The following is a 57,671-nucleotide window of genomic DNA, read 5'->3' as shown; positions in this document are numbered from 1 at the left end:
ACACGATTGCGAAATGTGATAAAACGTGATGTCCCCGATGAAAGGGCGGCTATATCAGGCATTTCACGACATATTGGCAAACACATCATGTACGGACAGGGTCAAAAAATAATGATCCCACAGATCACACAATCTCCCGGGCTGGTCCAGCCGGTACTTAATTTTCTGGAAGCATTAAAGAAAAACGGATTTACGGGCGATACGGCGACCAATTACGCCGATCGTCTGACGATGGCAACGGATAACAGTATCTACCAGCTTTTGCCGGATGCGGTGGTGTTCCCCCGTTCAACTGCCGATGTGGCGATCCTGTCGCGACTGGCGGGTGAGGCGCGTTTTTCAGGGTTGACCTTTACCCCGCGCGGCGGCGGGACAGGAACGAACGGACAGGCGCTGAATCGCGGTATCGTGGTCGATATGTCGCGCTATATGAACCGTATTCTGGAAATCAACCCTGAGCAGGGCTGGGTACGCGTTGAAGCTGGCGTCATTAAAGATCAACTCAACCAGTACCTGAAGCCTTATGGCTATTTCTTTGCGCCTGAACTGTCGACCAGCAACCGGGCGACGTTAGGCGGCATGATCAATACCGATGCATCGGGGCAAGGCTCGCTGGTGTACGGAAAAACCTCAGACCATGTGCTGGGGCTGCGTGCGGTACTGCTGGGCGGCGAAATGCTGGATACGCAGGCGATGCCAGTCGAGCTGGCAGAGCAGTTAGCAGAAGAAGACTCTCCCGTTGGCCGCATTTACCACACGGTGCTGCACCGCTGCCGTGAACAGCGCGCGTTGATTATCGACAAATTCCCTAAGCTGAACCGCTTTTTGACTGGCTACGATCTGCGCCATGTGTTCAGCGACGATCTGCACACCTTCGATCTGACGCGCATTCTGACCGGAGCCGAAGGTACGCTGGCTTTTATCACCGAAGCGAAGCTCGATATTACGCCGTTGCCGAAGAGTCGCCGTCTGGTGAATATTAAGTACGACTCCTTCAATTCAGCGTTGCGCAATGCGCCGTTCATGGTGGAAGCAAAGGCGCTATCCGTCGAAACGGTGGATTCCAAGGTATTAAACCTGGCCCGTGAAGATATCGTCTGGCATTCCGTCAGTGAACTGATCACCGATGTCCCTAATCAGGAAATGCTTGGCTTGAATATCGTTGAGTTTGCGGGTGATGACGAAGCGCTGATCAACGGGCAGGTGGAATCGCTATGTCAGCGGTTGGACACACTGCTAGCGACCGGAGAAGGCGGGGTGATTGGCTATCAAACCTGTAACGACCTGGCCGGCATCGAACGTATTTACGCCATGCGCAAGAAAGCCGTCGGGCTACTGGGCAACAGTAAAGGGCAGGCCAAACCCATCCCGTTTGCGGAAGATACCTGCGTGCCGCCACAACATTTGGCGGATTACATTGAAGAGTTCCGCGCGCTGCTGGATAGCCACAATCTGACGTACGGTATGTTTGGCCATGTCGATGCCGGGGTGCTGCATGTTCGCCCGGCGCTGGATATGTGCGACCCGCAGCAGGAAATGCTGATGAAACAGCTTTCCGACCAGATTGTCGCGCTGACGGCTAAATATGGCGGTCTGCTGTGGGGCGAGCACGGTAAAGGCTTCCGCGCCGAATACAGCCCTGAATTTTTTGGACCTGAACTGTATACCGAGCTGCGTCGTATCAAAGCGGCGTTCGACCCTGATAACCGGCTTAATCCTGGGAAAATTTGCGCGCCGCTGGATGTTGATGCGCCGATGATGAAGGTCGATGCGGTTAAGCGCGGCACATTTGACCGCACGATCCCGCTGACGGTGCGTACCGCGTTTCGTGGCGCAATGGAATGTAACGGTAACGGACTGTGTTTTAACTTCGATGCGCGTAGCCCAATGTGTCCGTCGATGAAAATCAGCGGCAACCGTATTCATTCACCGAAAGGCCGTGCGACGCTGGTGCGTGAATGGTTACGCCTGTTGGCCGAGCAGGGCGTCGATCCGGTAGCGCTGGAGAAGGCATTGCCACAGCAGAAGCTGAGCCTGCGCGCCTTTATTCAGAAAACCCGCAATACCTGGCAGGCTAAGCAAGGGGATTACGACTTCTCGCATGAAGTTAAAGACGCGATGTCGGGTTGTCTGGCGTGTAAAGCCTGCTCAACGCAGTGCCCTATCAAGATTGACGTGCCGGGATTCCGCTCTCGTTTCCTGCAACTTTATCACACGCGTTACCTGCGTCCGGTTCGTGACTATCTGGTGGCCGGTGTCGAAAGTTATGCGCCGTTGATGGCGCGCAGCCCGAAGACGTTTAACTTCTTCCTGAAAATGCCGCTGCTGAATAACCTGAGCCGCAGCCAGATTGGTATGGTCGATTTACCCTTGCTGTCATCGCCGTCGCTGCGCCAGCAGTTTGCTGGGCATAGCGGGGTTAACACCACGCTGGAACAGTTGGAACAGCTACCGGAGCAGGCGCGTCAGCAGTATGTGTTAATCGTACAAGACCCGTTCACCAGCTATTACGATGCGCAGGTGGTGGCAGATTTTGTTCACCTGATCGAAAAACTGAAGCTGAAACCGGTGCTGCTGCCGTTCTCCCCGAACGGGAAGGCACAGCATATTAAAGGTTTCTTGCAACGTTTTGCCAAAACGGCGTCGAAGACGGCAGATTTCCTGAATCGTGTTGCCAAATTGGGAATGCCGATGGTAGGTGTCGATCCGGCGCTGGTGCTGTGCTACCGCGACGAATATCGAGAAATTCTGGGTGAGAAGCGTGGGGATTTTCAGGTACAACTGGTGCATGAATGGCTAGTAACGGCATTGGCAGACAGCACGCCTCAGCCCGCTACCGGCGAATCCTGGTATCTGCTCGGTCACTGTACGGAAACCACGGCGCTGCCGATCAGCACGAAACAGTGGTCCGACATTTTCTCGCGCTTTGGCGCTAAACTGGAGAATATCAGCGTCGGGTGTTGCGGCATGGCGGGGACCTACGGTCATGAAACCAAAAACCTCGCCAACTCGCAGGGGATTTATGCGCTATCCTGGCAACAGGTGTTGCAGAAATTACCGCAGAAACGCTGTCTGACCACCGGCTATTCGTGTCGTAGTCAGGTAAAACGTATGGAAGGCCGCGCATTGCGCCATCCGTTACAGGCCCTACTGGAGATCCTCTGATGCTGTGGAAACGACAGGTTACACTGGAGCAGCTTAATCAACAGAGTCAAGCGTGCATGGTCGGCCATGTCGGTATTCGTTATACCTGTCTTGCGGAGGACTCTCTGGAAGCGGTGATGCCCGTGGATTCACGCACACGCCAGCCATTTGGTTTACTGCACGGTGGGGCATCTGTTGTACTGGCGGAATCACTGGGTTCCGTCGCGGGCTATCTGTGTTCTGAGGGCGATCAGCAGGTGGTGGGGCTGGAAATCAATGCCAATCACCTGCGTGCCGTGCGTGAGGGGGAAGTGCGGGGCGTATGCCGCGCGCTTCACGTTGGTCGCCGGAGCCAGGTGTGGCAGATTGAGATCTTTGATAATCAACATCGCCTGTGCTGTATTTCGCGTCTGACGACATCGGTGATTACGCCGTAAATATGGAATGCTGAACCAGACTGCTGGCTGGTCTGGTTCGGCTATTTTGTAGGGGCAATCGATAGTTTTTCAGGGCAAAAAAGGCACGCGCTTAACGAAGTCCGTCTGAAAGGCGGTCGCTTTATCCCATGAGCCTTGCATGCTTAGCTGATGGCAAATCGACTTTAGCGTGTTACGGGCAAAGTAGTAACTTTGCACGCGAAAGAGGTGACAACGCCCTTCATTATTGATCTCTTTAATCAACCGATTATGCAATTTGACCAGCGCGTGCAGATAGCTATCGTCATCGCCATTTCTTAGACAGAGTTCAACCATATCCATGCAGGCGTTATGAAAGCGGCGCAAATGATCAATATTACTTCCCGGACGGTTCAGGCGGGCTTCCGCCATATAAAAATCAACAGTGGCATCGCGAATCTGAAATTTATATTCGTCAATCTGGTGGTGCAGCCAGGCATTCACGGAAAGCATGGTTATCGATCCTGAATATTAAATGATAATCATTATCATATTAATAAAAAAGGCCATGATCAATGGGCAAAACGTGCTTTAACGTCAAAAGTACGATCGGAAATCACATAAATCTTCATATACCTTCCCTGTTTTATAAATAGGTATCACCGATAAATGTTATAATAATGATAACGAGATGATGATTTTTATCTGACCAAAAGGGCGAGATGAGATGATATTAATTCATTTATTATCAATTGATTAGTGGATTTTTCGCTGTGTTATCTGGGGCGTTTAAGTCGTGTAAAATGGCACTCTTGGCAGGCTAAAAAACCAAATGTTACGAATAGCCCTGCAAAACAAGAGGTTGAAGCTAGTTTCATTATCACTAACATTAGGGGAAACCAGCCTAAAACTGGTACCACACGCAATGAGGTATTCCATATGCAAGCGGAAAATGTAGGGACGTTTTCACTGGATGAAAATGTCTGGCAAGGACTGACGCTGACAGATAGCGCCGTGAAGCAGATTAAGAATCTGATGAAACAGGATGAGGCCGTGCAAGGACTGCGGCTTGGCGTTAAACAATCAGGCTGTGCTGGGTTTGGTTATGTGCTGGATCTGGTACAGGAGTTCGAAACCGACGATTTAGTATTCGAACGTGATGGCGCAAAACTGTATGTCCCACTGAAAGCGATGCCTTTCATTGACGGCACAGAACTTGATTTCGTCCGTGAAGGGCTGAATCAGATATTCAAGTTTAATAATCCCAGAGCGCAGCATGCTTGTGGATGTGGCGAAAGCTTTGGCATTTAAGTGATGAAAAATTATGGCACGTAGCACGGTAGATGTACCTGATGATGTCCAGATCTGGATGGGTGATGGACGCTATAAAGAAGGTTTCTTCACGCAACTGGAGACCGATGAGCTAGCGCACGGCATCAATGAAGATGTCGTCCGGGCGATCTCGGCGAAGCGTAATGAACCTGAGTGGATGCTGGAATTCCGTCTTAACGCTTACAAAGCGTGGCTGGAGATGGAAGAGCCTCATTGGCTGAAAGCCCATTATGAGAAACTCGACTATCAGGACTATAGCTATTATTCCGCGCCTTCCTGCGGTAACTGCGATGACAGCTGTGGCTCTGAGCCCGGTGCCAAGCAGCAATCCGGGATTACGGACGTGAATAATTACCTGACCAGCGAAGTGGAAAATGCCTTCAATCAGTTGGGCGTTCCCGTCCGTGAAGGTCAGAAAGTCGCGGTCGATGCCATTTTCGACTCGGTATCCGTTGCGACCACGTATCGACATGAGTTGGCTGAAAAAGGCATTATTTTCTGCTCATTCAGCGAGGCGATTCAGGAACATCCCGACCTGGTGCGGCAGTATCTCGGTACGGTTGTACCGGCGAACGATAACTTCTTTGCAGCATTGAACTCAGCGGTCGCTTCTGACGGCACGTTTGTGTACATCCCGAAAGGTGTGCGCTGCCCGATGGAGCTGTCTACGTATTTCCGTATCAATGCGGCAAAAACCGGTCAGTTCGAGCGTACGATCCTGATCGCCGATGATGACAGCTACGTCAGCTACATCGAAGGTTGCTCCGCGCCCGTTCGTGACACCTATCAGCTGCACGCTGCGGTAGTGGAAGTGATCATCAACAAGAATGCCGAAGTGAAATACTCCACGGTACAGAACTGGTTCTCCGGTAAAGATGACGCCGAAGGCGGCATTCTGAACTTTGTGACCAAGCGTGCGCTGTGTGCGGGTGAGCATTCGAAAATGTCATGGACGCAGTCGGAAACCGGTTCGGCGATCACGTGGAAATACCCAAGCGTCATTCTGCGCGGCGATTACTCCGTCGGTGAATTCTTCTCTGTTGCCTTGACCAACGGTCGTCAGCAGGCCGATACCGGCACCAAGATGATTCACATCGGTAAAAACACCCGTTCGACCATCATCTCCAAAGGGATTTCTGCCGGGCGCAGTGAGAACACCTATCGTGGTTTGGTGAAGATCATGCCGAGTGCGGCGAATGCCCGTAACTTTACCCAGTGTGACTCGATGCTGATCGGCAGCGAATGCGGTGCGCACACTTTCCCGTATGTGGAAGTACGCAACAATACTGCACAGTTGGAGCATGAAGCGACCACGTCGAAAATCGGCGATGACCAACTGTTCTACTGTCTGCAACGCGGTATCAGCGAAGATGACGCTATCTCAATGATCGTGAACGGTTTCTGTAAGGACGTTTTCTCTGAGTTGCCGCTGGAATTCGCGGTGGAAGCACAAAAGTTACTGGCGATTAGCCTGGAACACAGCGTGGGTTAATTCGGCGGTTACCGGGATTTTCACAGACTAATAATGAGAATCATCGGTCCCGGAATTCATTGAGCGCCCGTCACATTGGGCGTTGGAAGGAATAAGCATGTTAAGCATCGAAAATTTAAAAGTTAGCGTTGAAGGCAAAGAGATCATCAAAGGGCTTAATCTCACCATTAAGCCGGGTGAAGTCCACGCGATTATGGGCCCGAATGGCTCAGGCAAAAGTACGCTCTCCGCAACGCTGGCTGGACGTGAAGAATATGAAGTGACCGACGGTTCGGTGAGCTTCAAAGGGAAAGATCTGCTGGAATTATCGCCAGAAGATCGCGCGGGTGAAGGCGTCTTTATGGCGTTTCAATATCCGGTAGAGATCCCTGGCGTCAGCAACCAGTTCTTCCTGCAAACCTCCGTGAACGCGGTGCGCAAATACCGTGAACAGGAACCGCTGGATCGTTTTGACTTCGCCGACTTTATCGAAGAGAAAATCAAGCTGCTGAATATGCCGGAAGATTTGTTGACCCGCTCGGTCAATGTGGGTTTCTCCGGCGGTGAGAAAAAGCGTAACGACATTCTGCAAATGGCGGCGCTGGAGCCGGATCTGTGCATTCTGGATGAAACTGACTCCGGGCTGGACATTGACGCACTGAAAATCGTCTCTAACGGCGTGAACTCCCTGCGCGACGGCAAACGTTCGTTCATCATCGTCACGCACTACCAGCGTATTCTTGATTACATCAAACCGGACCACGTACACGTTCTGTATCAAGGGCGCATTGTGAAATCCGGTGATTTCTCGCTGGTGAAACAGTTGGAGGAGCAAGGCTATGGCTGGCTTACCGACGAGCAATAATGTGACGAGCGATAACGTGGCGGGTAAAACCAGCATCGCCCAGAAACAAGAGCAGGCGCTGCAACAATGGCATGGCCTGTTTGAGCGTGATGCGTCGCGTCGTTCTGAAGAGGCGAACCAGCACTGGCAGGACGTAGTGCGCCTTGGCTTACCGCACCGTAAGCATGAGCACTGGAAATACACGCCTCTGGATGGCTTGCTGAGCAACGAATTTGTCGCACCGCAGGCACCGTCCCTCGATCGTGCAGCGGTAGATGCCTTGGCATTAGCCTTGGATAGCTGGCGTTTGGTGTTTGTCGATGGCGTATTCAATGCGGAACTCAGCGACAGCGCGTGGGGACCGTATCAGGTTGACGTACAGGCATCGCATGCGCGTGGCGCGTTGCCTACGGCGATTCAGTCCGAAGTATTCCTGCATCTGACCGAAAGCCTGGCTAGTACCAGTACATTGATTCGTTTGGCTGCCGGACAGCAGGCAGAAAAACCGCTTTACTTGCTGCACATCAGCAGCAGTCAGGCGGCAGCGTTGAACACGGTTCACCATCGCCATCATTTGAACGTTGAACGTGGTGCCAGCGCGGAAATTATCGAACATTACGTCAGCCTTGACGATCATGCGCACTTTACCGGTGCTCGCCTGACGGTGAATGCGGCGGAAAATAGTCAGGTTAGCCACTATAAGCTGGCGTTTGAAGCGGCGGCGGGCTACCACTTCGCGCACAACGATCTGGTTCTGGCACGCGATGCTCGGGTTCGCAGCCATAGCTTCCTGCTGGGAGCGGGTCTGACGCGTCACCACACCAGCGCCCAGTTGAACGGCGAAGGGACAAATCTGTCCATGAACAGCCTGATTCTGCCTGTCGGCAGCGAAGTGTGTGATACGCGAACGTATCTGGAACACAATCAGGGCTACGGCGAAAGTCGCCAACTGCATAAAGTCATCGTCAACGATCGCGCCAGAGCGGTGTTTAACGGCATGATTAAGGTTGCGCCGCATGCGCTGAAAACCGACGGACAGATGACCAACAACAATCTGCTACTGGGCCGACTGGCTGAGGTAGATACCAAGCCGCAGTTGGAAATCTACGCAGATGACGTGAAATGTAGCCACGGTGCTACCATCGGCCGTATGGACGAAGAACAGCTGTTCTATCTGCGTTCCCGTGGTATTACGCAGCAGGATGCGCAACAGATGATCATTTTCGCCTTTGCGGCGGAAGTTACAGAAGCGATTGAAAACGAGTCTCTGCGAGATGTGGTTCTGGAACGTATCGCGCAGCGTTTGCCCAACGCGCTGGCGAATGCCGGCAAGGCGGTATGATGAACTATCCTATTGAACGGATTCGTGCCGATTTCCCCGTGCTGGCAAGCGAGGTTAACGGCCAGCCGTTAGCCTATCTTGATAGCGCCGCGAGTGCGCAAAAACCGCAGTCGGTTATCGAACGCGAAGCCGAATTTTATCGCCATGAATACGCCGCTGTGCATCGCGGTATTCATACGCTGAGCGCGCAGGCGACCAGCGCGATGGAAGCGGTGCGCGAGCAGGTGGCATCCTTTATCAATGCTGCGTCAGTGGAAGAAATAGTCTTTGTACGTGGGACGACAGAAGCCATCAATCTGGTGGCTAACAGCTACGGCCGTACCTTCATCCAGCCGGGCGACAACCTGATCATCACCGAGATGGAACACCACGCGAACATCGTTCCCTGGCAGATGCTGGCGGAAGCGCGTGGCGTAGAGATCCGCGTATTGCCGCTGGCTGAAGATGGCTCACTGGATGTCGCACAGCTTCCCGCGCTGTTGGATGAACGCACTCGTCTGCTGGCGGTGACGCAGATATCCAACGTGCTGGGTACGCTAAACCCGGTGAAAGCGATGATTGCACAGGCAAAAGCGGCGGGCGCGGTTACGTTGGTCGATGGCGCGCAGTCGATTATGCATCAGCCTGTCGATGTGCAGGATCTGGACTGTGATTTCTTTGTCTTTTCAGGTCATAAGATCTACGGCCCTTCGGGTATTGGCGTGCTGTACGGCAAACGCGATCTGCTTCAGGCCATGCCGCCGTGGGAAGGTGGTGGGGCGATGATTCGTCAGGTTAGCCTGCGTACAGGCACTACCTATGCGGATTCACCGTGGCGCTTTGAGGCTGGTTCGCCCAACACGGGCGGTATCATGGGCTTAGGTGCCGCACTGGATTATGTAACGGCACTGGGACGTGAAGAGATTCAGCGTTATGAATCCTCACTGATGCAGTACGCGTTGGAAGCGTTAACGCAGGTGCCCGATCTGACGCTGTACGGCCCTGCGGAGCGTCACGGTGTGATTGCATTTAATCTTGGGCAGCACCATGCCTATGATGTAGGAAGTTTCCTCGATCGATACGGTATTGCGATTCGCACCGGCCACCATTGCGCGATGCCGCTGATGGAACACTATGGTGTTCCCAGTATGTGCCGCGCTTCGTTGGCCGTTTATACTACGCGCGAAGAAATTGACCGGCTGGTTGCCGGATTGCAACGTATCCATCGATTGCTGGGCAGTTAAGCGCCAGGCGCGAACCTGTCCGGGGAGGAAACCATGGCGAGTCTGCCAGAACCGCAGAAACTGGCGCGTAATTTTGCGCGCTGTAATGACTGGGAAGAAAAATATCTGTATGTCATCGAGTTAGGAGAGCGCCTTGATCCGCTGCCCGATGAGTGGCGTAGTCCCGATAACCTGATCTCGGGGTGCCAGAGCCAGGTATGGATTGTGACACAGCCTGATGAGCAGGGCGTAATCGCTCTGCACGGCGACAGTGATGCCGCTATTGTGAAAGGCCTGATCGCAGTCGTTTTCAGCCTGTACCAGGGGCTAACAGCGCAGGAAATTGTTGAGCTGGATGTGCGGCCGTTCTTTGAATCGCTGGCGTTGAATCAACACCTGACACCATCCCGCTCACAGGGGCTTGAGGCGATGCTACGGGCGATTCGTGCGCATGCTACCGCACTGCTTTAATTTGCTTCGTTGTTCTTTCTGCTTTCGCTGAGTATAGAAAAAGCGCTGCGACGAAAAAAACGTTCAGCGCTTTTTTGTTTTTTTCATTTACTGATTTTTACCAACGATACGTTATTGTTTCCCCGTTCATTTATTAACTCGCTGATATTTCAGAATTCGTCCCGTATATTTATTTCTCGTTAAATTTTATGCTGACTCTGCTTTGTAAAGAATTGAATATCAATGCTTTGATTTTTAAATCAAATATTCTTTTGTTACAACAATGCTAATATATACCCACGTCCGGTGGAAAGAGGCAGCAATGGCTGTATTGAACACCAGATCAAGAGGTATAGCCGGATACTGCATTCTGGGTACACAACCAGATGTTATTGATTGTAGGGAATCTATTATGAAACGCGTGTTAACTTTACTTGGTATGGCCTTCGCGACATACCTGGCCAGCACCGCCGCCAGAGCGACGGAATATCCGCTACCGCCACCAAATAGCCGCCTTATCGGTGAAAATATCGCTTATACGGTCCCTAATGACGGCCGCCCGCTGGAAGCTATCGCCGCGGACTTTAAGATTGGCCTATTAGGCATGCTGGAAGCGAACCCAGGAGCCGATCCTTACCTGCCGACAGCGGGTTCCACCCTCACGATCCCGACGCAAATGCTGCTGCCGGATACGCCGCGCGAAGGCATTGTGGTCAATCTGGCAGAACTACGGCTCTACTACTACCCGAAAGGGAAGAATACCGTCATTGTTTACCCGATTGGCATCGGCCAACTGGGGCGAAATACGCCATTGATGACGACCAGCGTGAGCGAGAAACGTGAGAACCCGACCTGGACGCCAACGGCGAACATCCGTAAGCATTATCTCGAAGAACAGGGCATTAAGCTGCCTGCTGTCGTTCCGGCAGGCCCGGATAACCCGATGGGATTACATGCACTGCGTCTGTCAGCGCATGGCGGTGTTTATCTGTTACACGGCACAAACGCGGACTTCGGCATTGGCATGCGGGTAAGTTCTGGCTGTATCCGCCTGCGTCCAGATGACATCAAGGCGCTGTTCGATACTGTGCCAGTCGGTACGCGTGTGCAGATTGTTAATGATGCGATTAAAACCTCCGTTGAACCGGACGGCAAACGCTACGTTGAAGTGCATCAGCCTTTATCAAAGACCGATAAGGACGATCCACAAACGATGAAAATTCCGCTGACGGCAAAGACGCAGAAGTTTGTTAAGGATGCAGAGACGGACAGTAAAGCCGTTGCTGACGCGATTGTGCGTCGTTCCGGCATGCCGATTGTGGTTAGCGTAGGGCAAGATATCAATACCTATCAACCACCGGTAGAATCTGCTCCAGAAGCGTCTGATACGCATCAGGTTGCGCCAATCACGGCTATCAGCACTACCTCACGTTAATCATGAAATAAACCGGTCAGGTGCGTCTCAGGCGCATCTGTGCTGGTTCAAGGATCGGATGGAAGGATAGCGACGGCTGGTAACGTGGGAAAGAAATGAACGGCGAAGGTTGATAGAACGAAAACGATTGATAAAACGAAGGCAAAAAAATGGCGCACAATGTGCGCCATTTTCACTACTTAACCAGCTCGATTACTTTTTGTAAGTACGAACTTGGTTGTCCAGACGCTGGTTAGCACGAGCTGCGTCATCTTTAGCAGCTTGTACGTCAGAGCGGATTGCGTTCACGTCGTTGCTCAGTTGGTCAACTTTAGCGTTCAGAGTCTGAACGTCAGAAGACAGCTGATCAATTTTAGCGTTGCTTGAACAACCAGCAAGCAGAGTAGAACCCAGAATTACCGCGCCCAGTACCAGTTTAGTACGATTCATTATTAATACCCTCTAGATTGAGTTAATCTCCATGTAGCGTTACAAGTATTACACAAACTATTTTCTAATGAGAATAAATTTTTGATGAGAACATGCTTAATTTTGATCGTTCGCTCAAAGAAACAGCGAGTTTTACCTGTTCATTAAAAAAGTAAGGAAAACAGCGCTATTTTTGTCAGATAACTCCGAAGCTTAAGGCTATTAAAACGGCGTGTTACGTAAAGGCATTAATTAGGTTATCGTGCTGTAGAAAGTCGTTTCAGAATATAAAAAAAGCGCCATTAAGGCGCTTTTTACCGATTGGATTGTTAGGATCAGATACGATGTACGGAAACGGTATTGGTTGTGCCGCTAGAAACCAGCGCACCAGATACCATCACTACGACATCGCCAGCTTGCGCATAACCGCTATTCAGCGCGGCTTCTTTACCAATGCGGTAGAAATCATCCGTAGAGGCAATTTCTTTCACCAGCAGCGTATCAATGCCTTTGCTCAGCAGCAGTTGGCGTGCGGTGACGTCGTTCGTCGTCAACGCCAGAATACGGGCATTCGGGAAGTATTTACGGATAGATTTGGCCGATTTACCGCCGCTGGTTGCAACCACAATCAGCGGTGCATCCAGTTTTTCTGCGGTTTCTACCGCACCGCGGCAGACAGCTTCAGTGATACGCAGGATTCCAGGCGTTTTGATGGTATCCAGACGGCTTTTCATCACGGAATCGGTACGCTGACAGATCGTTGCCATGATGGTAACGGATTCCAGCGGGTATTTACCTTTCGCACTTTCGCCAGACAGCATAACGGCATCGGTGCCGTCGATGATGGCGTTAGCGACGTCGCCAGCTTCAGCGCGGGTAGGGCGCGGGTTCTTGATCATTGAATCCAGCATTTGCGTTGCGGTGATAACCACTTTGCGTGCCAGGTTACATTTTTCGATCATCATTTTCTGTGCGAAGATCACTTCTTCAACAGGGATCTCAACACCCAGGTCACCACGGGCCACCATGATGCCGTCAGAGGCTTCCAGAATGTCGTCGAAGTTGTTCAGACCTTCCTGGTTTTCGATCTTGGAGATGATCTGGATGTGCTCGCCACCGTGCGCTTTCAGGTGAGCGCGAATTTCTTCAACGTCGGAACGTTTACGAATAAAGGAAGCGGCAACGAAATCGACGCCTTGTTCGCAACCGAAAATCAGGTCGCGTTTGTCTTTTTCAGCCAAAGCAGGTAACTGGATGGAAACGCCTGGTAAGTTAACGCCTTTATTCTCGCCCAGATCGCCATTGTTCAGTACTTTACAGACGACATCGTTGCCGCTGATCGCTGTAACCTGCATACCGATCAGGCCATCATCAACCAGAACGGTGTTACCGACGCTGAGGTCTTCGGTGAAACCTGCGTAGGTGACGGCGACGCGATCCTGATTACCCACGATGCTCTGATCGGTGGTGAATGTGAAGGTTTGACCTGCGGTCAGCGTGACATCCGCACCGTTTTCCAGCTTCATGGTACGAATTTCTGGGCCCTTGGTGTCAAGCAGGATAGCGGCTTTCTGACCCGTTTTTTCCATGACGGCACGCAGGTTCTTGATGCGTTGGCCATGTTCTGCGTAATCCCCGTGAGAGAAGTTCAGGCGCATAACATTCATGCCGGCAGACAGCAGGTTGCCAAGCACTTCTTCTGACTCTGTTTTCGGCCCGATGGTACAAACAATTTTTGTCTTTTTCATACGATAGTTTCTACAAGTTGTGATGGATAAAAAAACGAGTGAACCAGTGGCCGTGTGAGGCAAGCCGCTGGAAAGAATGCATGAGGGAACGGTGTAAAAGAGGTAAGTATAGATGGTCGTAGCGAATGGGTGATGAAGTGCGCAACCGCTCGTCGCATGGGATTCGCGGGGGCTAGCGTTGGCGATGCCGTTGATAATAATGTTATTGATAGTGGCACGTTGTTTAGCTGAAACCATTCAATTGAAACGACGTTTCGTATTATAGTTATTAAGCGACGAGAAACAAGGTGGTAAAAGGTCAGAAATTGAATATTTCAGTGCGTTTACGCAAAAAACTGAGCGATTTGGCGTTTTTACCTAACTTTGTTGCGCAACTGCCTAAGAAATCCGTTGTATAAATACGCTATTGCGGTGAGTGATGGCAAGTCGTTGATTCTTGTAAAAGCCGACAATGAATAAAGAAAGTGCGTGTAAGCAACATGCTTTTCTATCGATCCGTATCACGTTTTTGTGTCATGCTCCTTGAGAAGATGAAGGCAAATGGTAGTTTACCAGCCATTGCGGATTGTTACTGCGTAAGCAGGCAAAACCAGATGCTCGTTCTTGCTACGGGTGTCTGGTTTTTTTGTTTCCAGGGTTTGAAAAATGAAGATTGCCAAAATACTCAACAATAATGTCGTCACCGTAATCGACGAAAACAATAATGAGTCGGTTGTGATGGGACGCGGGCTGGGCTTCAAAAAGCACTCTGGCGATCTGCTGGATGAAACGCTGATTGAACGTGTGTTTGTGATGAAGTCAGGAGAACTGACCTCACGCCTACAGGAGCTGCTGTCAGAGATTCCGATGGATGTCATCACAACGGCAGACAAGATCATTCTGCTGGCAAAAGCGCGTCTGCCCGGAAAACTGCAAAACAGCGTCTATATCTCGTTAACGGATCACTGCCATTTTGCGATAGAGCGCCACAAGCAAGGCGTGAATATCCGCAATGTGCTGTTATGGGAAATAAAGCGCCTGTATCCAAAGGAATTTGATATTGGGCTGGAAGCGCTGGATATTATTGAGCAGCGTTTGTCCGTACGGTTACCGGAAGATGAGGCTGGCTTTATTGCTCTGCATTTGGTGAACGCGCAACTTGACAGCGAAATGCCAGAAGTCTTGCAAATTACCAAAATCATGCAGGAAATACTGAATATTGTAAAATATCAGCTTAACCTGGATTATAACGAACAGGCGTTAAGCTATCATCGCTTTGTTACGCATTTAAAGTTTTTCGCGCAACGATTAATAGGGAAAAGCACAGTATTTAGTGATGATGAATCACTGCATGATGTCGTGAAAGAAAGATATCAATTGTCTTATCGCTGTGCAGAGAAAATACAGGCGCATATTGTGCAAAAATACGTTTACACGTTAACGAAAGAAGAGTTAATGTTCTTAACGATTCATATTGAACGCGTGCGTACGGAAGGTCAGGAGAAAATAGAACCAGGCGATGGAGAATAATTTCTGCTAATTTGCTTTTCGTCACAAAATAGCAGTGTAGCAAGATAAATACCTTGCTTACGACGAAAGTGAAAGAATAGAGTATGTGGAAAGCAAATTATCAGATGAAGTAAAATTTTATTGTCAGTGCATAAGTTGTGCTGGCATAGACCCTAAATAATTCAAGTCGCGTAGCCAACTTGAAGTATGACGGGCATACAAGCAGGATTGTTACTGTCAGGCTAGTCTAGGCGGGCAGGCAAAACCTAAATCGTTTTCTCAATGTTTATTGGGAAAAGCGATTTAGGTTTTTTTTTGTCTCAAACAGAGCTGGCAATCTTAAATTATTGATACTTAAGTCTGTTTAGCATTAAGGATAGACGATGGAATACAAAGCATTAGCAAGTGAGATACTCGATGGTGTCGGTGGACGTAGCAACGTCATTAGCGTGATGCACTGTGCAACCAGGCTGCGTTTTAAACTAAAAGACAGCAAAAAGGCGGATGCAGCTGCGCTGAAGAATAATTCAGGCGTGATCATGGTGGTTGAAAGTGGCGGACAATTTCAGGTCGTCGTAGGCAATCATGTCAGTGATGTCTATCGCAGTTTATTGGATGTTTCTGGCTTGACCGATCAAAGTGATTCCGAAAATCATGGGGAAGATGATGGGAAAAAAGGAAATGTTTTCTCTCGCTTCATTGATATTATTTCTGGAATATTTACGCCATTAATTGGCGTGATGGCGGCCTCTGGTATTTTAAAAGGTTTTCTGGCGCTCAGTCTGGCCTGTGGCTGGATGATTGACACCAGCGGAACATATAAAGTGTTATTCGCTGCGAGCGACGCACTCTTCTTTTTCTTCCCTATTGTTTTAGGTTATACCGCAGGGAAAAAATTTGGCGGAAATCCATTCGTTACCATGGTGATTGGTGCAACGCTAGTTCATCCATCCATGATTGCTGAATTTGGTGCAATGCAGAGCGCCGGCTATCAGCAGCTTTATTTCCTCGGCATTCCGATTACCTTCATTAATTATGCCTCTTCGGTCATTCCGATTATTTTCTCGGCCTGGCTTGCTTCACGTCTGGAAAAGCCACTGAATGCCATCTTGCATATTAATATCCGTAATTTCTTCACGCCGCTGTTCTGCCTCTGTATCACCGTTCCCGTCACGTTCCTGCTGATTGGCCCGGCTGCAACCTGGCTTGGGCACATGCTGGCTAGCGGTTATCAACTGATTTATGGATTGAACTCCATGATTGCGGGCGCGTTGATGGGGGCGCTGTGGCAAGTGTTTGTTATTTTTGGCCTTCACTGGGGGTTAACGCCGCTGATGATTAACAATCTCAGCGTGTTGGGACATGACACCATGATGCCTCTTCTGGTTCCAGCGGTATTGGGGCAGGCGGGTGCGGTGCTGGGCGTATTGCTGCGTACCCGCGACATGAAGCTGAAAGGGATTTCTGGTTCGGCTTTCTCGGCAGCCATCTTTGGTATTACGGAGCCAGCGGTGTATGGCGTTACGCTGCCGCTGAAACGTCCTTTCATCTTTGGCTGTGTTGGTGGCGCAATGGGAGCCGCAATTCTGGGATATTTCCATACCACCATTTACTCTTTCGGTTTCCCGAGCATCTTCACCTTTACTCAGGTTATTCCGCCGACAGGTGTCGATAATACGGTGTGGGCCGCCATTATTGGTACGGCAATCGCCTTTACCTTCGCTGCCGCGGCTACCTGGGCCTTTGGGATTCCGGCGCAAGAAAATACTGTAGCAGTAAATGCGCAGGCAGCGGCACCGCAAGCCACGCATAACCAAAATGATGCAACGCGTAAACAAGCGATAAATAGCCCGATTGAGGGCATCGTACTGCCGCTGGAACAGGTTGGCGACGAAACGTTCGCGAGTGGATTAATGGGAAAAGGAATTGCGATCAAGCCGCAGGCCGGGCGTGTGGTTTCCCCGGTGAATGGGACGGTTGCTTCGCTGTTTAAGACCAATCATGCCATTGGCCTCGAATCGGAAGACGGTGCCGAGGTGCTCATCCATGTCGGTATCGATACGGTGAAATTGGATGGTCAGCATTTCATCGCACACATTAAGACCGGTGATGTTGTGAAGCAGGGCGATCTTCTGGTGGAGTTTGATTATCAGGCGATCGAAAAAGCCGGTTATGACACGACAACGCCCGTCATTATCACCAATAGCGAAGATTACGTTGATGTTCTGCCTACCGCCGGAAACACCGTGCAGGAACAGGGCGCACTGTTGACGTTAATCCGCTGAAATTGACATTTACGACCCAATTGGGAGGAGAAAAAATGAGCCATCAGTTTCCGAAAGAATTCTTGTGGGGCGGCGCGATTGCAGCCAATCAGGTTGAAGGTGCGTATTTAACGGACGGCAAAGGGCTATCAACGTCTGATTTACAGCCACAGGGTATTTTTGGCGAGATCGTTACGCGTACGCCGGGCGACAGCGGAATTAAAGACACGGCGATCGATTTTTATCACCGCTATCCCGAAGATATCGCGCTCTTTGCTGAAATGGGCTTCAAATGTCTGAGAACCTCAATTGCCTGGACGCGCATTTTTCCGCAGGGCGATGAAACTCAGCCGAATGAAGCAGGACTGGCATTTTACGATCGCCTGTTTGATGAAATGGCAAAATACGGCATTCAGCCACTGGTGACGCTGTCCCACTATGAAATGCCGTTCGGTCTGGTGAAGAATTACGGCGGTTGGGGCAGTAGTGACACGATTACGTTCTTCGAGCGCTATGCTCGTACGGTATTCCAGCGCTATAAAGACAAAGTGAAATACTGGCTGACGTTCAACGAAATTAACTGCGCATTACATGCACCATTTACAGGGATTGGCTTACCTACCGAGAGTAGTAAGCAGGATATTTATCAGGCGATTCACCACCAACTTGTTGCCAGTGCTAAAGCGGTGAAGGCGTGCCATGACATCATCCCTGATGCCAAAATTGGCAATATGATGTTGGGTTCCATGTTCTATCCATTAACCTGCAAGCCTGCGGATGTACTGGAAACGATGCAGCAGAATCGCGACTGGTTGTTCTTTGGTGATGTACAAACCCGAGGATATTACCCGGCGTACATGAAGCGTTTCTTCGCACAGCACGGCATTACGCTATCGGTAACCGAAGACGATCGGCAGTCTCTGAAGGAAACCATCGATTTCATCTCGTTCAGCTACTACATGACGGGCTGCGTAACCACCGATGAAGAAGTGAACCAGAAAGCCCGTGGCAATATTCTGAATATGGTGCCAAACCCGCATCTGGAAAGCTCGGAGTGGGGTTGGCAGATCGACCCTGAAGGGCTGCGCTATATCCTGAACTATCTGTATGACCGCTATCAAAAACCGCTGTTCATTGTGGAAAATGGGTTGGGAGCGAAAGATAAACTCGAAAGTGATGGCAGCATTAACGATGACTATCGCATCAAATACCTGAACGATCACCTGTCTCAAGTGGGCGAAGCGCTGGAGGATGGCGTGGAGGTGATGGGTTACACCTGCTGGGGGCCTATCGATCTGGTCAGTGCGTCGAAAGCTGAAATGTCAAAACGCTACGGTTTCATTTATGTCGATCGTGATGATGAAGGAAATGGCACATTAGAACGTCGGCGTAAGAAAAGTTTCTATTGGTATAAAGATGTTATTTCCTCTAATGGAGAAACGTTGAAATAAATCGGCGTATCAATATACCCTAAATAATTCGAGTTTCAGGAAGGCGGCAAGCGAAGGAATCCCGATGAGCTTACTCAGGTAAGTGACTCGGGTGAGTGAACGCAGCCAACGCACATGCAATTTGAAGTATGACGGGTATAAACCCTTTACGCATTCATTCTCAGAGAGATTATCTCTGGAATGAATGCGGTATCATTTTTTACTCTTTATGGGAAAGAAGATGAGGAGTCAATAATGAGAGGTCGGAATAACCATTAAATTCTAATAGACGATTATTTTGGTTTTACAAATAGCTGTTCATAAATAGACGAGCCTCGGCTGGCGTCGAAAGGGCTTCGTTTTAAATTTAATAATGTACCCTACTCGGATAATAATCATGCGTAAAAAATTCCCTGTAAAGATGATGGTATTACTGATGTCGTCGGTGTTTTTGTCTAATGGTGCTATGGCCGCAAAATTGACCGTAGAAGAAAGGCTAGAGCTATTGGAGAAGGAGCTGGCAGCAAATAAAGCTGAATTGCAGTCAACCAAAAAAGAGTTTCGTGAATATAAGACAAATGCAGAAAATAAAGCACGTCTGGCAGCAAACTCTGTGGCAAAGGATAAACCCCTGGTTGTTGCCTCTTCTGGTACGTCATCGGTTAATCAGGTTGTTCTTGCATCAGCCGCTCAACCAGCTGCAAATACGGCTGATGATGCTACGAATGCACCACAAAAACCATTAACGTTAGCGGAAGTAAGCAAGTTCGTTAAGGATGATATTGGCTTTAGCTATACGGGGTATTTCCGTTCTGGATGGGCAACGGCCGATCATGGCGCACCAAAATCGTATGCGATTGGTTCATTAGGGCGTTTTGGTAATGAGCACAGTGGTTGGTTTGATCTCATACTGAGCCAAAAAGTTTATGCAGAAGGGAATAAGCGTGTCGATGCCGTCATCCAATTGGATGGTAATGTGGGTATGCAATATAACAGCGCCTGGTTTGGCGAAGACGCCGATAATGAAAATAAACTGCAATTCTCCCAGATGTACGTCAATACAAAAGGGTTCTTACCCTTCGCCCCAGAAGCTGATTTTTGGGTAGGTAAAAATACCCTGCCAGTCTATGAAATCCAGATGCTAGACTGGAAAAGCCACCGTTCAGAAGCAGCGGGCGGTGTAGGTATTGAGAACTGGCAGTTGGGTGTGGGTAAGCTTGATGTCTCTTTGAACCGTGAAGACGTTAACGCGCGCCGATTCGTATATAATGACCCGAAAAAAGATAAAAATCAGGTCAATACCAATGCAGTTGATGTTCGCTATAAAGGTATTCCGCTCTGGGATGATGCAACATTGTCTCTGATTGGTAAATATGCGCAAGCCAATAAGAGCAATGTGCAAAATAATAATGAAATCGATGGCTTATCGTATAAATTGAAAGATGCCTGGACTGCTGGTGTTATTTTACGCCAAGGATTATATAACGGCGGATTTAATGAATTCACCGTGCAGGGTGCGAGTAATTCTATTGCCAGCGGTTTTGCCAATATCTCTGATGCTAACCCGACGTATAGCCGTAATGGTGACTACTATGGTAATCATTCAGGCAATGCCTTCCGCGCGATCTCGCAAGGAGAAATGTATTTGCGTGATGATGTCATTATGGCGAATGCGCTGGTTTATTCACAAGGTAATGACATATACAGCTATGACACGGGAGCGCATACCGATTTCAACAGCATCCGTGCGGTATTACGTCCTGCTTATATTTGGGATAAATTCAACCAGACTGGGGTCGAATTGGCATATTTTAACCAAACCAACAAGGCCAATGGCGTGAACTATCACGAGTCAGGTTATAAAACCACGCTGTACCATGCGTTTAAAGTTGACACGAGTATCTTGAATTCTCGTCCAGAGATTCGTTTCTATGGTTCTTACCTGAAAATTGAAGATAACGACATCAGCCAGGCCACATTTAACGACAGCAAGAGCGATCAATTCTCCTTGGGTATTCAGGCGGAAGTCTGGTGGTAATACCTGTCATCACGTCGGCACCGCTGAGGCGGTGCCATCACATTTAGCAAAAACAGACTCGATTACGTGATAGTCGGGATGAGATTATGCGAATGAACATGAAGAAAATATCTTTATCATTATTGACCCTGAGTATGCTGGCTGGCGTGTCTATCAACGCGTCTGCACTACCGGCCGATTTTCCTGCTATGCCTGCGGCAACCGTCCCCGTAAGCCAGTATGTCACGGCGGTGAATGCGGATAGCAGTATCTCTTTCCGCCTGTTTGCCCCCACGGCGAAGCAGGTCAGTGTTTTTACCGGTTCGACGCCCGATAGCATTGTGTCCCACGCGATGACGAAAGATGAATCCGGTGTGTGGTCGTTCAAAACGCCAGTGCTGGCACCGAACCTGTATGAATATTTCTTCAGCGTTGATGGTTTTCGTACCATCGATACCGGCACGGCGTTGACCAAGCCACAGCGTCAGGTGAATACCAGCCTGATTTTGGTGCCGGGGAGCATTCTGGATGTGCGTCAGGTGCCACACGGTGAACTGAGAACGCTAACCTATCACGCCAACGCATTGAAATCAGAACGTCAGATGTATGTCTGGACGCCGCCGGGCTATAGCGAATCGTCGAAACCGTTACCCGTGCTTTATTTCTATCATGGCTTTGGCGACACGGGGGCGTCTGCTGTGGTGCAGGGGCGGATACCGCAGATAATGGATAACCTGCTGGCGGAGAAAAAAATTGAGCCGATGCTGGTCGTCATTCCTGATACGGAAACCGACGTTCCCGGGATTATCCCTGAAGAGTATCCACCGCTGGAGCGGCGCAAGGTGTTCTATCCGCGTAACGCGTTAGCAGCGGACAGGGAACTGATTCATGACATTATTCCCGAGATCGGCAAACGCTTTAACGTTCGTCAGGATGCCAATGGCAGGGCGCTGGCTGGGTTGTCTCAGGGCGGCTATCAGGCGCTGGTATCGGGTATGAGCCATTTGGATCATTTCGGCTGGCTGGCGACGTTCAGCGGCGTTACCACCGAAACGGTGCCAAACACGGCGGTTGCTGCACAGCTTGAGCGACCTGAGCAGATTAATCGGCAACTGAAGAACTTCACAGTGGTGATTGGCGAAACTGACAACATCACGGGTAAAGATATCGCGGGTCTGAAAACGGTACTGGAGCAGAAAAACATCCAGTTTGATTATCGCCACTATCCTAACCTCGGCCATGAAATGGATGTCTGGCGGCCGGCCTACAGCGAATTTGTCCAGAAGCTTTTTAAATAGCGTCTTCATGCTGCGGGTTGAAGGTTCGTCGGCCTGCTTTCTCTTATGGCAGCGTGAATCATTTGGCTGCCATATCAACGACTGCCCATCATAGTTAAGGATAATCATGTCTATTCACAGATATTTTTCCCGATGTGCCATGCTGATCGTGGCATTGCCCTTCCTCAGTGTGTTCACCGCGCAGGCGCAAACGCCACCTTTCGATGTTGCCGATCATAAACAGATTCGCGTCATGATTAGCGCCGATGCGAAAAACGAAGCTGACGACGATTTTGCCGTTGCGCATGCGGTACTGACACCAACGATGCAGGTGAAAGGGCTGATTGCCGCCCATTACTCCCGCACTGCGCCGTTGATGAAACGCGATGGCGAAAACAGCATGATGGAAAGCTATCATGAGCTTAAACGCCTGATGACCGTAATGGGAAAAACTGACGTTCCTGTTTATCGCGGTGCTACGCAGGCGCTGAAGGCTGACGGTGGCGTGCCTGTGTTGAGTGAAGGCGCGCAAATGCTGATCAAAGAAGCGTTAAAAGACGATTCGCATCCCCTGTTTGTGTTAGTCATGGGGCCGATTACGGATATTGCGGCTGCGTTGCAGGCTGAACCGACGATCGCCAGCAAAATGACGGTGGTGTGGATTGGCGGCATGCCTTACCCGAAAGGCGGCTGGGAATACAATATGTTCAACGATCCGGTTGCGGCGAACAGTGTATTCAAGTCTCAGGTACCATTGTGGCAAGTCCCACATAATGTCTATATGTCCGTACGCGTCTCACTGTCTGAGCTTGCCGTGCGCGTTAAGCCGCAGGGGAAAGTCGGGGAGTACCTGTGGCAGCAGCTAATTGAGTTTAATCGTGCAATTTCTGAAACCATCAAAGATGTTCCCTGGCCGAAAAGCGAAGTCTGGGTATTGGGTGATAACCCCTCGGTTTCTCTGCTGTTGGACGATCACGAATACCATTACACGCTGGTCAATGCCCCACAGTTAAACGACGATCTGACCTATGCGCCTCAGGAAAATGCACGCCAGATTCGGGTGTATAACGCTGTTGATGCCCGCTTCACGCTGGAAGATTTCTACGCCAAGCTGGCGTTGGCCTATGGAAATAAAAAATAGGATCGCGACGGAGTAGTGCGGAAAGCAAACCGATCGGCCACTCCACGGAGTGGCTTGTTACGGTGAATGTGCTTCCTGTGATGACCTCAGGATGAGCAAAGTGACAGGCATCAATAGGGTGCCTATTGTTGAGTCCATCTGGCGTTATTGCTGTTTAGTGGTCGGGCGGGTGACGTCCCTATAACGCTTAATACCCAATGCCACCGCTAGCAAGGTTAGGATGATAAAAAATACGGTTGGGCAAAGGAATGTACTAGCTGATTCATGGTAGACGACATTATCTTCTTCATCAAAATATCGACCCAATTCATTGAATTTATTGCGATATGGCCAGTAAAGCATAAAGTAAAGTGCTCCGAACATACTGGCCATCATGGCTGAAAAAATGGCTGCGATGGCAAGCAGAATTTGTGAAAAACGCGGCATTCCCTTTTTGCGCACAACAGACTCCTTAATGCGCCCCAATTGGGCTACAGTCGTACAGTAAAAACGCGTAATCTATCAATCGATTAAATTGGTCTTCCCCCTTCCTTTACCGTGGGAGAGGAAAACAATGCCTTCCTCTGAGGCGATTGACAAGTCCTTAGCTCTGCATTTCAAACCATGTGCTGAAAGTTTGTTCTTTCGATGGTATCCCCATGAAAAATAGTCAATTAACTCTTTAGTATGATCTGATGCGCTCCGATGTTGGGGTCTTGTTAAGGTACTAAAGAGTCATGATCTAACCATTAGTGGGAAAATGGGACAACCTTCATACATTCTTCGATACGAATCATTACTTTTCTTTACCTTTGATCAAAAACAATATTTTTAATGCATCTTTTTGCTATTTATAGCACCGAGTAATGTCACGACAGTTGGTGTGGTTTCTGTCGAATGGATAACTAAAATGACCGCCAGTAGGCGGCTTAATGTGGACACAAACGCATGGTCAGGATAAGCATGTCAGTCTCCTATCTGTGGGGCATGGTAGCCAGTCTCTTTCTAATGATGCCAGCCTATTCCGCTGATGCTCCGGTGTCACCGCCTCCCGCCCCGATAGAAGCAAGAAACTCCGTATTCACCAATCAACACCCCGATCAGTTCAACTCGTGGAAAGCAACCACTGAACAGTCTGAACGTCATGATGCGTTGGCAGAAGACCCCATGATGGTGATCCTCTGGGCGGGTTATCCCTTCTCCAGAGACTATAACAAGCCGCGTGGCCATGCTTACGCCATAACGGACGTGCGTGAAACTCTGCGTACTGGTGCACCCAAGACGGCAGAAGATGGCCCGCTGCCGATGGCGTGCTGGAGTTGTAAAAGCCCGGATGTCGCCCGCTTGATCCAGAAGGAAGGCGAGGACGGCTACTTCAAAGGCAAATGGGCGCGAGGCGGGCCGGAGATTACTAACGATCTCGGCTGTGCGGACTGCCATGATACTGCGTCCCCAGATTTCGCTCAGGGCAAACCGGCGCTGACGCTGTCCCGTCCTTACGCAGAGCGCGCAATGGAGGCGATTGGCAAGCCGTTTGATAGCGCCAGTCGGTTCGGACAGCAGTCCATGGTCTGTGGACAGTGTCACGTGGAGTATTATTTTTCCGGCAAAGACAAAGCCGTGAAATTCCCATGGGATAACGGCACGAAAGTCGAAGATATGGAGAAATACTATGATGCCATTTCCTTCTCCGATTGGACCAACACCCTTTCCCGCGCACCGATGCTGAAAGCTCAACATCCAGAATATGAAACCTGGAGCATTGGTATCCACGGTAAAAACAATGTGACCTGTATCGACTGCCATATGCCGAAAGTGAAAAACGCAGACGGCAAGCTGTACACCGATCACAAGATAGGTAACCCCTTCGATAACTACGGCGAAACCTGCACCAATTGCCACACGCAGGATAAAGCGGCAATGCAGAAGGTGGTTGCTGAACGCAAAACGGCGATTCAGGAATTAAAACTGAAAGCAGAAGAGCAACTGGTTCATGCGCATTTTGAGGCTAAAGCAGCCTGGGATGCTGGTGCAACCGAAGCAGACATGCAGCCAATTCTGATGGATATCCGCCATGCGCAGTGGCGTTGGGATCTGGCGGTGGCGTCTCACGGTATTCACATGCATGCGCCGGATGAAGGCTTACGTATGCTAGGCACCTCGCTGAGTAAATCCGCCGAAGCGAGAACCAAGCTGGTGCGTCTGCTGGCACAGAAAGGGGTGACTGGTGAAGTCAAACTGCCGGATATCTCGACAAAAGAGAAAGCGCAGCAGGCGATTGGGCTCAACATGCAGCAAATAAAAGCCGAGAAACAGGATTTCCTGAATACGGTAGTGCCGCAGTGGGATGAGCAAGCGCGTAAAGCTGGACGACTGAACTAATAACCCCATCGCCCGTGGACGCGGGCGATCATAGAGTGGAGTGGATATGAGCGTATTACGTTCGTTATTGACTGCCGGGGTGCTGGTATCAGGCATGCTTTGGGCCTTGCCAGGGCTGACGCAGCCCGCACCTCAGGCGGAAAAAGGAGAGCGGTGGGAGGTTATGCCACAGCGCAATCCCGATGAGGCTTGTCTACAGTGTCATAAACCGGAAGAGGATGGCATGCTGGGTAAACATGCCTCCGCCGTCAATCCGCATAATCAAAAGCAGGTGACCTGTACGAACTGTCATGGCAAGCCGTCGCTGCTGCACCGCGAAGGCGTTAAAGATGTCATGCGCTTTAACTTCCCGATGTATAAGGTGGAAGAGCAAAACAGTGTCTGTATGTCATGCCATACGCCGGAGCAGTTGCAGAAATCGTTTTGGCCACATGATGTACATGTGGCCAAAGTGGCGTGTGCCAGCTGTCATCAGCTGCATCCTACGCAGGACAGTATGCAGACGCTGAACGACAAGAGCCGCATCAAACTGTGCGTGGATTGTCATAGCGATCAGCGTAATAACCCCGACTTCAACCCAGCCTCAGTTCATCTGGGTAATAAGAGGCAGCCATGAGTTGCTCTCGTCGTCAATTTCTTGCCCGTATGGGAGGGCTCATTGCCATCACCAGTACGGCGGGGCAGGTCGTCGCACAGACGCTGAATATCAACGGCGTCCGCTACGGCATGATCCACGATGAATCGCTCTGTATCGGCTGTACGGCGTGCATGGATGCCTGCCGGGAAGTCAATCAGGTGCCGGAAGGCGTCTCACGTCTGACGATCGTTCGCAGCGAACCAATCGGGACTTTCCCTGACGTGAAATATCGCTTTTTCCGTCACTCCTGCCAGCATTGTGATCATGCGCCTTGTGTTGACGTGTGCCCTACGGGAGCGTCGTTTCGCGATGCGGCAAGCGGTATTGTCGATGTCAATCCCGATCTGTGTGTAGGCTGCCAATACTGTATTGCTGCCTGTCCATATCAGGTGCGCTTTATTCATCCGAAAACGAAAACGGCGGACAAATGTGATTTTTGCCGCAAGACCAATCTGAAACAAGGGAAGCTACCTGCCTGTGTGCTGTCTTGTCCGACGAAGGCGCTGACGTTCGGCAACCTTAACGATCCTGACAGCGAGATTTCCCGTCTGCTTCGTCAACAGCCGACGTATCGCTACAAAATCGCGCTCGGCACCCGTCCTAAGGTCTATCGCGTACCGTTTAAATACGGGGAGGTTCATCAATGACGCCCGTGTCTTCAAGCGCATTCCATTTTGATTCGTTAGTCTGGGACTGGCCGATTGCGATTTACCTGTTTTTGGTAGGCATCTCTGCGGGACTGGTCACGCTGTCGGCCTTGCTGCGACGCTACCATCCCGAGCAGGCAACCGCCGACAGTACGCTAATGCGCACCACGCTGGTTCTTGCGCCGTGCACCATTATTCTGGGATTGTTGATTCTGGTCTTCCACCTGACGCGGCCTTGGACGTTCTGGAAGCTGATGTTCCATTACAGCTTTACCTCGGTGATGTCCGTTGGGGTCATGCTGTTTCAGGTTTACATGGCGGCGCTGGCGGTCTGGTTAGTCAACATTTTTAGCGAGCAGGCTATCGCACTGCAACAGCGCTGGCTGCCGAAGCTGAGTATCCTGCCCAAGGTGCTTGGTTGGCTGGCACCGATGCAAAAATCGCTGGATATCGTGATGCTGCTGTTGGCGGTGATGTTAGGGGCTTACACCGGGTTTTTACTCTCCGCGCTGAAGACCTATCCGCTGTTGAATAACCCGATTCTCCCCGCGTTATTCCTGTTTTCGGGGGTATCCTCCGGTGCTGCGGTGGCGCTGATCGCCATGGCCTGCCGCTATCGTCGCAATCCGCATAGCGAAGAGGCGCACTTTGTACATCGCGTCGAAACACCTGTCGTGTGGCTAGAGATCTTCTTGCTGTTCGCGTTCTTTATCGGCCTCGCGTTAGGGGACGATGGGAAGCAGCGGGCGCTGGTGGCGGCATTGGGCGGTGGATTCTGGGCCGTGTGGTTCTGGCTGGGGGTGGTAGGGGTTGGATTAGTCATTCCCTTGCTGCTCAAGTCCTGGGCTAACCGACTGCATTCGCCCTATGGGGTGCTGGCGGTTTGTGGCATGAGTCTGGTGGGCGTCTTGCTGCTGCGTTTCTTTATCCTCTATGCGGGGCAGTTAACCGTTGTCTAGTTCCCCGCAAGAGGCTCGTTGATGTTGTTATTGCCAGAATTTGGGTATGTGGCGCTGTCGCTGGCGGGTGGTGTTGGCGCGGCGACAGCGTTGCTGACCTTTTCAGGCTACTCCCTGCGCTGGTCGGGTACTTACCGACTGGCGCGGTGCTGGACGCTGGTGCTATTTGGTCTTGTGCTGTTCGCATTCGGCGCGCTGACGCTGAGCGTGGTGCAGGATGATTTCTCCGTTAATTATGTCGCACAGCATAGCCACCGTGATTTACCCCTTGGGCTAAAAATAGCCGCGGTTTGGGGCGGGCATGAAGGGTCGCTGCTGCTGTGGCTGTTATGTTTGTCCGGTTGGAGCGCTGCGTTTGCCTGCCGCTATCGCAAAGCGACGAGTGCACTGTTTCCGCTGACGCTGGCGATGCTGGCCGTGATAGCGACCGCGCTGCTGGTATTCATTGTCTTTTTCTCCGATCCTTTTGTGCGCCTCTTCCCGCCTGCGGTGGCGGGGAGGGATCTCAACCCGATGTTGCAACATATTGGCCTTATTCTCCATCCACCGTTGCTCTATCTGGGCTATGGCGGGTTAACCGTGAGTGCGGCACTGGCATTAGCCTCCCTGATTCACGGCGAGTTTACGGCTCCGGCCGCCTGGATTTGCTGGCGCTGGACGCTGCCTGCCTGGAGCCTGTTAACGCTGGGCATCATTCTGGGATCGTGGTGGGCCTATAACGAACTGGGCTGGGGGGGATGGTGGTTCTGGGACCCGGTAGAAAACGCCTCATTGCTCCCGTGGTTAACGGCTAGCGCACTGCTCCACAGTCTGTCTGTCACGCGAATGCGCGGTATCTTCCGGCATTGGTCGCTGATATTGGCGCTGTTGACGTTCATTTTATGCCTGTTGGGCACGCTGATCGTGCGCTCTGGGATACTGGTTTCGGTTCACGCTTTCGCCCTCGAACATGACCGCGCGGTGCCTTTATTTATCCTGTTTGCTTGTTTAAGCATGGCAGCGCTAGCCGTTTATGGCTGGCGCGCCCAGTTTGTTCATTCTGCTGCCCGTTTCTCTGGCTGGTCGCGGGAAATGGCGATACTGCTGGTGCTGCTGTTATTCAGTGCCGTGGCGCTGGTAGTCGTGCTTGGCACCCTTTATCCGATGATTTATGGCTTGGCAGGTTGGGGAAAAATCTCGGTGGGTGCGCCCTATTTTAACCGCGTACTCTTGCCCTTCGGTGGCCTGATGTTGCTGCTTATTGGGGGTGCTGCCGGAGGTTACTGGAAGCGCAGTACGCAGTGGCCTGCCCGGCGTTTAGCCATAACGCTGGCGATGGGGGTTGTCACCACTCTGGGCTTATGGCCGTATGGGTACGCTGTCGCACTGGCTACAGGCCTGATCGTCTGGGTGATGGCGGCACAGTGGCTACAGCCGCTGTCGGCGATACGCCAGCAGCTTCCTGCACTGCTAGCACATACTGGCGTGGCACTGTTTGCTTTGGGCATCGCGTTTTCTGCGGGTAGTAAGCAGGAAATCAGCGTCAATATCGGTCAGGGAGAGCAGGTTACGTTGGGTGACTATCATTTTCGATTTTTGCAGCTGGATTTAGTGGCGGCGCAGAATTACACCGCAGAACAGGCTGTGATTGCGATCTATCGTGGCGATTCGCCGATCGCCCAAATCATGCCGGAACGTCGTTACTACAACGCACGCAAACAGCAGATGATTGAACCGGGCATTGCCTGGGGGCCAATCAGAGAATGGTATGCCGTGATGGGCGAGAAAACCGGCGAAAACCGCTATGCGATGCGTTTCTATGTGCAGACTGGCGTTCGCTGGGTATGGGGCGGTGGCATGTTAATGGTCGCGGGCGCACTGCTGGGGTGGTTCCGAGGGAGAAGGGTCTATGACTAAACCCCTTGCGCTTCTCCTTATGCTACTGGTTTTTTCTGTGCAGGCTCAGGTGGTTGATACCTGGGTATTTTCCAGTCAGGCACAGCGTCAGGATGCGCTGGCGATTGCTGGGGAATTACGCTGTCCGCAATGCCAGAACCAGAGTCTGCTGGAATCGAACTCACCTGTAGCCGTCAGCATGCGCCATGAGGTTTTTTCCATGGTGGAGCAGGGCAAAGATAAGTCAGAAATTATCGCGTTTATGAATCAGCGCTATGGCGATTTTGTTCAGTACAACCCACCGATGAAAATACAAACCGGCATACTTTGGCTCACGCCGCTGCTTTTGCTGTTAGCGATTGTGGTTATTGCATGGAGAGTGATGCGGCGACAGAACCGAGGGGCGCGTCTATGAGCCTGTTAGAGGTATCGATCGCCGCTGTCGCCATTATCCTGATTACCGGGCTGCTGTGGCCGTTATTGCCCCAGTACACGCCGGAGGACGATGGCAAGTTACAACGCTTAGCGAAGCGTATCTGGCATTTTCAGTGTGAACAAGCCGGGAAGCACCTATCCGAGCATGAGGCAAAGATGCTGGGGCGCGAACTGTCTCACGACCTGCCGCTAACGTCACCCCCTTCCTTCACGCAGCGTCCGCTGCCAACCATTGTCGTTGTGGCTGCGATCATCGTTATTTTCTTGAGTAGCGCGGCGTTCTACGCGCTAAGCCCACGCGGTGCGCTCGTTCAAGCGGAGCGCCAGCGGCTTGCCGATCCGTTACACGATTTTAGCGATGTACAGCAGCAGGAAAAACAGCTTGCTACCTTGCAGGGCAACATTCGTAAAACGCCGGGCAATAGCGTCCTCTGGGCTGAGTTAGGTGAATATTATCTTTACCGTAACGCTTATGACAATGCGTTGCGCGCTTATCGGCAGGCGATCGTACTGAAGGGTGACAGTGCAGAGTTGTATTCGGCTCTGGCAACGGTGCTGTATTACCAGGCAGGCCAAACTGTCACGCCTGCGATGCAGGAGATGGTCGATAAAGCGCTGGCGCTGGATACCAATGAAGTGACGGCGCTAATGCTGCTGGCGTCTGATGCGTTTTTGAAAGCGGACTATGCGCGCGCGATTACGATTTGGCAGCGCTTACTGGACACGTACAGCCCACGAGTTAATCGCGTCCAGTTGATCGAGGCGATCAACACGGCAACGTTGCTGAAGAATAGCCAGAAATAGTGCGTGTTAACAAAAGGGGTCAGCGCGGCTTTTGGCACCGCCATGATGGGCGGGGATAACCGGAATAACCGGTTTTATTGATCTCAACAAAAAAGATTAACTCTTTATGAGTAGGCACCCTGAGAGGGGGAGTTAGAACGCCATGTTATTCTATAGGCACTAAGAAAGTAGGAGTACACCCCGATGTTAGAAGCGCGCGATGTGGTTTGCATACGCGATGAGCATGTGCTGTTCAGCGCGTTATCATTTACCGCCAGCCCGGGAGAAATGGTGCAGATTGCCGGTGCCAACGGGGTAGGAAAAACATCGCTATTGCGCATCTTAAGCGGTTTGGCGACGTCTGAGTCGGGGGAAGTCTGCTGGCAAGGGCAGCGAATCAACCGCATACGTGAGCAGTTTAATCAGCAGCTTCTGTGGTTAGGTCATCAGCCGGGCATCAAGAGCGCTTTGACCGGTGAAGAAAATCTGCGCTTTTTCTCTCCGCAGCAGCATCAGGATGCCCATTGGCAGGCACTCGCCGCTGTCGGGTTGGCCGGATATGAAGACGTGCCCGTAGCGCGCCTTTCGGCGGGGCAGCAGCGCCGTGTCGCATTGGCACGTTTGTGGCTCACCGATGTGCCGCTGTGGATTTTGGATGAACCGCTGACCGCGCTTGACGTGGCGGGCGTTGAAATGCTGACGCAGCGTATGGAACACCATATTGCACGCGGCGGCATCATTATTTTAACCACTCATCAGCCGCTACGCCCGTTCGCTCAAAGCATCCGCTGTATTCAGCTCACACCGACTGAGGGAGCACCATAATGCAGCGTCTGATTGCTAGGGAATTACGTGTCGCGTTACGTAATAACGCGGAAATTCTTAACCCGCTGTGGTTCTTCCTGATCGTCATCATCTTATTCCCTCTGGCTATTGGACCAGAGCCGCAGCTATTGATGCGTGTAGCGCCGGGCGTGGTGTGGGTGGCGGCGTTACTCGCTTCGCTGCTGGGGATGGATCGCCTTTTCCGCGATGACTATCAGGACGGTTCGCTGGAACAACTGACGCTGCTGCCGTTGCCGCTGCCATTAGTGGTGCTGGCGAAAGTGGTGGTGCATTGGATGGTTAGCGGACTGCCGCTGCTACTGCTTTCGCCGCTGGCGGCGTTGCTGTTTGGGTTGGACAGTCACGGTTGGTGGGTGATGGCGTTAACATTGTTGCTTTGCACGCCAACGCTCAGTTTTCTGGGGGCTATTGGTGCGGGCTTAACGGTCGGGCTGCGCCGTAGCGGCGTGCTGTTAAGCCTGCTGGTCTTGCCGCTCACCATACCGCTGTTGATTTTTGCGACGGCGGCGGTCGAGGCCGCGATGATGCAACTGCCGGTCGGTGGGTATCTGGCGATCCTCGGTGCCTTTCTGGTGGGCAGCGCCACCCTAAGCCCGTTTGCCACGGCGGCCGCGTTGCGGGTGAGCATTCAATAATTTTCCGATCTCAGGATCGCCTTTATCGTCCCGTTGGGATGAGTTTTACGCAAAGTGAGCACACGATTATGTTGAGAAAAAACTATCAGCTTACGCAGCCGGATCGCCTTTATGGCCTTTGCGGCAGGCTTATCCCTTGGGTTGCCCTGATCAGCGTAGCGCTGCTGATTGGCGGTTGTCTGTTAGGGTTTGGGTTTGCGCCTGCGGATTACCAGCAAGGGCAAGGGTATCGCATCATGTACCTGCACGTGCCAGCCGCCGTATGGTCGATGGGTGTCTATGCCGTAATGGCAATATTTGCACTGATCGGGATGATTCGGCAGTCAAAAACGGCGGAGCTTGCCGTGGCGGCGATGGCACCGGTCGGCGCGGTGTTTACCTTTATTGCGCTGACGACGGGAGCCACCTGGGGCAAACCGATGTGGGGGACCTGGTGGGTTTGGGATGCGCGCCTGACGTCCGAACTCGTTCTGCTGTTTCTGTACGTCGGAATCATCGCGCTTTACAACGCCTTTGACGATCGCCGTCTTGCTGGCCGTGCGGCAGCCATTCTGGTGCTGGTTGGCGTGGTGAATTTACCCATCATCCATTTCTCTGTCGAATGGTGGAATACCCTACATCAGGCATCGACAAAAATGCAGAAAACGATCGATCCCGCTATGCGCCTGCCGCTGCGCATTATGATGCTAGGGTTTATGAGTTTATTCGTGACGTTGTCACTGATGCGGTTGCGTAATCTGATACTGGTGCAACAGCGTCGCGCCCCTTGGGTTGCTGCGTTGGTCAATAAAGGAGAAATAGCACGATGAACATCGCCTTCACAAGTTGGCAGGATTTTTTTGCGATGGGTGGCTATGCCTTGTATGTATGGCTGGCAGTGGTGTTAACACTGCTACCGCTTAGTGTGTTGATCGGACATACCTTCTGGCGTCGCCGTGCTTTATTAAACGACATCCGCCAGCAGCAGGCGCGCGAGCAGCGTAAGAGCACGGCGCGTCAGTCAGCGATGGGGGGAGTGCAATGAGTACCCCGCGTAAAACTCGTCTCTATGCCATCCTGGCCGTTGTTTGCGGCACGGTGTTGACGGTAGCACTAACGCTCTATGCGTTGAGTTCAAATATCGATCTCTTTTATACGCCCAGTGAAATCCTTTATGGCAAGAATGAAACGCAGGAAAAACCTGCCATCGGGCAGCGCCTGCGCGTTGGTGGCATGGTGATGCCGGGCAGCGTGCGCCGCGACAGCCAAAGTCTGGAAGTTCGCTTCACCGTTTATGATGCACAAGGCTCAGTCGATGTGACTTATAACGGGATGTTGCCGGATCTCTTCCGCGAAGGGCAAGGCGTTGTGGCACAGGGTATTCTGGATAGCGACAATCATATTGCAGCGAAAGAAGTGCTTGCCCGACATGACGAAAATTACACGCCACCGGAAATCAAAGCGGCGATGGAAGGGCAGAACGGCCACGCCTCTGCGGCAACGACAGAGGGTAAACCGTTATGATGCCGGAAGTGGGCAACTATCTGCTGTGTCTGGCGCTGGGTGTGGCGCTGTTGCTCAGCGTGTATCCACTGTGGGGGGCGTCGCGTCAGGATCTACGCCTGATGGCGCTGGCACGTCCTCTTTCCTGGGTGTTGTTTGCATGCATTTTGGCGTCCTTCCTCGTGTTGGTACATGCGCTGGTGATCAATGATTTCACCGTTCTTTATGTAGCAAACAACTCGAACCGTGCGCTGCCGGTGTGGTATCGCGTTGCCGCGGCATGGGGTGCACATGAAGGGTCGCTGCTGCTCTGGGTGCTGCTGATGAGCGGTTGGACCTTCGCCGTGGCGGTCTTCAGCCGGGGAATGTCGCTGGATGCGGTCGCTCGTGTGCTAGCCGTTATGGGAATGATTAATGTCGGCTTCCTGCTATTTATCATCCTGACGTCGAATCCCTTTACACGTACGCTGCCGGACTATCCTATTGATGGACGCGATCTCAATCCGCTGTTGCAGGATGTCGGGCTTATCTTCCACCCACCGCTGCTTTACATGGGCTATGTCGGGTTTTCCGTAGCGTTTGCGTTTGCGGTTGCCTCGCTGCTGGCTGAGCGGCTGGACAGCGCGTGGGCTCGTTGGTCTCGGCCGTGGACACAGGCTGCCTGGTCGTTCCTGACGCTGGGTATTGTGCTCGGTTCGGGGTGGGCCTATTACGAGCTGGGTTGGGGCGGCTGGTGGTTCTGGGACCCGGTGGAAAACGCCTCATTGATGCCGTGGTTGGTAGGTACGGCGCTGCTGCATTCGCTGTCGGTTACCGAGAAACGCGGCAGCTTCAAGGCCTGGACGGTACTGCTGGCTATCGGCGCATTCTCGCTCTGCCTGCTGGGAACGTTTTTGGTGCGTTCCGGCGTTCTGGTGTCGGTGCACGCGTTTGCCTCCGATCCCGCGCGTGGCATGTTTATTCTCGCGTTTCTGGTCATTGTTATCGGCGGGTCTTTACTGCTGTTTGCTATTAAGGGCAACAGAGTGCGGGCGCGGGTAACGAATTCGCTCTGGTCGCGTGAAACGTTCCTGCTCGGCAATAACCTGATCCTGATGGCGGCCACGCTCGTGGTGCTGCTTGGAACGCTGCTGCCGCTGGTTCATAAGCAGTTGGGGTTGGGCAGTATTTCGATTGGCGCACCGTTCTTCAACACCATGTTTACTCTATTAATGGCACCTTTTGCTCTGCTGCTGGGCGTGGGGCCGCTAGTTCGTTGGCGGCGCGACGAGCCGCAAAAGCTGCGTAAGCTGTTACTGGTGGCAATGGCCGTCACTGCTGTGCTGTCGCTGCTGCTTCCCTGGCTGTTGCAGGATTCCCTTGTTGCCATGACGGTGGTTGGCCTGTCGATGGCGCTGTGGGTATTTTTCTTAACGGTGTACGAGCTGCATACCAGTTCCACCCGGCGTCACGGTCTGCTACGTGGTTTGACCACACTCTCACTCAGCCAGTGGGGCATGGTATGCGGCCATATTGGGCTGGCGGTGACGGTGGTGGGTATCGCCTTCAGTCAGAATTATAGCGTTGAGCGAGATGTGCGGATGCGGGCAGGCGACAGCATACAGATCCATGACTACCGTTTTACGTTTCAAGGTGTGCAGGATGTGGTGGGGCCGAACTGGCACAGCGGTAAAGGGACGATCGAGGTCACGCGCAACGGCAAGCCGGAGGCGATCCTGACGGCGGAAAAGCGCTTCTATAACACCAGCGGTGCGATCATGACGGAAGCGGCGATTGATGCAGGTGTGACGCGCGATCTCTATGCGGCCTTGGGTGAAGAGTTGGATGACGATAGCTGGGCGGTACGACTGTATTACAAACCTTTTATCCGCTGGATTTGGTATGGCGGTGGGCTGATGGCGTTGGGGGGTATTTTGTGCATGTTTGACCCGCGCTATCGCCTGCGTCGCGCCGTTCGGGAGGCATCATCATGAGTCGTAAGATCTTGTTAATCCCGTTAGTGCTGTTTTTACTGCTGGCTGTTGCCTTGCTGTGGCAACTGGTGCGGAACAGCGGCGGCGACGATCCCATGCGGCTGGAGTCCGCCCTAATTGGCAAGCCAATCCCTGAATTTCGTCTCGAATCTCTGGATCAGACGGGAAAGGTGTATAGCCAATCTGAGTTGAGCGATGGCAAACCGCTGTTGCTGAATGTCTGGGCGACCTGGTGCCCAACGTGTAGGGCGGAGCACCAATTTCTCAACACGCTGGCGGCGCAGGGAATCCGCGTCGTGGGCATGAATTATAAAGATGAACGCCCCAAAGCGGTTGAATGGTTGAAGACGTTAGGCAATCCCTATGCGATGAGTTTGTTTGATGGCGACGGTATGTTGGGGCTGGATCTGGGCGTGTACGGTGCGCCGGAAACCTTCCTGATCGATGGAAAAGGCATCATTCGCTATCGCCATGCGGGCGATCTCAACATGCAGGTGTGGCAAGAAACGCTGCAACCGCTGTGGGAAAAATATAGCAAGGAGGGCGGCGCATGAGAGTGTTTAGCTTCCTTGGTGCATTGCTGCTGTCGTTCAGCGTACTGGCGTCCTCCGAGGTATTGCGTTTTGACAATGACATACAGGAGCAACAGTTCCGCGAGTTGACCATGCAACTGCGCTGCCCGAAATGCCAGAACAACAGTATCGCTGACTCCAATTCGATGATTGCCTCAGATATGCGGCAGAAAGTGTATGAACTGATGCAGCAGGGGCAAACGAAGGAGCAGGTTGTCGATTACATGGTGGATCGTTATGGCTACTTTGTGACATATGAACCGCCGATCACGCCTTTCACGATCTTGCTATGGCTACTGCCTGGGCTGTTTCTGGCGGTGGGGGCTGTGATGATTATTCGGCGCGCGCGGCGTATCAAGAGTACCAAAGAACCAATGAGCGAACAGGATAAAAAGCGTTTGCAGACGTTGTTGGGACATGAGGGGAAATCGGAATGATGTTACTGACAACCATCATTGTTTTATCGCTGATTGCACTGTCTGCGCTGCTGCTTGCACCGTGGTCGTCACGGGGCGAATACGATCGCGATACGATCAATCAGGCGCTGTATCGCGATCGTCTGCGTGAACTTAATGTGGATGTTGCTAATGAGCGGGAACGAGCGCAACTGGTTGAAGAGCTTCAACATACGCTATTGCAGGATGTTCCTGACAGTGCGAAGGCACAACAGCGCCCATTGAACCGTTGGGTGTTGCTACCGGGCGTGCTGTTGTTGGTCATTGTCAGCCTCGGCGTGTTTTGGAAGACTTCTGCGGTTAATCGGGTGCAAGAGTTACAGCAGGTTGTTGCATTAACGCCGGACCTGATGAAGCGAGCGCTAGATGCTGATGCAGAACCACTGACCATCGAAGAGGTGGCACGCCTCGGTTTGGGGTTGCGCAGCCAATTGGAGGCGCAGTCAGACAATGCACAAGACTGGTGGATGCTGGGGCGCATTGCGGGCTTGCTGAGTAACTACGACATGTCTGTACAGGCCTTTGCCAAAGCATTCCAGCTCGACCCGAAAAATACGGATTTGGCGCTGGATTATGCCGACCTGTTGTCGCGTTCTACCGATCCGCGAGATAGCCAGCGCGGTGGAGAGATGCTGCGTGAACTGATGAATTCCGGCTCGACCAATGTGCGTGTGCTGAGCCTGCTGGCTTTTAATGCCTATGAAGCCCAGCGCTATCAGGACGCAATTGATGCCTGGCAGGCGATGCTAAAACTGCTCCCGCAAAATGACACGCGCCGAGCAGTTATTGAGCGCAGCGTGGCACAGGCGAAAGCGTCACTGTCGGTGCAGGCGACCACGGGGAAATAATCCTTTTTTATTTCCATCTAAATTGCAGAAGGGCGATATATCGCCCTCAGACCGTTGACAAACCTATTTGCCGAATGAAAACGGGAGTAATGGAATAGAAGAGTAAAGCGTTTGCGCCATGGATGGCGCAAGCCGAGCGTACATGGACGTATTCACAGCGTCTTTACGATCTATCCGTTACTCCCGCTCAACGGACTTTGTCAGCAACCTCGCCCTTTTGTTGTTTCTGTTGTTACGGTGAAGATTTCGTGCGCAATAAGCAGGGTTATTCTCTGCAACTCGCGTCGCACGCGCCCGACGCGAGTTGCAAAAAGTCACGGGTTTACTGCGCACGAAACCTTCGCTGTAATTACAAAAATAGTTGAGAGGAACGGATACTTCCGTTTGTGCTGAGGACGGCATATGCCGTCCCGAGTGTGACGAAGAGGTGCGGGTTATAACCCGCTTTTGACGCCATGCATGTCCGGCAATTTGTGGGCGATGCCTTTGTGGCAATCGATACAGGTTTGACCGAGTTTTATCGCTTCGCTGTGTTTTTCCGCCGCGACCGTTTTTTGCCCTGAGAAGTCCATGTAGTCAAAGTTGTGGCAGTTGCGGCATTCCTGAGAATTGTTATTTTTCATGCGCCGCCATTCGCTTTGCGCCATCGTCAGCCGGTGTGCTTCGAACTTTTGTGGCGTATCAATGGTGCCCATTATTTTGCCGTACAGCTCTTTACTGGCCTGAATCTTACGTACCATTTTGGGCACAAATTCATGCGGAACGTGGCAATCCGGGCAGGTGGCGCGCACGCCGCTGCGGTTGCTGTAGTGTGCGGTTTCCATATATTCCTGATAAACGGTATTGCGCATCTCATGACAGCTGATACAGAACGCTTCGCTGTTGCTCATTTCCATGCCTTTCTGGGACGTCGCCAGAAAGAAGATACCGCCCGCGAAGCCGATAATGAGCAGCGTTCCCAATGCTAACCGACTTGGGCGGCGCCACCATTGCCACAGCCGGCGCAACAACCGTCCTACTTTTCCTGGTTGTTTCATAGCAAACCTCACTGTCCAAAGCCTTTAGAAGGGGTGAACGTGTTGCCGGTAATCGGCGAACTATCCGCCTGTGGCACGTGGCATTGCAGGCAGAAATGGCGTGCGGGTGCCACATTGCTCAGCACTTTGCCATCTCTATCGACAAAATGGGTTGGACTGACGCGGGGGGCGCTGGTGGAACGGTAGCTCTCCACGCCGTGACACTGTAAACAGCGGTTAAAGGTTGGAGTGACCTGATAACCATCCACGCTATGCGGGATCATCGGCGGTTGGTTGACATAGTTGAGCGCCATACGCTCCTGCTGCTTCGGCATCCGGCTATTTCCCGGCTGTGTCGCGGCGACTTCCGGCGATTGGCTTAAATCGACCTGTGCAGTGGCTATCGCACTACACATTATCGCGAGGGCGGTGATCCAACGAAACCATCCCATTCTCAGGCTTTTCATGACTTTGCTCCCGATTTCCATCTAAGGGTTATTTTAAAAACGTCTTCAGCGCAGACATCAATACAGCGTCCGCATGTTATGCAGTCACGGTCAGTGACCTGTACCGGACCGTGTTTATCTAGCAAGGGCGCGCGCAGCACCTGCGGCTCTGGACAGACATGAAAGCAGTCCATGCAGCGCGTACAGCGTTCACGCTCTGTGGCATCCACAACCAGTGCGCCTTTCGCACCAAGCGCACCATACAGCGCGCCAGTCGGGCAGAGGTGTCCGCACCAGCCGTGTTCCACAACCAATAAATCAAACAGAAACAGCGCCAGCAGCAGCCAGATACTCGCACCAAATCCAAAAATCAGCCCACGACCCGCGAGTGAGACCGGGTTGACCCATTCCCACAACAGCCCACCCGTCAGTGCACTCCCTGCCAGAATAAATATCAGCAGCAGGTAGCGTAGGTTGCGGGGGAGCGTTGCCGAGGCGGTGATGCCGAAACGACGACGTAGCCAGGCGGCTAAATCGGTGAGTGGATTCACAGGGCAGATCCAGCTACAGAACAGGCGCTTACCCGCCAGCGCATAGCTCAGCGCGATAATCAGTGCCCCGATCAGCGCGAGAGTGGCGGGCAGATGACCACTAGCCAGACTTTGTAGCACCATGAGCGGATCGCTGAGTGGCACGGTGTCGAGCAATCGGCTGGCGCTGTAGTTACCGCGCAAGATCCAGAACCCTAACAGCGGGCCACTGAGGAACATGAGCAGCACAAGAGATTGGGTCAGACGGCGCAGTACCAGCCATCGATGGCTGCGCCACCAGCCTTTTTTCGCCCGAGCTTCTTGTCCGGCGTCTTGCTTACGATTTGCCATCGCGTGCCTCCAGCCAACTGAAACGGTAGTGGTGTCCGAGTTCGCCTTTTGCCAATGCACGCGGCAAGACCTTTATCGCAGGCTGTTCCAGCACGCAGGCCTTTTCACACTTTCCACAACCGGTACAGACATTGCTGTGTACCGTGGGCAGAAAACGGGCATGTTTTCCGGTTCGGGCATTGCGCTCTGGCTCTAGTGTGATGGCGCTATCGATGAGGGGGCAGACGCGATAACACACATCGCAGCGTAACCCCTGATAGTTCAGGCAGTTCTCCTGATCTAACAGCACCGCCAGTCCCATGCGTGCGTCGTCGATGGCGTCCAGCGGCTGTAACGCACCGCTGGGGCAGGCAACCACGCAGGGAATGTCTTCGCACATCTCGCACGGGATATCACGCGCGACAAAGTAAGGGCTACCGGCTGCGGGGCCGGAGACCAGTGTCGCCAGCTTCAGCGTATCGTATGGGCAGACCTGAACACATTGGCCACAGCGGATGCAGGCACCGGAAAACGCCGTTTCAGGCAGCGCACCCGGCGGCCGTAGCCGGAGTCCGTCAGCCTGAGCGCGTCGCTGCTGAATGCCGAGTATCGTCACCGCAGCGGATAAACCCGCTACGGCACGAACAGCGTCACGCAGAAAACGACGGCGAGCGGGGGGGGAATTCTCCGGGCGTGCCATGTTCTCTACACCTTAGCCAGTTTGACGGCGCATTTCTTAAAGTCCGTTTCTTTCGACAGCGGATCGGTGGCATCCAGCGTCAGAACGTTGGTCATCTGCGCGGCGTCGAAGAACGGCATATACACCAATCCGCGCGGCGGTTTGTTGCGGCCACGCGTTTCAACAACGGAAATGACTTCACCACGGCGCGAGATAATGCGGACTTTTTCACCGCGACGCAGATCGCGCGCTTTGGCATCCTGCGGATGGATAAACAGCACGGCTTCGGGAAAGGCGCGATGCAATTCCGGTACGCGACGCGTCATGCTGCCAGTATGCCAGTGCTCCAGCACGCGGCCAGTGGAGAGCCAGAGATCGTACTCTTCATCTGGCGCTTCGGCGGCAGGTTCGTACGGCAGCGCGAAAATAACCGCCTTACCATCTGGCTTACCGTAAAAACGGTAGGCTTCTCCTGCTTTCACGTAAGGATCGTGCCCTTCGCTATAGCGCCACTGGGTTTCCTTACCGTCAACCACCGGCCAGCGTAGCCCGCGAACCTTGTGATAGGCATCGAACGGTGCCAAGTCGTGGCCGTGCCCGCGGCCAAACGCGGCATATTCTTCAAACAGACCTTTCTGCAAATAAAAACCAAATTCGCGCGACTCATCGTTCAACTGATTTTCCGCTAATTCACTAAGCGGGAAGCGCGTGGTGACATCGTTCGCAAACAGCACGTCGTAGAGCGTCTTACCGCGATAGGCAGGTTTCTGTGCCAGCAATTCTTCCGGCCACACGTCCTCTACGGTGAAGCGTTTGGCAAAGCTCACGACCTGCCACAGATCCGATTTTGACTCACCCGGCGCTTTAACCTGCTGACGCCAGAACTGCGTTCGGCGCTCTGCGTTGCCGTAAGCGCCTTCTTTTTCCACCCACATCGCGGTAGGCAAAATCAGGTCGGCTGCCAGCGCACTGACGGTCGGATAGGGATCGGAAACCACGATGAAATTACGCGGATCGCGCCAGCCCGGCATACGTTCCTGATTAATGTTCGGGCCTGCCTGCATGTTGTTGTTACACATCACCCAGTAGGCATTTAGCGTACCGTCTTTCAGCGCCCGGTCTTGTGCGACGGCGTGCAGACCGATTTTTTCAGGGATGGTGCCTGCGGGTAACTGCCACAGTTTTTCCGCCATCGCGCGGTGTTTCTCGTTAGTCACCACCATGTCGGCTGGCAAGCGGTGGGCAAAAGTGCCGACTTCACGTGCAGTACCACAGGCAGAAGGTTGACCGGTTAACGAGAACGGCCCGCAGCCCGGTTGAGAGATCTTGCCGGTCAACAGGTGGATGTTATAAACCAGATTGTTCGCCCAGACGCCGCGCGTGTGCTGGTTAAAGCCCATCGTCCAGTAAGAGATCACTTTCTTCTTCGGATCGGCGTAGAGTTTTGCCAGCGCTTCCAACTGGTCGGCCGGGACGCCGCTGATCGCCACCGTTTTTTCCAGCGTATAGTCGGCGACAAAGGCTTTGTATTCTTCAAAACTCATTGGCTCGGACGCGTCGGAACCTGGATTTTTCGCCGCTTTTTCCAATGGATGCGTCGGACGTAGCCCGTAGCCGATATCGGTCACGCCTCTGCGTAGGTTCACGTGGCGGGTAAAGAAGGCCTCGTTCACCGCGTTATTTTGAATAATGTAGTTGGCGATGTAGTTGAGAATGGCCAGATCGGTTTGCGGCGTAAACACCATACCGTTATCCGCCAACTCAAAACTGCGGTGTTGATAGGTAGACAGCACGGCGACCGTGACGTTGTTGCTCGACAGGCGGCGGTCGGTAATTCGTGACCAGAGAATCGGATGCATCTCCGCCATGTTGGAGCCCCACAGCACAAACGCATCGGTCTGCTCGATATCATCGTAGCAGCCCATGGGCTCATCCATACCGAAGGTGCGCATAAAGCCCACCACCGCCGATGCCATACAGTGGCGCGCGTTGGGGTCAATATTGTTGGAGCGGAAGCCCGCTTTGAACAGTTTGGCGGAGGCATAGCCTTCCCAAATCGTCGATTGCCCAGAGCCGAACATGCCTATCGCGTTCGGGCCTTTCTCCTTCAGTGCGGTTTTGAATTTTTCCGCCATGATGTCAAAGGCGTTGTCCCAAGAGATCGGAGTAAATTCGCCTTCTTTATCGAATTTACCATCACGCATACGCAGCAAAGGCTGAGTCAGGCGATCCTGCCCGTACATGATTTTAGGCAGGAAATAGCCCTTGATGCAGTTTAATCCACGGTTAACCGGCGCTTCGGGATCGCCCTGGCTGGCGACAATGCGCCCATTTTGTGTTCCGACCAGCACACCACACCCTACGCCACAGAAGCGGCAGGGCGCTTTATCCCAGTGGATAGCGTCCGATTGCTCGGTCGCGGCGCGAACCGCGATAGGAATGGTGATGCCTGCGACCGCGGCAGCCGCAGCAACAGCGTTCGCCTTCATAAAGTGTCGTCGACTGAGTTTCATAGTATTTCCTCACCCTGAGCTTGTTGATCAAGAGGTTGTTCATCGAAAGCAAAAGATTGTTCATCAAAAGGCTGTTCATCAAGCTGGTGATAAACCAGCGAAACCGCCAGTACGCCTGTAAGTTCGCGTATTGACGCTATGTGTTTTAACAGCGTGTCTTCTGAATCTGACTCCAGTACCACGACCATTTTTCCGGTATCGCTATCGCTGGCACCCACTTCCAGATTGGGTTGCGTCGCTAACGTCTCGCCAACGGCTGCCATCTGCGCCGTGTTGACGTGAACCACTACACTGCAAACATGCCAGACTGTGCTCATCGGTTTTCCTGTTGCGTCGGCAGACGCGCTGGCGGGGTGTGATATCCCGCTGTGATTTTTTTCATCGATATGGCGCCGACAGGGCATCCGGAAATGCAGGCACCACAGGTGGTACAGGCGTCATCCTCGAGCGACGGTGCAGCAACGCGTCCGATGGTGGGACGAAACCGTATCGCACCGGTTTCACAGGCATCCTGACAGCTGCGACATTCCACCTGATGCAGCGATAAACAGGCATCCTGAACCGTCAGGTGATATTCCCACGGCGTGGTGTGACTCTCCGCGAACAGCGCTTGTGGACACGCGCGAGCACAGTCGTAGCAGAACGTGCATTCACCGTGCTGAAAATCGATGGTGGGAAAGCCCCCCGAACCTCGCTGAATGATCCGCGTTCCGCAGGCTTCAATACAGGCGTTACAACGCGTGCACTGGCTCAGAAAATGGCTTTCAGCGCCACTCCACGGCGGACGCAGCGCGTTATCTGTCCGCTGTAGGCCACCGGTCAGTAAGGAACGTCGGGAGAGATTCGTCATGGCAGTTTGTCGCTCTGGCACTCGATAAAATATCCAATAAAAAACACGTTGTTTTTATAGGGGTTACACTATGCTCCCTAGGCTGTATGCGATAATCACCCTTTAGAGGTAAATGGGGGTGCCGGATCAAGCTTATGTAGGATTCGTGCCTTATCGGCTTGTCTGAGCTCGCGGGGATCGTGATAGTACGCTGAATGCTTGATCTACTTATTTTGAGTAGGTATGACGCCAAAGGAGATTATTCGTCATGGTGGTCAAACGTCCTGTTTCTACCAGCCTGGCTCGCGCGTTTTTTTATATTGCGGTGCTTTCATTTCTGACGACAGGCATTGCGCTGTTGACGTTAGCCAGCGGTTTACGCGATGCAGAAGCGATCAACGTTGCCGGCTCCATGCGTATGCAAAGCTATCGTATGGGATATGACCTACAGGGCGACCGCACAGCGTTGGAATCGCATCGTCACCTCTATGCGCAAACGTTGGATTCCCCAGTTTTTCACCTGTTGGATCGCTGGTATGTGCCGCGTGATGTACACGATCGCTATACCGCGCTGTTACAGAGCTGGAAAATGATGGACGAGCGTCTGAGCGCAGGGGATAGAGGGTGGTATCAGGACAATATTGTTCGCTATGTCACGCAGATCGATCTCTTTGTGCTGGCGTTGCAACATTATTCCGAACGCAAGATGATGATAGTGGTTGTGACATCAATAATTGGTTCGATCACTATCTATATACTGATCTTCTTTACGCTGCGCCGTATTCGTCGTCAGGTGGTTGTGCCGTTGAGTAAGCTGATGGCGGCCTGTGCATCCATTGAGAAAGGGCGTTTTACCCATTCGCGGCTGGACGTCAATCTGCCTAACGAACTGGGATTACTGGCGCAAACCTTCAGCAGCATGACTGACGAATTGCAAAAGCTCTATCGCTCTCTGGAAGACAAGGTACGGCAGAAAACGCTGCGTTTGCAGGAAGTGAACCGCATGTTGAAGGTGCTGTACAACTGTTCTCAGGCGATGAATGTGAGTACGATCGACAGGCATTGCTTTCAGCAGATTTTGCAAATTGTTCGTCGCTATGAAACGGTCGGCTGCCTGGAAATGCGGGTAGGGGAGAACTGGCTGTTATGTGAGGGGCAGCCGGACGCGCAGATTGCGTGGCAGGCGTTACCCATCCGTTTGCAAGAGGTTGAATTTGGGCAGTTGCGGTGGCAGGCATCAACGCAGCAGCCGTCGGCACAGTTGATGGAAAGCGTCGCCAATATGCTGGGGCGCGGCCTCTATTTTAATCAGGCGCAGAAGCACTACCAGCAGCTGTTACTGATGGAGGAACGCGCCACCATCGCGCGTGAGCTGCACGACTCACTGGCTCAGGTGCTGTCTTACTTGAATATCCAGATGACGTTATTAAAGCGCGCAGTAGCGCAAGAAAATGCGCAGGCTCGGCAGATCATCACTGATTTTGAACAGGCGTTGAGCGATGCTTACCGCCAACTGCGGGAACTGCTGGGCACGTTCCGGCTGACGCTGCAACAGGCTGATTTGCCTGCGGCGATGCAGGAAATGATTGAACCGCTACGGGCGCAGACCCCGGCGACGATTCATATCGATTGCCGTATCCCTACGCAGGCGCTGGATGCATCACAGCAGGTTCACCTGCTGCAAATCATTCGTGAAGCGGTATTGAACGCGATTAAACATGCGCAGGCGGCGTCGATTGCCGTCAACTGTCGTACGCAGCCCGACGGTAGCCATTGTGTCGATATTCGTGATGACGGCTGCGGCATTGTCAATCAAGAGGAACCCGCGGGGCATTACGGTTTAAATATTATGCAGGAACGCGCCGAACGCTTAGGTGGCCGGTTATCTATTGGCCGCCATCCTGAAGGAGGAACGCAGGTTAGCGTCCGTTTTTCGACGCCGACCACAGCGCGTGAACGTGACAATACGAATAATCTCTACCCTGAATAATTCGAGCGGTGTGCACATGCCGCTTGAAAGATAACAGGGATAAATCATAAATAAAAAATAATAGATCTATATTACATTGGGGCTGGGCATGTCAGAAAAACCATCTTATCGCGTGTTGATCGTCGACGATCATCCGCTTATGCGTCGGGGAATTCGTCAGTTACTGGCAACTGATGCCATCTTTAACGTGATTGGGGAAGCCAGCAATGGTATGGAGGCGCTGAGCCTCGCGAATCGGGATTCTCCCGATATCATCTTGCTCGATCTCAACATGAAAGGATTAAGCGGGTTGGATACGTTGCACGCGCTGCGCCGTGATGGGATCTGCGCTCGTGTGATTGTGCTGACGGTTTCGGATGCGCCGAGCGATATTTATGCGCTGATGGACGCGGGTGCTGATGGTTACCTGCTTAAAGACAGCGCCCCGGAACATTTATTGGATTCCATCCGTAGCAGTGATGCATTTAGTGAACAGGTGCGCAATGTGTTGCGCCACCGTATTGTCATAAAGGAAACGCCGTCACCCTTTACCGTATTGACGGAACGTGAACTGGATGTGCTTCAGGAAGTGGCTTCAGGGCTATCGAACAAGCAAATCGCGAGCGTGCTGTATATTTCAGAAGAGACGGTAAAAGTGCATATCCGCAACATGCTGCGCAAACTCAACGTGCGCTCCCGCGTTGCTGCCACGGTGCTGTATCTGGAAACTCGCGGCCAGTAGTCTGCTGGCACGTTAAATGGGCGTTGTAAATAGGGCTTCCGAGTTGTTTCCAGAAGCCCGGACGCTTATTCACGAAGGAGGGAAAAAGCTCAATATTACAGGGATCGTGACGAAAGTGAGCAGTAGCGAGGCTATGATCGATAACGCGATCACATCCTGCTGATAGTTATACTTCTTGGCAAAAACATACACACCAGCGCCAATTGGCTGAGCGGCCATCACCACGGCCGTTGCCAGCCAGACCCCCTGAGATCCATCCATCCCGAATACATAAACGGCTATCGCGAACGTAACGGCAGGCTGTATCACGAGTTTTAACACAACCATCGGTAGTACTATTTTGCTGACCGTGACGTTCAGGTGCTCTTTTACCTTCAGTCTGGCAAGACCCAGTCCGAGAGCAAATAGCGCAGTGGTGCCCGCAGCATTGCCCAGAAAGTGCGCAAAAGACTCGATGACGACGGGGACCTGAATGTCGAGCAGAACGAACGCCAGACCTGCAAGCACCGCGATCGTCAATGGATTTTTCACGGTAGCCAGCGACGAGCGTCCCACGCTGTGAATCAGTCGCGTATTTGCGCCTGTCGCTCGTGTAGAAAATACATCCCAACTGATAATTACGGCCATGATTGCGGGGATATTGTGCAGAATGGTTGCTATCGCTGCGGGTAGCGCTGCTTGTTCGCCATAAACAGAAATCAAAATTGGCACGCCCATGTACCCCGTGGTGCCATAACATGCGCCCATACTAAGAATGGAAGACTGGGGCAGGTCGACCCTCATACGCTTTGCCAACAATGTAGCAAGTATGTAGGACACGGCGATCCCGATCAGCGTTGACAGAATAAAATTCCACTGTTTCAAATCGCCAATATCGGCATGCGCTACGGCAATGAACAATAAGGCTGGCAATGCAATATACAGAACATAATCGTTGATTAATTTATCCGCACTGCCGCTGTCGGGTTTTGCTTTTCCATAACAGTAGCCAACGAAAATCACCAGAAATAGGGGGACGACAATCAAGAACATAGGTGAGCCTCTTTTTTATATTTTTGAAGATATCGACTCTTGGATTTTGCGAGGTGTTTCATTAGTTTCTAAATGAATTATGATGTATTCATAATTGATTTAATCAATAACGATGGTTTTAAGAGGTTGAAATAACAGTGCGGGCGCAAGCAGAGCGGATAATGGGGCGTGGTATCACGTTGGAGCAACTGCGTATCTTTGTTGCTATCGCGGAGAGCGGTGGTTTCGGACGTGCGGGTGAAGAACTGGGGCGGACGCAATCAACGCTGAGCACTGGCTTGAAACGTCTGGAAGAAGATGTCGGTTGCCGCCTAATCGAGCGGCGTCAGGGACACATCCTCGGATTGACCGAAGAGGGAAGACAGTTGCTGCCCGCCGCTCGCGATATCTTGCTACGAACCCATCGGGCAATCGGTGCATTGCAGAAGTCTCCTATGATAGGCCGCATAGCACTTGGCGTCCCGGATGATTTTGAGGTTAAGAATTTGCACGACATCATTTCGCTATGCCTTGAAGAAAACCCTGGTTTAAGAGTGGAAGTCACGGCGGCTTCATCGAGCGTGCTGTCTTCGATGATTACACAGCAACGTCTGGATGTTGTGATCCTCAAAGGGATGGCGGGACAGCCGTTAATTTCTGAAGCAGAAAGAATTTTGCGTGTCGAATCTCTTCACTGGGTCAGTGCCGGCGCGGTGAATTTCAGTGAAATGGATGAAGTTCCCCTTGTTACTTTCCCTGATGGGTGTGTGATTCGGAAATGTGCGGTTTCGGCGCTGGAGCATGTCGGGCGTCCGTATTACTTTTCTTATGTGAGTGGGTCTTTCGATAATATCCGTAGCGCAGCGGCAAAGGGGCTGGGGATTGGTTTACTGCCGAAGAGTGCGCTGTCCGAGGCGTTATATGTCCTGAGGCCAGAAGACGGCGCTCCCAGTGTTCCGTCGATTCAGCTTGTACTCAGCGTGACGCGCCCCGGGAAACTCTACCAACAGTTTACCCGCTATATCGAACGAGCGTTGGCACAATAGGCTGAAGCTGGATTTTGGTTTGCGGCAGCATTAGCTAGCAGTAGCGGCTTGAATCATTCGACTTAAAACGAATGAATAAATAATAGATGTCGATGAAATTAACAAGATACGAGTAAGGGAAATTTCAACTCACATTCATTAACCTACGGGCGTAGGGTAATATTTACAGAACATGAATTGGTACGACCGAGTGGACTAAAATCCAGTATCTGATTCTTTGATTTAAAAAGATTTATTTCACTACTAACATGAGTAGTGGACTTTATTATGGACTTATTTTAAAGCTACGGCAATGCTTTCAGTAAGCGTTTCTACCACAACAGCTCTGGTAAGGTAGTGTGTTCATAGTAAAGAGGCAATGATTGTCAAAGCGAAGGGGAATCACTGAGTTAGTTGAGAATACTTACATCAGGAAATTGATGGTAGAGCAACCCAGAGGTTGCTCTATGCAGAACGATGCTCTCAAGCATCATGGTAGTAAGAACAATTGTTTTGGCTAGGGCTAGACATAGTGCCAGATACTTCCAGTGCATATTGCTTGATAGTGTACAGATTTATGCTTTTTATCCGCTTCCCTGGCGAAGCGGATAACTTTTGGTTCGTCAGCAAATTTTTATCAATAGCATCATGAATTAACGATTTCTGGTCTTTCTTTCTAGTTTATTACCATCGTCATCGAAATACCGGCTGGGCCAGATCTCTGCAGGTTCTACACCGAGTGCATCTGCTATCAGTTGTTCGCCTTTAGGCCAGGATCTCGTTAGTGCATTAGCGAGGGTAGAAGAACTGAGTCCTGCTTGTCGGGATAGAGCAGCCAGTGTGGTGTGTTTTTTACGAAGGCCTGCAATGATATCGGCGTTGTGCCAGTCCTGCTTATTCATCGTCATAGAATTAACCCTGAGTCTTACTGCTGGTGGCGATTCAGACAGGGTTTGCAGTACCGGCCATGTTTCCAAGTTCCGGCGAGGACGAATCCTCCCCTGCCTGAACCGCCATAACAGACGTACTCAAGCACACCAGCGCGTGAACGCTGATGGGAAACATGGTTTGGGGCTGCAAATCCCCGCCAATGGATTTTGCCAAAGGCATAACTAAGATAAGTGAAATTTGCAGCATTCTCAAATCAAATAGTGGATGAATTGGCTGGTTCTGTATCTGCAAGTTTCAATGAGGACGCAGACAATAAATGCCCTGATAAAGGTGATAGACAGAAATTAATCGATTACTTTCTTGAAAGAGACGGCTGTCTCATGTTGTTAAGTAAAATTTTCAGCATAACCGCGCATTCTGCGCAACTTCTTGCTCACTTTCTGGTGGAAATCACTTTTTGCGCAATGGATGCCGTTTTTTCACGAGGTCCGCGCAACTTCTTGCTCAAATTTTGCTTAGGGAAAATTTGAGTTAAGTAAATTAACAGTAAAAACAATTAGATAAAAGTTGGCATACGGATTGCTGTACGGGATGTGAAGTTACTCATCACGTTCAACAACAAGGAGCAAGACTATGCCAACTCCATGCTATATCAGCATCGAAGGTAAAACGCAGGGCAATATCACCGCAGGTGCTTTCACTTCTGACTCTGTCGGCAACATCTATGTGGAAGGCCACGAAGATGAAATGCTGGTACAGGAATTCAAACACATCGTCACCGTACCCACCGACCCGCAGTCTGGTCAGCCGTCTGGTCAGCGTGTCCACAAACCGTTCAAGTTCACCGTGGCACTGAACAAAGCCGTACCGCTGATGTACAACGCTCTGGCATCCGGCGAAATGCTGCCGACCGTAACGCTGAAGTGGTATCGCACCTCCGTTGAAGGTAAGCAGGAGCATTTCTTCTCTACCGTGCTGACCGATGCCACCATCGTGGATATCGACTGCAAAATGCCACACTGCCAGGACCCGTCCAAACTGGACTACACCCAGTTAATCGAAGTGTCGCTGGCCTACCGCAAAATTGACTGGGAGCACACGGTTGCCGGTACTTCTGGTTCTGATGACTGGCGTGCACCAGTCGAAGCGTAATTCTGTTGTATTCAACCCGGGCTTGTCCCGGGTTTTCTGCGTGTACTGTCCTGAGGTCTGACTCTCCAGACCTGAGTGCAGACAACACGGTTTTCATCACGGGAAACGAGGGAATAGAGGGAATAAACGTGGCAAACAGTACAGGATTACAGTTCACGGTAAAGGTCGGTGCATTGCCCGCCTCGACCTTTGCCGTGGTGGATTTTCAACTCAGCGAGGCACTTAACCAGCCGTTTGCCCTGTCGCTGAATCTGGCGAGTACCTTGCCGGATGTTGATTTTGGTACGGTACTCGACCAACCCTGTGAGCTGCTGGTGTGGTATGAAGGCGAACTGAAGCGCCGTGTCAGCGGCATTGTCAGTGCATTCGCACAGGGCGACACCGGCTTTCGCCGTACCCGCTATCAGATAGAGGTTCGCCCAGCACTATGGCGGCTGGGGCTGCGTACCAACGCCCGCATCTTTCAGGCACAAAAGCCGGAAGTCATTATCGGTACGTTGCTGGAAGAGTCTGGCATTACCGATTATGCCTTTGCATTACGTCACGACCACGCCCCGCGCGAATACTGCGTACAGTATCGTGAGAGTGATTTGGCGTTTGTCACCCGTCTGGCAGCGGAAGAAGGGCTGTACTTCTTCCATGAGTTTGAAGAAGGCAAGCACCGCGTCGTCTTTGCGGATGATGCCGGGGCGCTCAGCAAAGGCCCGGAACTGTTCTTCAACCTCGCCACGCAGGGCTTAAGTGAAGGTGAATATGTCCGCCGCTTTCGCTATGCCGAAGCCGTCAGCACCGCCGAAGTCACCCTCAAGGATTACAGCTTCAAAACCCCCGCCTACGGCCTGCTGCACAGCAAGATGAGCGGCGAATTAGCGCACCAGCGCGAAAGCTACCAGCACTTCGATTACCCCGGCCGCTTCAAACAAGATCCAAGCGGCAAGGCTTTCACTGGCTATCGGCTGGATGCATTACGCACGAATGCCATGACCGGCTCGGGTGAATCCAATGCCGCTATGCTGATGCCCGGCAGCAGTTTCACCTTAACCGAACATCCTAATCCGACGCTGAATAGTGGCTGGCAACTGGTTGCCATCACCCACAACGGGCAGCAGCCGCAGGCGCTGGAAGAAGAAAGCGGCGGTGAACCGACCACCTACAGCAACAGCTTCGAGGTGATTAGTGCCAAAAGCACCTGGCGTGCCGACCTGCCGTACAAACCGATGGTGGATGGTCCGCAGATTGCCACCGTGGTGGGCCCCGCTGGTGAGGAAATCTACTGTGACGAATATGGCAGAATAAAACTGCAATTCCCCTGGGACCGTTATGGCTCCAGTAATGACCAGAGCTCCTGCTGGGTACGGGTCAGCCAGGGTTGGGCCGGTGGCCAGTACGGTCTGATAGCCATCCCGCGTATCGGCCATGAGGTGATTGTCAGCTTCCTCGAGGGCGACCCGGACCAGCCTATCGTGACGGGCAGAACCTTTCATGCCACCAATCCATCGCCGTATCCACTGCCAGCGAACAAGACACGTACCTCGCTGCGTACCTCAACGCATAAGGGGGCGGGCTTCAATGAGCTGCGTTTTGAAGACCAGGCCGGGCAGGAAGAGGTGTTTATCCATGCCCAGAAAGACATGAACACCGTGGTGTTGAATAACCGTAGTACGACTGTGACCGCTGACCACACCGAAAGCGTCGGTGGCAATCAGGCGGTATCGGTAGTAAAAGACCAGTCCACTGAAGTCCAGGGGCAGCAGAGTATCGCCGTGACCAAAAACCGCAACACGGTCGTGGATGACAACGACAGCCTTCAGGTGAAAAACAACATCGCTATCCAGTCGCAGAAGGGGGACATCCTGATAGCCACTGACAAGGGGTTTATTGGTATCGGCGCGGACGGGGTCATCAACATCAAGGGTACCCACATTGTCATCAATGGCCAGCAAATCGACCTGAACTGAATAACAAGAACAACAAGGACACGTGAACATGTACCAGATGAACGAAGGCACCCTGGCCATTCCTGCGCAGTGGCGCGATGAATCCCTGCACGTTTTTGTCTTGCCGGATGAAACCACTAACCTGGTCGTTAACCGCACCCCGACCGAACCCGGTCAGACGCCAGAGGGGGTGTATCAGAAAACGCTGGAGCAGTTTTCTACCCATCTCACTGGTTATAAAGAAGTGCAATCGTGGGAACTGACACTGTCGGGCGCGCCAGCCCCGGCGCTGGAATACACCTGGCAGTCACCGGAAGGCCAGATGCATCAGGTGGTGGTAATGCAGGTGCGTGGCAACCTGTTGCTGACGTTCACCATTACCGCCGCTGATGTGCTGAGTGATGATCGTAAAACAGCATTATTGGCGGTGATCGAAACATTCAACGCTGCTGAACCTGCCACATCGGAGGGGATGGAGAGCGGCGATGCGTGATGAAATTCTGGCCCGTATTGCGCGTGTCGGCGCTATGCACGCGGGCAATCGGCCCACGCTGCCACCCGACTTACCGACACCCGGTAGCGGCTCGCCGCCGACCTCGCCGGGCAAGCCTATCAAACACAGCAGCTTTCTGGGGGCGCTGCTCGGTGCCGTTGCCGGGGCGTTGGTCGCCGCAGCGGTTGCGGCAGTTGCCGTTGCCCTGGTGGGCGTCACCGGTGGACTGGCGATTGCCGTGGTCGGTGGGCTGGCGGTGCTGGGGGCGGGAAGCCTGATATCGGCGGTCAGTGGTCGGGTATCCGCCATGGTGGACAGCGCCTCACCGCCTGCGGGGAAAGTGGACAGTGGTTCACCGAATGTGTCGGTGGAAGGGAGTCCGGTTTCCCGTGCTGAAGTCGATGTCGTGGTGTGCACCAAACACAGCGGTCCGCAACTGATTGCACAGGGCAGTGAAACTGTCTTTGTGAACGGTCATCCGGCGGCGCGGATTGGTGATAAAACCGTGTGTGGTGCCACCATCAAGGAGGGGGCATCGACGGTGTTCTTTGGCTCCGGTCAGGCTACCGTACTGGAGATACAGGACGAGTTCAGCGGCTGGCAGAAAGCGCTGCTGATTGCGGTGGAATTTCTGGTACCGCCGACCCGTGGCCTGTTTCGCGGGTTGGGGAAGTTATTCTTTCGCGGCCCCAAAGCGGTGATGAAAGGACTGGGCGCTGGTGCACTTTGGGCAGGCAAACGGCTGGCGCAAAAGACACGCTGTGCGACTACAGCATTTATTCGCAGCAAAGGGTTGGCCCGTTTTTCTCATGCTAAAGCGGCTTTCAAGGCTGATCCGGTTTATATCGCCTGCGGTGAAGTGATTGAAAATCGTATCGACCTGGCGCTGGGACAGACCATCCCGCTGGTGTTTGAACGCACCTATCGTACTGCCTCTTCACATGTTGGGTTGTTAGGCCGTGGCTGGCAGGATAGCTGGAGCGAGGTCGCTACCGTCAGTCAGGATGATGGCGGCATCCATGTCACTATCACTCTGGCACAGGGCTATGACATTGATTTCACCTTCGGGCTCGGTGCCACCGTGGTGTACTGCGCCGAATACCCCGAATTCAAGCTGCTGCGACGGCATAACGGTTTTCACCTCTGGCACCGCGACAGCCAGACCTGGCGTGCCTTTACCGTCAAACAGGGTGACCAGTTGCTGTTGTCGGCCATTACCGACAACCACCAGAACCGAATCGACTTTCTCCGCGACCCCAAAGGCTACCTGCGCAAGATACAACACAGCGACGGCATCGAGCTGCTGCTGGTATGGCAGGACGAGTTCCTGCGCCAGGTGCAGCGCATTGACGGTGGTCAGAAAACTGTGCTGGCCGAATACCGTCAGGATGAACAAGGCCGACTGGTAGAGGCAGATGCCTCTCATGCTTATCACCTGTTTTACGAGTATGACAACCATCATCGTCTGACTCGCTGGCACGACAACGACAAAACCTGGGCGCGTTATGAGTATGACCATCAAGGCAGGTGCATCTACACCACCTGTGCCGACGGCTACCTGACGGCGAAGTTTGAGTACCTGGCCGACCGTGTGGTGATGACTGACGGGCTAGGCCAACGCAGTGAATATGGCTTCAATGACCTGCACCTGATGGCGTGGGAGACATCCCCGCTTGGCCATATCACCCGCTATGAGTATGACGATGCAGGCAACCTGCTGCGGGAAATCTCCCCGGCGGGCCGGGTGGTGGAATTTGCCTATCTGGATGATACCGGACTGGTCAGCACCTTCACCGACGGCAGCAGCCACCAATGGCAGTACGCCTACGACGACCATGAGCGGCTTATCGGTATTACTGACCCACTCGGGCGCAACTGGGCATGGCAATATGATAGCAAGGGCAACCCGCAGAGCCTGACCGGACCGGATAACAGCGAAGTACGCTTTGCCTGGAACCGCTACGGCCTGCTGACTGAAGTCAGCGACCAGAACGGCCAGGTACAGGCCAGCCTGTTTTACGACCACCGTCAGCGCCTGCTGAGCGCCACGGATGCCGAATCCCGTACTCAGCAACTGCGCTACGACCAGCAGGACAGACTGACCACCTGGACGCGCCCGGATGGCTCAACCTATCGGCTGGGTTATCGTCGTGCAAGCTGGAAGCTGCCGGAGCAACTGCTGCGTCCAGATGACAAACAAGAGCAGCGCCAGTACGACAAGCACAACAACCTGCTGAACTATACCGACGGCAACGGCGCGGTATGGGCACAAACCTACGGCGCGTTTGATTTGCTGACATCACGTACTGATGCGGCAGGTCGCACCTGGCAGTACGAGTACGACAAAGACAGCCAGCAACTGGTGTGCGTCACGGCACCGGACGGTAACCAGTGGCAGTGGTGGCTGGATGCCGATGCGCGGGTTATCCGCGAACGGGACATGGCGGGTACGGAGACCCACTACGGCTATGACGAAGACGGCCACTGCATCACCGTTCGCAATGGCGAAGGAGAAACCCGCCACTTCCTGTACGACGGGCGCGGATTACTGATAAAAGAAACGGCACCAGACGATATGCTGCACTATCGCTACGATGCGGCAGGTCGGCTGACTGAAGTCACGTCCGCGACCAGTCATATCCAGTTGGCGTATGACGAGCGCGACCGTGTGCTAGAGGAGCACAACAGCGGTTCGGTAGTGATGCGCCACTATCAGGAGGCATCGCACACCGTTACCCGCAGCCTGTACTGGGAAGGAGAAGAGGACAGCGCGGCACTGACCAGTTCCTTCTGCTACAGCGCGACGGGTGAACTGCGGCAAGTACAGTTACCGGACGGTGCGGAGCTGACGCTGGCGCATGATGCCGCTGGACGTGAATCTACCCGCCACAGCAATGGCGGCTTTACGCAGCAGCGCGAATACGATGCCATGGGCTGGCTGACGCGGGAAATGAGCGGCCAGACGGTTGACGGTCGGCTGCAACCGGTACAGACCCGCGAATACCTCTATGATGGTGCAGGCAACCTGACCGGCACCCGGCGCAACCGCGAGGCCGCAGGCTATCAACTCGATGCCAGCGGGCGGGTCCTGTCGGTACTGAGCGGCGGCGCAGGTCGCACTGTTAACACCGAAGAGCAATACCGCTACACCCGTAGCGGGCTGCCGCAGGACGCGACAAGGCTGACCGAATGGCAGGCTGGACGACTGACCCAACAGGACAACACCCACTACCAGTACGACAAGGCTGGAAGGCTGATACGCAAACAGGTGGTACAGCCGGGCTATCGGCCGCAGGTGTGGCACTACCGCTGGGACAGCCGCAACCAGCTCAGGGTCGTGGACACACCGACAGGAGAGCGCTGGTCCTACCGCTACGACCCGTTCGGACGACGTATTGGCAAGCGCTGTGAGCAAACGCAGGACGAACTCCGCTACCTGTGGGACGGTGACCAGATTGCCGAAGTGCGGCATCATCGTGAAAATCAGCTTATCAGCCGCCGTCACTGGGTGCATAACGGCTGGGTGCTGTTGGTGCAGCAGCGCCAAACTGTGGAGGGGAACTGGGAAACGGATTTTGTCACCAGCGGCCATAATGGTGAACCGCAGGCAGCCTTTAATCCGCAAGGCGAACTTCGCTGGCAGGCTCCGCGCACCAACTTATGGGGCCAGCGTTATACAGATAATACTGAAAGTCTTGATCCGGGATTGGCATTTGCGGGGCAGTACCGTGACGCTGAAAGTAGCTTATGCTATAACAGGTTCCGCTATTATGATCCAAGCGGTGGTTGTTATATCTCGCCAGACCCGATCAGTATTTTGGGGGGTGATAATAATTATGGATATGTTCATAACCCAGTTGATTGGATTGATCCGTTTGGATTGGCTGGATGCTCTACCACTCTTGGTAAGAACATGATGCAGGGGATGGGATTGCCTCGTTCTAGTAAATGGAGTGGTTATCAGGCACACCATGTAATACCCAAGGAACTAGCTAATCATCCTGCGTTGAAGAAAATTAACTATTATATTGATAATGCTAATAATGGTATTTTTCTTCGGAAAGTGGATGACGGTGTGAGTGCTATGGCGAGGCATCAGGGTAACCATCATGGATATACAGATGCTATACGCGGAGCTTTAGATAGAATAGATCTTAATCAATCTGTGAGTTCTATTTCAAAGCAAGTGACTCAGATCCAAAATGCAGCAAA

52 protein-coding genes are annotated in these 57,671 nt (G+C 52.5%); 39 read left to right on the top strand and 13 right to left on the bottom strand.

Annotated elements, in window-relative coordinates; genetic code table 11:
• The first annotated feature begins 111 nt into the window (after nt 1-111).
• Nucleotides 112-3,165 carry a D-2-hydroxyglutarate dehydrogenase YdiJ gene (gene ydiJ, locus EDI29_RS20005; RefSeq protein WP_137742279.1) on the top strand — a complete coding sequence of 1,018 codons (3,054 nt, stop codon included), beginning with the start codon at nt 112-114 and terminating at the stop codon, nt 3,163-3,165.
• The gene (locus tag EDI29_RS20000; RefSeq protein WP_137742278.1) at nt 3,165-3,581 is read left to right on the top strand and encodes a hotdog fold thioesterase; all 417 of its coding nucleotides are present in this window, start codon (nt 3,165-3,167) and stop codon (nt 3,579-3,581) included. The genes ydiJ and EDI29_RS20000 overlap by 1 nt, the downstream gene beginning before the upstream one ends.
• Before the next feature lie 69 nt (nt 3,582-3,650).
• Here the strand turns inward: EDI29_RS20000 and EDI29_RS19995 are convergent, their stop codons facing one another.
• Nucleotides 3,651-4,052: a hypothetical protein gene (locus tag EDI29_RS19995; protein ID WP_005970399.1), complete on the bottom strand. Its 402-nt coding sequence runs from the start codon at nt 4,050-4,052 to the stop codon at nt 3,651-3,653.
• Between the two features lie 426 nt (nt 4,053-4,478).
• Here EDI29_RS19995 and sufA point away from each other — a divergent pair, with 426 nt between their 5' ends.
• The 7 genes from sufA (at nt 4,479) to EDI29_RS19960 (ending at nt 11,615) form a co-directional block, all read left to right on the top strand.
• Nucleotides 4,479-4,850, top strand: coding sequence for a Fe-S cluster assembly scaffold SufA (sufA, locus tag EDI29_RS19990; RefSeq protein WP_005970398.1), 372 nt, complete (start codon nt 4,479-4,481; stop codon nt 4,848-4,850).
• A 13-nt stretch (nt 4,851-4,863) separates the two neighbouring features.
• Complete coding sequence (gene sufB / locus EDI29_RS19985; protein ID WP_107167654.1) at nt 4,864-6,363, top strand: Fe-S cluster assembly protein SufB; 1,500 nt, start codon at nt 4,864-4,866, stop codon at nt 6,361-6,363.
• 97 nt (nt 6,364-6,460) lie between these two features.
• Nucleotides 6,461-7,207, top strand: coding sequence for a Fe-S cluster assembly ATPase SufC (gene sufC / locus EDI29_RS19980; RefSeq protein WP_005970394.1), 747 nt, complete (start codon nt 6,461-6,463; stop codon nt 7,205-7,207).
• Nucleotides 7,182-8,528 carry a Fe-S cluster assembly protein SufD gene (sufD, locus tag EDI29_RS19975; protein WP_137742277.1) on the top strand — a complete coding sequence of 449 codons (1,347 nt, stop codon included), beginning with the start codon at nt 7,182-7,184 and terminating at the stop codon, nt 8,526-8,528. Before sufC ends, sufD begins: the two co-directional genes overlap by 26 nt.
• Entirely contained in the window at nt 8,528-9,751 is a 1,224-nt protein-coding gene (gene sufS / locus EDI29_RS19970) for a cysteine desulfurase SufS (protein WP_137742284.1), read from the top strand. Before sufD ends, sufS begins: the two co-directional genes overlap by 1 nt.
• A gap of 33 nt (nt 9,752-9,784) precedes the next feature.
• Nucleotides 9,785-10,201 (top strand): cysteine desulfuration protein SufE, encoded by a 417-nt coding sequence (gene sufE / locus EDI29_RS19965; RefSeq protein ID WP_137742276.1) that lies wholly within the window; start codon nt 9,785-9,787, stop codon nt 10,199-10,201.
• Nucleotides 10,202-10,592: 391 nt separating this feature from the next.
• Nucleotides 10,593-11,615 (top strand): L,D-transpeptidase family protein, encoded by a 1,023-nt coding sequence (locus EDI29_RS19960; RefSeq protein WP_137742275.1) that lies wholly within the window; start codon nt 10,593-10,595, stop codon nt 11,613-11,615.
• Between the two features lie 192 nt (nt 11,616-11,807).
• Here EDI29_RS19960 and EDI29_RS19955 read toward each other — a convergent pair whose 3' ends face one another.
• Both EDI29_RS19955 and pykF read right to left on the bottom strand, forming a co-directional pair.
• Nucleotides 11,808-12,044, bottom strand: a complete 237-nt coding sequence (locus tag EDI29_RS19955; protein WP_005970385.1) for a major outer membrane lipoprotein — start codon at nt 12,042-12,044, stop codon at nt 11,808-11,810.
• A 314-nt stretch (nt 12,045-12,358) separates the two neighbouring features.
• Complete coding sequence (pykF, locus tag EDI29_RS19950) at nt 12,359-13,771, bottom strand: pyruvate kinase PykF (protein ID WP_137742274.1); 1,413 nt, start codon at nt 13,769-13,771, stop codon at nt 12,359-12,361.
• A 645-nt stretch (nt 13,772-14,416) separates the two neighbouring features.
• Between pykF and licT the strand changes: the two genes are divergently transcribed.
• The 6 genes from licT to EDI29_RS19915 all read left to right on the top strand — a co-directional run bounded on the left by licT (nt 14,417) and on the right by EDI29_RS19915 (nt 23,388).
• Complete coding sequence (gene licT, locus EDI29_RS19940) at nt 14,417-15,280, top strand: BglG family transcription antiterminator LicT (RefSeq protein ID WP_137742273.1); 864 nt, start codon at nt 14,417-14,419, stop codon at nt 15,278-15,280.
• A 362-nt stretch (nt 15,281-15,642) separates the two neighbouring features.
• The gene (gene bglF, locus EDI29_RS19935) at nt 15,643-17,544 is read left to right on the top strand and encodes a PTS beta-glucoside transporter subunit IIABC (RefSeq protein ID WP_137742272.1); all 1,902 of its coding nucleotides are present in this window, start codon (nt 15,643-15,645) and stop codon (nt 17,542-17,544) included.
• 35 nt (nt 17,545-17,579) lie between these two features.
• Complete coding sequence (locus EDI29_RS19930) at nt 17,580-18,974, top strand: glycoside hydrolase family 1 protein (protein ID WP_137742271.1); 1,395 nt, start codon at nt 17,580-17,582, stop codon at nt 18,972-18,974.
• Nucleotides 18,975-19,350: 376 nt separating this feature from the next.
• A complete protein-coding gene (locus EDI29_RS19925) occupies nt 19,351-20,991 on the top strand; it encodes a carbohydrate porin (protein WP_137742270.1) in 1,641 nt (546 codons plus the stop codon).
• An 86-nt stretch (nt 20,992-21,077) separates the two neighbouring features.
• Nucleotides 21,078-22,268: an alpha/beta hydrolase gene (locus EDI29_RS19920; protein WP_193555682.1), complete on the top strand. Its 1,191-nt coding sequence runs from the start codon at nt 21,078-21,080 to the stop codon at nt 22,266-22,268.
• A gap of 106 nt (nt 22,269-22,374) precedes the next feature.
• Nucleotides 22,375-23,388: a nucleoside hydrolase gene (locus EDI29_RS19915; RefSeq protein WP_137742269.1), complete on the top strand. Its 1,014-nt coding sequence runs from the start codon at nt 22,375-22,377 to the stop codon at nt 23,386-23,388.
• A 144-nt stretch (nt 23,389-23,532) separates the two neighbouring features.
• Here EDI29_RS19915 and EDI29_RS19910 read toward each other — a convergent pair whose 3' ends face one another.
• Nucleotides 23,533-23,829 carry a hypothetical protein gene (locus EDI29_RS19910; protein WP_137742268.1) on the bottom strand — a complete coding sequence of 99 codons (297 nt, stop codon included), beginning with the start codon at nt 23,827-23,829 and terminating at the stop codon, nt 23,533-23,535.
• A 546-nt stretch (nt 23,830-24,375) separates the two neighbouring features.
• Here EDI29_RS19910 and nrfA point away from each other — a divergent pair.
• The 16 genes from nrfA to ccmI all read left to right on the top strand — a co-directional run bounded on the left by nrfA (nt 24,376) and on the right by ccmI (nt 37,896).
• Complete coding sequence (gene nrfA / locus EDI29_RS19905) at nt 24,376-25,749, top strand: ammonia-forming nitrite reductase cytochrome c552 subunit (RefSeq protein WP_241664975.1); 1,374 nt, start codon at nt 24,376-24,378, stop codon at nt 25,747-25,749.
• A 46-nt stretch (nt 25,750-25,795) separates the two neighbouring features.
• Complete coding sequence (gene nrfB, locus EDI29_RS19900; RefSeq protein WP_137742266.1) at nt 25,796-26,365, top strand: cytochrome c nitrite reductase pentaheme subunit; 570 nt, start codon at nt 25,796-25,798, stop codon at nt 26,363-26,365.
• Complete coding sequence (gene nrfC, locus EDI29_RS19895; protein ID WP_137742265.1) at nt 26,362-27,033, top strand: cytochrome c nitrite reductase Fe-S protein; 672 nt, start codon at nt 26,362-26,364, stop codon at nt 27,031-27,033. The genes nrfB and nrfC overlap by 4 nt, the downstream gene beginning before the upstream one ends.
• A complete protein-coding gene (gene nrfD / locus EDI29_RS19890) occupies nt 27,030-27,992 on the top strand; it encodes a cytochrome c nitrite reductase subunit NrfD (RefSeq protein ID WP_137742264.1) in 963 nt (320 codons plus the stop codon). Before nrfC ends, nrfD begins: the two co-directional genes overlap by 4 nt.
• Before the next feature lie 21 nt (nt 27,993-28,013).
• On the top strand, nt 28,014-29,888 hold the full coding sequence (locus EDI29_RS19885; RefSeq protein ID WP_137742263.1) for a heme lyase CcmF/NrfE family subunit: 1,875 nt from the start codon (nt 28,014-28,016) through the stop codon (nt 29,886-29,888).
• Nucleotides 29,881-30,282, top strand: a complete 402-nt coding sequence (gene nrfF, locus EDI29_RS19880) for a heme lyase NrfEFG subunit NrfF (RefSeq protein ID WP_137742262.1) — start codon at nt 29,881-29,883, stop codon at nt 30,280-30,282. Before EDI29_RS19885 ends, nrfF begins: the two co-directional genes overlap by 8 nt.
• Nucleotides 30,279-31,106, top strand: coding sequence for a heme lyase NrfEFG subunit NrfG (gene nrfG, locus EDI29_RS19875; RefSeq protein WP_137742261.1), 828 nt, complete (start codon nt 30,279-30,281; stop codon nt 31,104-31,106). Before nrfF ends, nrfG begins: the two co-directional genes overlap by 4 nt.
• A gap of 183 nt (nt 31,107-31,289) precedes the next feature.
• Nucleotides 31,290-31,910: a cytochrome c biogenesis heme-transporting ATPase CcmA gene (ccmA, locus tag EDI29_RS19870; protein WP_137742260.1), complete on the top strand. Its 621-nt coding sequence runs from the start codon at nt 31,290-31,292 to the stop codon at nt 31,908-31,910.
• Nucleotides 31,910-32,566: a heme exporter protein CcmB gene (ccmB, locus tag EDI29_RS19865; RefSeq protein WP_137742259.1), complete on the top strand. Its 657-nt coding sequence runs from the start codon at nt 31,910-31,912 to the stop codon at nt 32,564-32,566. Before ccmA ends, ccmB begins: the two co-directional genes overlap by 1 nt.
• A 68-nt stretch (nt 32,567-32,634) precedes the next feature.
• A complete protein-coding gene (locus EDI29_RS19860) occupies nt 32,635-33,375 on the top strand; it encodes a heme ABC transporter permease (protein ID WP_137742258.1) in 741 nt (246 codons plus the stop codon).
• A complete protein-coding gene (ccmD, locus tag EDI29_RS19855; RefSeq protein ID WP_137742257.1) occupies nt 33,372-33,590 on the top strand; it encodes a heme exporter protein CcmD in 219 nt (72 codons plus the stop codon). Before EDI29_RS19860 ends, ccmD begins: the two co-directional genes overlap by 4 nt.
• Nucleotides 33,587-34,069 (top strand): cytochrome c maturation protein CcmE, encoded by a 483-nt coding sequence (gene ccmE, locus EDI29_RS19850; protein WP_137742256.1) that lies wholly within the window; start codon nt 33,587-33,589, stop codon nt 34,067-34,069. The genes ccmD and ccmE overlap by 4 nt, the downstream gene beginning before the upstream one ends.
• Nucleotides 34,066-36,021: a heme lyase CcmF/NrfE family subunit gene (locus EDI29_RS19845; RefSeq protein ID WP_137742255.1), complete on the top strand. Its 1,956-nt coding sequence runs from the start codon at nt 34,066-34,068 to the stop codon at nt 36,019-36,021. Before ccmE ends, EDI29_RS19845 begins: the two co-directional genes overlap by 4 nt.
• Nucleotides 36,018-36,575, top strand: coding sequence for a DsbE family thiol:disulfide interchange protein (locus EDI29_RS19840; protein ID WP_137742254.1), 558 nt, complete (start codon nt 36,018-36,020; stop codon nt 36,573-36,575). The genes EDI29_RS19845 and EDI29_RS19840 overlap by 4 nt, the downstream gene beginning before the upstream one ends.
• Complete coding sequence (locus tag EDI29_RS19835; RefSeq protein WP_137742253.1) at nt 36,572-37,030, top strand: cytochrome c-type biogenesis protein; 459 nt, start codon at nt 36,572-36,574, stop codon at nt 37,028-37,030. Before EDI29_RS19840 ends, EDI29_RS19835 begins: the two co-directional genes overlap by 4 nt.
• Nucleotides 37,027-37,896: a c-type cytochrome biogenesis protein CcmI gene (gene ccmI / locus EDI29_RS19830; RefSeq protein WP_137742252.1), complete on the top strand. Its 870-nt coding sequence runs from the start codon at nt 37,027-37,029 to the stop codon at nt 37,894-37,896. Before EDI29_RS19835 ends, ccmI begins: the two co-directional genes overlap by 4 nt.
• A gap of 434 nt (nt 37,897-38,330) precedes the next feature.
• Here the strand turns inward: ccmI and napC are convergent, their stop codons facing one another.
• The 7 genes from napC to napF are packed head-to-tail and all read right to left on the bottom strand — an operon-like array spanning nt 38,331 to nt 44,260.
• Nucleotides 38,331-38,933 (bottom strand): cytochrome c-type protein NapC, encoded by a 603-nt coding sequence (napC, locus tag EDI29_RS19825; RefSeq protein WP_039505891.1) that lies wholly within the window; start codon nt 38,931-38,933, stop codon nt 38,331-38,333.
• An 8-nt stretch (nt 38,934-38,941) separates the two neighbouring features.
• Nucleotides 38,942-39,379, bottom strand: a complete 438-nt coding sequence (gene napB / locus EDI29_RS19820; RefSeq protein WP_107167626.1) for a nitrate reductase cytochrome c-type subunit — start codon at nt 39,377-39,379, stop codon at nt 38,942-38,944.
• Nucleotides 39,376-40,239 (bottom strand): quinol dehydrogenase ferredoxin subunit NapH, encoded by an 864-nt coding sequence (napH, locus tag EDI29_RS19815; RefSeq protein WP_137742251.1) that lies wholly within the window; start codon nt 40,237-40,239, stop codon nt 39,376-39,378. The genes napB and napH overlap by 4 nt, the downstream gene beginning before the upstream one ends.
• On the bottom strand, nt 40,226-40,918 hold the full coding sequence (napG, locus tag EDI29_RS19810) for a ferredoxin-type protein NapG (RefSeq protein ID WP_137742250.1): 693 nt from the start codon (nt 40,916-40,918) through the stop codon (nt 40,226-40,228). The genes napH and napG overlap by 14 nt, the downstream gene beginning before the upstream one ends.
• 5 nt (nt 40,919-40,923) lie before the next feature.
• On the bottom strand, nt 40,924-43,410 hold the full coding sequence (gene napA, locus EDI29_RS19805; protein ID WP_137742249.1) for a nitrate reductase catalytic subunit NapA: 2,487 nt from the start codon (nt 43,408-43,410) through the stop codon (nt 40,924-40,926).
• Nucleotides 43,407-43,727: a chaperone NapD gene (napD, locus tag EDI29_RS19800; RefSeq protein ID WP_137742248.1), complete on the bottom strand. Its 321-nt coding sequence runs from the start codon at nt 43,725-43,727 to the stop codon at nt 43,407-43,409. The genes napA and napD overlap by 4 nt, the downstream gene beginning before the upstream one ends.
• Nucleotides 43,724-44,260: a ferredoxin-type protein NapF gene (gene napF / locus EDI29_RS19795; protein WP_137742247.1), complete on the bottom strand. Its 537-nt coding sequence runs from the start codon at nt 44,258-44,260 to the stop codon at nt 43,724-43,726. Before napF ends, napD begins: the two co-directional genes overlap by 4 nt.
• Before the next feature lie 247 nt (nt 44,261-44,507).
• On the opposite strand from napF, the gene narQ reads away from it, so the two are divergent.
• Both narQ and narP read left to right on the top strand, forming a co-directional pair.
• Complete coding sequence (gene narQ, locus EDI29_RS19790; protein ID WP_193555681.1) at nt 44,508-46,229, top strand: nitrate/nitrite two-component system sensor histidine kinase NarQ; 1,722 nt, start codon at nt 44,508-44,510, stop codon at nt 46,227-46,229.
• Between the two features lie 88 nt (nt 46,230-46,317).
• The gene (gene narP, locus EDI29_RS19785) at nt 46,318-46,950 is read left to right on the top strand and encodes a nitrate/nitrite response regulator protein NarP (RefSeq protein WP_137742246.1); all 633 of its coding nucleotides are present in this window, start codon (nt 46,318-46,320) and stop codon (nt 46,948-46,950) included.
• 69 nt (nt 46,951-47,019) lie between these two features.
• On the opposite strand, the gene EDI29_RS19780 is transcribed toward narP, so the two are convergent.
• Nucleotides 47,020-47,982 carry an AEC family transporter gene (locus EDI29_RS19780; protein ID WP_137742245.1) on the bottom strand — a complete coding sequence of 321 codons (963 nt, stop codon included), beginning with the start codon at nt 47,980-47,982 and terminating at the stop codon, nt 47,020-47,022.
• 161 nt (nt 47,983-48,143) lie between these two features.
• Between EDI29_RS19780 and EDI29_RS19775 the strand changes: the two genes are divergently transcribed.
• Entirely contained in the window at nt 48,144-49,007 is an 864-nt protein-coding gene (locus tag EDI29_RS19775) for a LysR family transcriptional regulator (RefSeq protein ID WP_241664974.1), read from the top strand.
• Between the two features lie 632 nt (nt 49,008-49,639).
• Here EDI29_RS19775 and EDI29_RS19770 read toward each other — a convergent pair.
• Entirely contained in the window at nt 49,640-49,888 is a 249-nt protein-coding gene (locus tag EDI29_RS19770; RefSeq protein WP_395303349.1) for a helix-turn-helix domain-containing protein, read from the bottom strand.
• A 219-nt stretch (nt 49,889-50,107) separates the two neighbouring features.
• Between EDI29_RS19770 and EDI29_RS19765 the strand changes: the two genes are divergently transcribed.
• From EDI29_RS19765 to EDI29_RS19745, 5 genes are all read left to right on the top strand, one after another.
• Nucleotides 50,108-50,407 carry a hypothetical protein gene (locus EDI29_RS19765; RefSeq protein WP_137742242.1) on the top strand — a complete coding sequence of 100 codons (300 nt, stop codon included), beginning with the start codon at nt 50,108-50,110 and terminating at the stop codon, nt 50,405-50,407.
• Nucleotides 50,408-50,510: 103 nt separating this feature from the next.
• Nucleotides 50,511-51,029 (top strand): Hcp family type VI secretion system effector, encoded by a 519-nt coding sequence (locus EDI29_RS19760; RefSeq protein ID WP_040033016.1) that lies wholly within the window; start codon nt 50,511-50,513, stop codon nt 51,027-51,029.
• Between the two features lie 128 nt (nt 51,030-51,157).
• Nucleotides 51,158-52,987: a type VI secretion system Vgr family protein gene (locus EDI29_RS19755; RefSeq protein ID WP_137742241.1), complete on the top strand. Its 1,830-nt coding sequence runs from the start codon at nt 51,158-51,160 to the stop codon at nt 52,985-52,987.
• A gap of 28 nt (nt 52,988-53,015) precedes the next feature.
• Nucleotides 53,016-53,459, top strand: a complete 444-nt coding sequence (locus EDI29_RS19750) for a DUF1795 domain-containing protein (RefSeq protein ID WP_137742240.1) — start codon at nt 53,016-53,018, stop codon at nt 53,457-53,459.
• On the top strand, nt 53,452-57,671 hold a 4,220-nt coding region (locus tag EDI29_RS19745), incomplete at its 3' end, for an AHH domain-containing protein (RefSeq protein ID WP_137742239.1). The genes EDI29_RS19750 and EDI29_RS19745, both read left to right, overlap by 8 nt.

It is taken from the genome of Pectobacterium polonicum (assembly GCF_005497185.1).
GTDB classification, from domain to species: Bacteria; Pseudomonadota; Gammaproteobacteria; order Enterobacterales; family Enterobacteriaceae; genus Pectobacterium; species Pectobacterium polonicum.
Note: the sequence above shows the minus strand (reverse complement) of the source record. Positions and strands in the feature narration are given on the sequence as shown.

Bases quoted from the DNA above. Each gene is read 5' to 3' on its own strand.
- ydiJ (WP_137742279.1), top strand. From the start codon at position 112: ATGATCCCACAGATCACACAATCTCCCGGGCTGGTCCAGCCGGTACTT.
- EDI29_RS20000 (WP_137742278.1), top strand. From the start codon at position 3,165: ATGCTGTGGAAACGACAGGTTACACTGGAGCAGCTTAATCAACAGAGT.
- EDI29_RS19995 (WP_005970399.1), bottom strand. From the start codon at position 4,052: ATGCTTTCCGTGAATGCCTGGCTGCACCACCAGATTGACGAATATAAA.
- sufA (WP_005970398.1), top strand. From the start codon at position 4,479: ATGCAAGCGGAAAATGTAGGGACGTTTTCACTGGATGAAAATGTCTGG.
- sufB (WP_107167654.1), top strand. From the start codon at position 4,864: ATGGCACGTAGCACGGTAGATGTACCTGATGATGTCCAGATCTGGATG.
- sufC (WP_005970394.1), top strand. From the start codon at position 6,461: ATGTTAAGCATCGAAAATTTAAAAGTTAGCGTTGAAGGCAAAGAGATC.
- sufD (WP_137742277.1), top strand. From the start codon at position 7,182: ATGGCTGGCTTACCGACGAGCAATAATGTGACGAGCGATAACGTGGCG.
- sufS (WP_137742284.1), top strand. From the start codon at position 8,528: ATGAACTATCCTATTGAACGGATTCGTGCCGATTTCCCCGTGCTGGCA.
- sufE (WP_137742276.1), top strand. From the start codon at position 9,785: ATGGCGAGTCTGCCAGAACCGCAGAAACTGGCGCGTAATTTTGCGCGC.
- EDI29_RS19960 (WP_137742275.1), top strand. From the start codon at position 10,593: ATGAAACGCGTGTTAACTTTACTTGGTATGGCCTTCGCGACATACCTG.
- EDI29_RS19955 (WP_005970385.1), bottom strand. From the start codon at position 12,044: ATGAATCGTACTAAACTGGTACTGGGCGCGGTAATTCTGGGTTCTACT.
- pykF (WP_137742274.1), bottom strand. From the start codon at position 13,771: ATGAAAAAGACAAAAATTGTTTGTACCATCGGGCCGAAAACAGAGTCA.
- licT (WP_137742273.1), top strand. From the start codon at position 14,417: ATGAAGATTGCCAAAATACTCAACAATAATGTCGTCACCGTAATCGAC.
- bglF (WP_137742272.1), top strand. From the start codon at position 15,643: ATGGAATACAAAGCATTAGCAAGTGAGATACTCGATGGTGTCGGTGGA.
- EDI29_RS19930 (WP_137742271.1), top strand. From the start codon at position 17,580: ATGAGCCATCAGTTTCCGAAAGAATTCTTGTGGGGCGGCGCGATTGCA.
- EDI29_RS19925 (WP_137742270.1), top strand. From the start codon at position 19,351: ATGCGTAAAAAATTCCCTGTAAAGATGATGGTATTACTGATGTCGTCG.
- EDI29_RS19920 (WP_193555682.1), top strand. From the start codon at position 21,078: ATGCGAATGAACATGAAGAAAATATCTTTATCATTATTGACCCTGAGT.
- EDI29_RS19915 (WP_137742269.1), top strand. From the start codon at position 22,375: ATGTCTATTCACAGATATTTTTCCCGATGTGCCATGCTGATCGTGGCA.
- nrfA (WP_241664975.1), top strand. From the start codon at position 24,376: ATGATGCCAGCCTATTCCGCTGATGCTCCGGTGTCACCGCCTCCCGCC.
- nrfB (WP_137742266.1), top strand. From the start codon at position 25,796: ATGAGCGTATTACGTTCGTTATTGACTGCCGGGGTGCTGGTATCAGGC.
- nrfC (WP_137742265.1), top strand. From the start codon at position 26,362: ATGAGTTGCTCTCGTCGTCAATTTCTTGCCCGTATGGGAGGGCTCATT.
- nrfD (WP_137742264.1), top strand. From the start codon at position 27,030: ATGACGCCCGTGTCTTCAAGCGCATTCCATTTTGATTCGTTAGTCTGG.
- EDI29_RS19885 (WP_137742263.1), top strand. From the start codon at position 28,014: ATGTTGTTATTGCCAGAATTTGGGTATGTGGCGCTGTCGCTGGCGGGT.
- nrfF (WP_137742262.1), top strand. From the start codon at position 29,881: ATGACTAAACCCCTTGCGCTTCTCCTTATGCTACTGGTTTTTTCTGTG.
- nrfG (WP_137742261.1), top strand. From the start codon at position 30,279: ATGAGCCTGTTAGAGGTATCGATCGCCGCTGTCGCCATTATCCTGATT.
- ccmA (WP_137742260.1), top strand. From the start codon at position 31,290: ATGTTAGAAGCGCGCGATGTGGTTTGCATACGCGATGAGCATGTGCTG.
- ccmB (WP_137742259.1), top strand. From the start codon at position 31,910: ATGCAGCGTCTGATTGCTAGGGAATTACGTGTCGCGTTACGTAATAAC.
- EDI29_RS19860 (WP_137742258.1), top strand. From the start codon at position 32,635: ATGTTGAGAAAAAACTATCAGCTTACGCAGCCGGATCGCCTTTATGGC.
- ccmD (WP_137742257.1), top strand. From the start codon at position 33,372: ATGAACATCGCCTTCACAAGTTGGCAGGATTTTTTTGCGATGGGTGGC.
- ccmE (WP_137742256.1), top strand. From the start codon at position 33,587: ATGAGTACCCCGCGTAAAACTCGTCTCTATGCCATCCTGGCCGTTGTT.
- EDI29_RS19845 (WP_137742255.1), top strand. From the start codon at position 34,066: ATGATGCCGGAAGTGGGCAACTATCTGCTGTGTCTGGCGCTGGGTGTG.
- EDI29_RS19840 (WP_137742254.1), top strand. From the start codon at position 36,018: ATGAGTCGTAAGATCTTGTTAATCCCGTTAGTGCTGTTTTTACTGCTG.
- EDI29_RS19835 (WP_137742253.1), top strand. From the start codon at position 36,572: ATGAGAGTGTTTAGCTTCCTTGGTGCATTGCTGCTGTCGTTCAGCGTA.
- ccmI (WP_137742252.1), top strand. From the start codon at position 37,027: ATGATGTTACTGACAACCATCATTGTTTTATCGCTGATTGCACTGTCT.
- napC (WP_039505891.1), bottom strand. From the start codon at position 38,933: ATGAAACAACCAGGAAAAGTAGGACGGTTGTTGCGCCGGCTGTGGCAA.
- napB (WP_107167626.1), bottom strand. From the start codon at position 39,379: ATGAAAAGCCTGAGAATGGGATGGTTTCGTTGGATCACCGCCCTCGCG.
- napH (WP_137742251.1), bottom strand. From the start codon at position 40,239: ATGGCAAATCGTAAGCAAGACGCCGGACAAGAAGCTCGGGCGAAAAAA.
- napG (WP_137742250.1), bottom strand. From the start codon at position 40,918: ATGGCACGCCCGGAGAATTCCCCCCCCGCTCGCCGTCGTTTTCTGCGT.
- napA (WP_137742249.1), bottom strand. From the start codon at position 43,410: ATGAAACTCAGTCGACGACACTTTATGAAGGCGAACGCTGTTGCTGCG.
- napD (WP_137742248.1), bottom strand. From the start codon at position 43,727: ATGAGCACAGTCTGGCATGTTTGCAGTGTAGTGGTTCACGTCAACACG.
- napF (WP_137742247.1), bottom strand. From the start codon at position 44,260: ATGACGAATCTCTCCCGACGTTCCTTACTGACCGGTGGCCTACAGCGG.
- narQ (WP_193555681.1), top strand. From the start codon at position 44,508: ATGGTGGTCAAACGTCCTGTTTCTACCAGCCTGGCTCGCGCGTTTTTT.
- narP (WP_137742246.1), top strand. From the start codon at position 46,318: ATGTCAGAAAAACCATCTTATCGCGTGTTGATCGTCGACGATCATCCG.
- EDI29_RS19780 (WP_137742245.1), bottom strand. From the start codon at position 47,982: ATGTTCTTGATTGTCGTCCCCCTATTTCTGGTGATTTTCGTTGGCTAC.
- EDI29_RS19775 (WP_241664974.1), top strand. From the start codon at position 48,144: ATGGGGCGTGGTATCACGTTGGAGCAACTGCGTATCTTTGTTGCTATC.
- EDI29_RS19770 (WP_395303349.1), bottom strand. From the start codon at position 49,888: ATGAATAAGCAGGACTGGCACAACGCCGATATCATTGCAGGCCTTCGT.
- EDI29_RS19760 (WP_040033016.1), top strand. From the start codon at position 50,511: ATGCCAACTCCATGCTATATCAGCATCGAAGGTAAAACGCAGGGCAAT.
- EDI29_RS19750 (WP_137742240.1), top strand. From the start codon at position 53,016: ATGTACCAGATGAACGAAGGCACCCTGGCCATTCCTGCGCAGTGGCGC.